The sequence below is a fragment of the Colwellia sp. SU-HH00943 genome (assembly GCF_057546125.1).
In genome coordinates this window covers 403,701-461,371 of record NZ_BAAJLW010000003.1, presented here as the reverse complement: position 1 = coordinate 461,371, position 57,671 = coordinate 403,701, and the positions used below count along the sequence as shown (strand labels likewise).

The 57,671-nt window shown below is 37.4% G+C and carries 42 protein-coding genes and 4 tRNA genes (2 of these 46 cut by a window edge); 16 read left to right on the top strand and 30 right to left on the bottom strand.

The window, feature by feature from the left end:
• A protein-coding gene (deoD, locus tag AC27GZ_RS10425; protein ID WP_487094937.1) for a purine-nucleoside phosphorylase crosses the window boundary here: on the top strand, window positions 1-492 show its 3' portion. Its footprint begins 213 nt before the window's first position; only the last 492 of its 705 coding nucleotides appear in the window; its start codon lies beyond the left edge, outside the window; it ends in the stop codon at window positions 490-492.
• Window positions 493-582: 90 nt separating this feature from the next.
• Here the strand turns inward: deoD and AC27GZ_RS10420 are convergent, their stop codons facing one another.
• Window positions 583-1,857 carry a phosphopentomutase gene (locus AC27GZ_RS10420; RefSeq protein WP_487094936.1) on the bottom strand — a complete coding sequence of 425 codons (1,275 nt, stop codon included), beginning with the start codon at window positions 1,855-1,857 and terminating at the stop codon, window positions 583-585.
• A 250-nt stretch (window positions 1,858-2,107) separates the two neighbouring features.
• Between AC27GZ_RS10420 and udk the strand changes: the two genes are divergently transcribed.
• From udk to AC27GZ_RS10400, 4 genes are read left to right on the top strand one after another with little or no spacing between them, the layout of a single operon-like run.
• Window positions 2,108-2,746, top strand: a complete 639-nt coding sequence (udk, locus tag AC27GZ_RS10415; protein ID WP_487094935.1) for a uridine kinase — start codon at window positions 2,108-2,110, stop codon at window positions 2,744-2,746.
• A 43-nt stretch (window positions 2,747-2,789) separates the two neighbouring features.
• The gene (locus AC27GZ_RS10410; RefSeq protein WP_487094934.1) at window positions 2,790-4,034 is read left to right on the top strand and encodes a NupC/NupG family nucleoside CNT transporter; all 1,245 of its coding nucleotides are present in this window, start codon (window positions 2,790-2,792) and stop codon (window positions 4,032-4,034) included.
• 15 nt (window positions 4,035-4,049) lie between these two features.
• Window positions 4,050-4,871: a deoxyribose-phosphate aldolase gene (gene deoC, locus AC27GZ_RS10405; protein WP_487094933.1), complete on the top strand. Its 822-nt coding sequence runs from the start codon at window positions 4,050-4,052 to the stop codon at window positions 4,869-4,871.
• A gap of 23 nt (window positions 4,872-4,894) precedes the next feature.
• Window positions 4,895-5,476, top strand: coding sequence for a thymidine kinase (locus tag AC27GZ_RS10400; RefSeq protein ID WP_487094932.1), 582 nt, complete (start codon window positions 4,895-4,897; stop codon window positions 5,474-5,476).
• A 4-nt stretch (window positions 5,477-5,480) separates the two neighbouring features.
• Here the strand turns inward: AC27GZ_RS10400 and AC27GZ_RS10395 are convergent, their stop codons facing one another.
• From AC27GZ_RS10395 to AC27GZ_RS10385, 3 genes are all read right to left on the bottom strand, one after another.
• On the bottom strand, window positions 5,481-6,077 hold the full coding sequence (locus AC27GZ_RS10395) for a class GN sortase (RefSeq protein WP_487094931.1): 597 nt from the start codon (window positions 6,075-6,077) through the stop codon (window positions 5,481-5,483).
• The gene (locus AC27GZ_RS10390) at window positions 6,064-8,088 is read right to left on the bottom strand and encodes a marine proteobacterial sortase target protein (protein ID WP_487094930.1); all 2,025 of its coding nucleotides are present in this window, start codon (window positions 8,086-8,088) and stop codon (window positions 6,064-6,066) included. The genes AC27GZ_RS10395 and AC27GZ_RS10390 overlap by 14 nt, the downstream gene beginning before the upstream one ends.
• Before the next feature lie 295 nt (window positions 8,089-8,383).
• A complete protein-coding gene (locus AC27GZ_RS10385) occupies window positions 8,384-8,644 on the bottom strand; it encodes a DUF5062 family protein (protein ID WP_487094929.1) in 261 nt (86 codons plus the stop codon).
• A gap of 179 nt (window positions 8,645-8,823) precedes the next feature.
• On the opposite strand from AC27GZ_RS10385, the gene AC27GZ_RS10380 reads away from it, so the two are divergent.
• Together AC27GZ_RS10380 and asnB are read left to right on the top strand one after the other, a co-directional pair.
• Window positions 8,824-9,939: a DUF3083 family protein gene (locus AC27GZ_RS10380; RefSeq protein WP_487094927.1), complete on the top strand. Its 1,116-nt coding sequence runs from the start codon at window positions 8,824-8,826 to the stop codon at window positions 9,937-9,939.
• 242 nt (window positions 9,940-10,181) lie between these two features.
• Window positions 10,182-11,846 (top strand): asparagine synthase B, encoded by a 1,665-nt coding sequence (gene asnB / locus AC27GZ_RS10375; protein ID WP_487094925.1) that lies wholly within the window; start codon window positions 10,182-10,184, stop codon window positions 11,844-11,846.
• A 120-nt stretch (window positions 11,847-11,966) separates the two neighbouring features.
• Here the strand turns inward: asnB and pyrD are convergent, their stop codons facing one another.
• Both pyrD and AC27GZ_RS10365 read right to left on the bottom strand, forming a co-directional pair.
• Complete coding sequence (gene pyrD / locus AC27GZ_RS10370; RefSeq protein ID WP_487094924.1) at window positions 11,967-12,980, bottom strand: quinone-dependent dihydroorotate dehydrogenase; 1,014 nt, start codon at window positions 12,978-12,980, stop codon at window positions 11,967-11,969.
• 109 nt (window positions 12,981-13,089) lie between these two features.
• Window positions 13,090-17,958 (bottom strand): NAD-glutamate dehydrogenase, encoded by a 4,869-nt coding sequence (locus tag AC27GZ_RS10365; RefSeq protein WP_487094923.1) that lies wholly within the window; start codon window positions 17,956-17,958, stop codon window positions 13,090-13,092.
• Window positions 17,959-18,475: 517 nt separating this feature from the next.
• Here AC27GZ_RS10365 and AC27GZ_RS10360 point away from each other — a divergent pair.
• From AC27GZ_RS10360 to AC27GZ_RS10335, 6 genes are all read left to right on the top strand, one after another.
• A complete protein-coding gene (locus AC27GZ_RS10360) occupies window positions 18,476-19,483 on the top strand; it encodes an AraC family transcriptional regulator (protein WP_487094921.1) in 1,008 nt (335 codons plus the stop codon).
• A gap of 114 nt (window positions 19,484-19,597) precedes the next feature.
• Window positions 19,598-20,524: a bile acid:sodium symporter family protein gene (locus AC27GZ_RS10355; RefSeq protein WP_487094919.1), complete on the top strand. Its 927-nt coding sequence runs from the start codon at window positions 19,598-19,600 to the stop codon at window positions 20,522-20,524.
• The gene (locus AC27GZ_RS10350; RefSeq protein WP_487094917.1) at window positions 20,521-21,456 is read left to right on the top strand and encodes an NAD-dependent epimerase/dehydratase family protein; all 936 of its coding nucleotides are present in this window, start codon (window positions 20,521-20,523) and stop codon (window positions 21,454-21,456) included. The genes AC27GZ_RS10355 and AC27GZ_RS10350 overlap by 4 nt, the downstream gene beginning before the upstream one ends.
• 7 nt (window positions 21,457-21,463) lie before the next feature.
• A complete protein-coding gene (locus AC27GZ_RS10345; protein ID WP_487094916.1) occupies window positions 21,464-23,308 on the top strand; it encodes a Vgb family protein in 1,845 nt (614 codons plus the stop codon).
• Window positions 23,308-24,498: an MFS transporter gene (locus AC27GZ_RS10340; protein WP_487094915.1), complete on the top strand. Its 1,191-nt coding sequence runs from the start codon at window positions 23,308-23,310 to the stop codon at window positions 24,496-24,498. The genes AC27GZ_RS10345 and AC27GZ_RS10340 overlap by 1 nt, the downstream gene beginning before the upstream one ends.
• Before the next feature lie 30 nt (window positions 24,499-24,528).
• Complete coding sequence (locus AC27GZ_RS10335) at window positions 24,529-25,341, top strand: SDR family NAD(P)-dependent oxidoreductase (protein ID WP_487094914.1); 813 nt, start codon at window positions 24,529-24,531, stop codon at window positions 25,339-25,341.
• A gap of 72 nt (window positions 25,342-25,413) precedes the next feature.
• Here AC27GZ_RS10335 and AC27GZ_RS10330 read toward each other — a convergent pair whose 3' ends face one another.
• The 22 genes from AC27GZ_RS10330 to AC27GZ_RS10225 all read right to left on the bottom strand — a co-directional run bounded on the left by AC27GZ_RS10330 (window position 25,414) and on the right by AC27GZ_RS10225 (window position 50,468).
• Complete coding sequence (locus tag AC27GZ_RS10330; protein ID WP_487094913.1) at window positions 25,414-27,729, bottom strand: efflux RND transporter permease subunit; 2,316 nt, start codon at window positions 27,727-27,729, stop codon at window positions 25,414-25,416.
• A gap of 40 nt (window positions 27,730-27,769) precedes the next feature.
• The gene (locus AC27GZ_RS10325; protein ID WP_487094911.1) at window positions 27,770-28,792 is read right to left on the bottom strand and encodes a WD40/YVTN/BNR-like repeat-containing protein; all 1,023 of its coding nucleotides are present in this window, start codon (window positions 28,790-28,792) and stop codon (window positions 27,770-27,772) included.
• Window positions 28,793-28,922: 130 nt separating this feature from the next.
• On the bottom strand, window positions 28,923-30,332 hold the full coding sequence (locus tag AC27GZ_RS10320; RefSeq protein WP_487094910.1) for a DUF1329 domain-containing protein: 1,410 nt from the start codon (window positions 30,330-30,332) through the stop codon (window positions 28,923-28,925).
• A 15-nt stretch (window positions 30,333-30,347) separates the two neighbouring features.
• A complete protein-coding gene (locus AC27GZ_RS10315; protein ID WP_487094909.1) occupies window positions 30,348-32,441 on the bottom strand; it encodes a DUF1302 domain-containing protein in 2,094 nt (697 codons plus the stop codon).
• A 377-nt stretch (window positions 32,442-32,818) separates the two neighbouring features.
• Window positions 32,819-33,034 carry a DUF2835 domain-containing protein gene (locus AC27GZ_RS10310; RefSeq protein WP_487094907.1) on the bottom strand — a complete coding sequence of 72 codons (216 nt, stop codon included), beginning with the start codon at window positions 33,032-33,034 and terminating at the stop codon, window positions 32,819-32,821.
• Window positions 33,035-33,106: 72 nt separating this feature from the next.
• Window positions 33,107-35,698: an aminopeptidase N gene (gene pepN / locus AC27GZ_RS10305; protein ID WP_487094905.1), complete on the bottom strand. Its 2,592-nt coding sequence runs from the start codon at window positions 35,696-35,698 to the stop codon at window positions 33,107-33,109.
• A gap of 53 nt (window positions 35,699-35,751) precedes the next feature.
• On the bottom strand, window positions 35,752-37,233 hold the full coding sequence (gene nhaC / locus AC27GZ_RS10300; RefSeq protein WP_487094903.1) for a Na+/H+ antiporter NhaC: 1,482 nt from the start codon (window positions 37,231-37,233) through the stop codon (window positions 35,752-35,754).
• Window positions 37,234-37,393: 160 nt separating this feature from the next.
• Window positions 37,394-39,493: a carboxy terminal-processing peptidase gene (prc, locus tag AC27GZ_RS10295; protein WP_487094902.1), complete on the bottom strand. Its 2,100-nt coding sequence runs from the start codon at window positions 39,491-39,493 to the stop codon at window positions 37,394-37,396.
• Between the two features lie 81 nt (window positions 39,494-39,574).
• Complete coding sequence (gene proQ / locus AC27GZ_RS10290) at window positions 39,575-40,225, bottom strand: RNA chaperone ProQ (protein ID WP_487094901.1); 651 nt, start codon at window positions 40,223-40,225, stop codon at window positions 39,575-39,577.
• 51 nt (window positions 40,226-40,276) lie between these two features.
• On the bottom strand, window positions 40,277-40,567 hold the full coding sequence (locus tag AC27GZ_RS10285; RefSeq protein WP_487094899.1) for a hypothetical protein: 291 nt from the start codon (window positions 40,565-40,567) through the stop codon (window positions 40,277-40,279).
• Between the two features lie 17 nt (window positions 40,568-40,584).
• The gene (locus AC27GZ_RS10280; protein ID WP_487094898.1) at window positions 40,585-41,049 is read right to left on the bottom strand and encodes a GAF domain-containing protein; all 465 of its coding nucleotides are present in this window, start codon (window positions 41,047-41,049) and stop codon (window positions 40,585-40,587) included.
• Window positions 41,050-41,144: 95 nt separating this feature from the next.
• Window positions 41,145-41,936, bottom strand: a complete 792-nt coding sequence (locus AC27GZ_RS10275) for an SIMPL domain-containing protein (protein WP_487094897.1) — start codon at window positions 41,934-41,936, stop codon at window positions 41,145-41,147.
• Window positions 41,937-41,957: 21 nt separating this feature from the next.
• On the bottom strand, window positions 41,958-42,602 hold the full coding sequence (locus AC27GZ_RS10270; RefSeq protein ID WP_487094896.1) for a DUF2057 family protein: 645 nt from the start codon (window positions 42,600-42,602) through the stop codon (window positions 41,958-41,960).
• A gap of 145 nt (window positions 42,603-42,747) precedes the next feature.
• Window positions 42,748-43,926 carry a 2-methylaconitate cis-trans isomerase PrpF gene (prpF, locus tag AC27GZ_RS10265; protein WP_487094894.1) on the bottom strand — a complete coding sequence of 393 codons (1,179 nt, stop codon included), beginning with the start codon at window positions 43,924-43,926 and terminating at the stop codon, window positions 42,748-42,750.
• A gap of 63 nt (window positions 43,927-43,989) precedes the next feature.
• Window positions 43,990-46,605, bottom strand: a complete 2,616-nt coding sequence (gene acnD, locus AC27GZ_RS10260) for a Fe/S-dependent 2-methylisocitrate dehydratase AcnD (protein ID WP_487094892.1) — start codon at window positions 46,603-46,605, stop codon at window positions 43,990-43,992.
• Between the two features lie 64 nt (window positions 46,606-46,669).
• Window positions 46,670-47,794 (bottom strand): bifunctional 2-methylcitrate synthase/citrate synthase, encoded by a 1,125-nt coding sequence (gene prpC, locus AC27GZ_RS10255; protein WP_487094891.1) that lies wholly within the window; start codon window positions 47,792-47,794, stop codon window positions 46,670-46,672.
• A gap of 137 nt (window positions 47,795-47,931) precedes the next feature.
• Entirely contained in the window at window positions 47,932-48,822 is an 891-nt protein-coding gene (prpB, locus tag AC27GZ_RS10250; RefSeq protein WP_487094889.1) for a methylisocitrate lyase, read from the bottom strand.
• Between the two features lie 10 nt (window positions 48,823-48,832).
• On the bottom strand, window positions 48,833-49,537 hold the full coding sequence (locus AC27GZ_RS10245) for a GntR family transcriptional regulator (RefSeq protein WP_487094887.1): 705 nt from the start codon (window positions 49,535-49,537) through the stop codon (window positions 48,833-48,835).
• 222 nt (window positions 49,538-49,759) lie between these two features.
• Window positions 49,760-49,835, bottom strand: a tRNA-Glu gene (locus AC27GZ_RS10240).
• Window positions 49,836-50,017: 182 nt separating this feature from the next.
• Window positions 50,018-50,093, bottom strand: a tRNA-Glu gene (locus AC27GZ_RS10235).
• Window positions 50,094-50,249: 156 nt separating this feature from the next.
• Window positions 50,250-50,325 (bottom strand) — tRNA-Glu (locus tag AC27GZ_RS10230).
• Window positions 50,326-50,392: 67 nt separating this feature from the next.
• A tRNA-Ala gene (locus tag AC27GZ_RS10225) sits at window positions 50,393-50,468 on the bottom strand.
• 437 nt (window positions 50,469-50,905) lie between these two features.
• On the opposite strand from AC27GZ_RS10225, the gene AC27GZ_RS10220 reads away from it, so the two are divergent.
• On the top strand, window positions 50,906-51,811 hold the full coding sequence (locus AC27GZ_RS10220) for a gluconeogenesis factor YvcK family protein (protein ID WP_487094885.1): 906 nt from the start codon (window positions 50,906-50,908) through the stop codon (window positions 51,809-51,811).
• 10 nt (window positions 51,812-51,821) lie between these two features.
• Here the strand turns inward: AC27GZ_RS10220 and dcd are convergent, their stop codons facing one another.
• A complete protein-coding gene (gene dcd, locus AC27GZ_RS10215) occupies window positions 51,822-52,421 on the bottom strand; it encodes a dCTP deaminase (protein WP_487094884.1) in 600 nt (199 codons plus the stop codon).
• 26 nt (window positions 52,422-52,447) lie between these two features.
• The gene (gene apbC / locus AC27GZ_RS10210) at window positions 52,448-53,575 is read right to left on the bottom strand and encodes an iron-sulfur cluster carrier protein ApbC (protein WP_487094883.1); all 1,128 of its coding nucleotides are present in this window, start codon (window positions 53,573-53,575) and stop codon (window positions 52,448-52,450) included.
• Between the two features lie 121 nt (window positions 53,576-53,696).
• On the opposite strand from apbC, the gene metG reads away from it, so the two are divergent.
• Both metG and AC27GZ_RS10200 read left to right on the top strand, forming a co-directional pair.
• Window positions 53,697-55,820 (top strand): methionine--tRNA ligase, encoded by a 2,124-nt coding sequence (gene metG, locus AC27GZ_RS10205; protein ID WP_487094882.1) that lies wholly within the window; start codon window positions 53,697-53,699, stop codon window positions 55,818-55,820.
• A gap of 127 nt (window positions 55,821-55,947) precedes the next feature.
• A protein-coding gene (locus AC27GZ_RS10200; protein WP_487094881.1) for a cation:dicarboxylate symporter family transporter crosses the window boundary here: on the top strand, window positions 55,948-57,671 show its 5' portion. Its footprint extends 481 nt past the window's final position; the window shows 1,724 of its 2,205 coding nt (coding positions 1-1,724); it begins with the start codon at window positions 55,948-55,950; its stop codon lies off the right edge, out of view.

Here is a 57,671-nt window from a genome sequence, read left to right as displayed (position 1 = left end):
ATATATGCCACTGAGTTATATAAAGACTACGGTGTTGAAAATATTATTCGCATCGGCTCATGTGGTGCAGTTCGTGATGACGTGAAAATTCGCGATATCATAATCGGCATGGCTGCCAGTACCGATTCTAATGTAAACCGCCAGCGTTTTAATCAATGTGATTTTGCTGCTTGTGCAGATTTCGGTTTATTGCATAAAGTCATAAATACTGCCGATAAGCTTGGACAAAAAGTACGTGTAGGTAATATTTTTACCGCAGACTTGTTTTACACACCACAACCAGAAATGTTCGCCTTAATGGAAAAGTATGGTATTTTAGCCGTTGAAATGGAAGCATCCGGTTTATATGGTGTCGCTGCAGAATACGGTAAAAAGGCATTAACGGTACTAACCGTTTCTGATCATATAAAAACCGGTGAGCAAACCACGGCCGATGAGCGCGAAACAACGTTTAAAGATATGATGAAGCTAACATTAGAAAGCATTCTGTAATAACTTTGCTCGATAAGTAAATGAGATAAAACAATCAATCGCATACAAAAAAACCTGCAACATTGCAGGTTTTTTTTATCTGTTTGTAACTTATGAATGAGCGCTTAAATCAATATCCGCTAAGAAGCTAACACCATTGTCCATAGCTTGAACATTAAAAAGCTCAGCAACAGTTTGCCCTAAATCAGCAAAGCTGCTTCGTAAACCTAAATCAACTGACAATATTTGGTGGTGATAACATAATATAGGTACAAACTCTCTTGTATGATCACTGCCCTGCCAAGTAGGATCACAACCATGATCTGCCGTTAATAGCAGCATGTCTCCCTCATTCATGCTGTTAATTATCTCTGGTAAACGTTTATCAAAAGCTTCTAACTCCTGTGCGTAGCCAATAGCATCACGTCGGTGTCCAAAGTCTTGATCAAAGTTCACTAAATTAGTAAATATAAGGCTGTTATCTGGTGCAGTATTAATATGATTGATTGTTGCATTGACTAAAGCTTCAAGCCCTGTTGCTTTGGTTTTTATTGTTACTCCTTGATGGGCAAAAATATCAGCAATTTTGCCTACACTAATGACTTCGCCACCAGCATTCGATATTTTTTCTAATACCGTTGGTTTAGGCGGTAATACTGAATAATCTCGTCTATTGCCTGTACGTACAAAATTGTTGCTATCACTGCCAATAAAAGGTCTAGCTATAACACGACCTATTTTTAAACCCAATTCATCCAATAACTCACGGATTTGCTGACAATACTGATATAAATTATCTAAACCAAAATGCTGTTCGTGAGCGGCAACTTGAAAAACACTGTCTGCTGAGGTGTAACAAATGGGTATACCTGATTGAATATGCTCCTCTCCTAACGCCTTGATAATATCCGTACCCGAGGCATGACAATTACCTAACAAACCCATAACGCCTGTTTTAGCGCTTATGGCTTCAATCAACTCAGCTGAAAAAGCATTAGTTTTGTTTTCAAAGTAATCCCAATCAAACATGACGGGCACACCAGCCATTTCCCAATGACCACTAGGCGTATCTTTGCCTGTACTTAACTCAGCCATATAACCATACGCCCCTTTAGTTGGCGTATAATAAAAATCATTAATAGTTTTATGATTTGTGGTTAAGCATTGTGCAAATTTTTGCCATGTCTCCTCACTACTCGCCTGTTTACTTAACTCATGTAAGCCAAGCGCCCCTAACTCAGGAAGTTGAATGACTTTGTTTTCATTTTCAAAATAATATTGAGCTAAATTAATAAACGTATTAGCACCAACATCACCAAACTTTTCAGCATCGTGACTATAGCCAACGCCAAAGCTGTCCAACACGATAACTATTGCTCTTGCCATAAAAATAAAAACCTATTTATCTAAAGAATAAAAATAAACATGACCATTTAGTCAGCTTGTGATAATTTAATGCTTTTATTATATTCAGACAAGCTTTAAGTGCTTATTGAACAATATAATAAAAAATTATTGCTTAACTTTTAACTTAACTATTTTGCTGAACTATTTTACTAACAATATAGTACAATTTAAGTATACCTTTAATTCTACATTCTTAATCTAGTGTGCTTTATTACCCACGGAAACATTGATGACGCATCCAAATAAAACCACAGTAATAGCCATTGCAGGCGCATCTGCATCAGGCAAGTCACTGTTTGCTGAAACTATTTATAATGAATTGCTGCCTGAATTAGGCAAAGATGGCATTTCTATCATTAAAGAAGATGCTTACTATCGCGATCAATCACACCTAAGCATGGATGAGCGAAACCAAACAAATTATGATCATCCAAAAGCATTTGAGCATGAACTTTTAAGTAAGCATTTAAGCACCTTAATAAACCAACAAGATATTAGTAGCCCTGTATATTGCTATAAAACACATACCCGTTTGCAAGAAACTATAAATGTTAAACCCACTAAGATCATTTTAGTAGAAGGCATATTGTTACTGTCTAACCCTGAGTTACGCAATTGCTTTGATATAAAAGTGTATATGGATACGCCGCTCGATATTTGCCTGATCAGACGAATTGAGCGCGACACAATTGAGCGAGATCGAAGCTTAATGTCGATTACCACCCAATACCTGTCCACTGTGCGCCCTATGTATTATCAATTTATTGAACCCTCTAAAGCTTGGGCTGATATAGTGGTTACTCGTGGTGGTAAAAATCGCATGGCTATTGAAGTGCTTAAAGCAAAAATTCGTCAGCTATCTCAATAACATGAACTAGAAACACATCATAAAAAAATAATAAGAGCATCATATGGATTTAACAGCACTGCGCGGTATTTTTGGCATCATTATTTTATTAGCCATTGCCGTACTCTTATCAAAAAAAAGGCAAGCCATTAACTTACGTACTGTCGCTTGGGCTTTTATTTTACAACTCTCCTTAGGTGCATTTGTACTATACATCCCGTTTGGTAAAGATGTATTAACGTCAATATCCGGTGGCGTACAAACCGTTATCGATAGTGCTAAAGTCGGTATAGACTTCCTATTTGGCGGCTTAGGAACGGATGCAATGTTTGGTAATGGTGTCGGCTTTGTTTTTGCCGTTCGCGTATTACCTGTCATTATCTTTTTCTCATCGTTAATCGCTGTGCTTTATTATTTAGGCATTATGCAATGGGTGGTCAAAGTGATTGGAGGTGGGCTTCAAAAACTTTTAAAAACCTCTAAACCTGAATCACTCTCTGCAACAGCAAATATTTTTGTTGGCCAAACTGAGGCTCCATTAGTGATTAGGCCTTATATTGCAGGTATGACGCAATCTGAGTTGTTTGCCATTATGGTGGGTGGTTTAGCCTCTGTTGCAGGTTCTATTTTAGCAGGCTACGCTGGCCTAGGTATTGATTTGAAATACCTGATCGCTGCTTCGTTTATGGCTGCACCAGGTGGCTTATTAATGGCAAAGATAATCATCCCTGAGCTTGAACCAGAAAAAATCAGCAAAGAAGATTTAATAACCAAAGACTCTGGCGAAGAGTCAAGTAATGTTATCGACGCTGCCGCAAGTGGCGCAGCATCAGGATTAAAATTAGCCGTGAACGTAGGCGCCATGTTATTAGCCTTTATTGCTTTAATTGCTTTACTGAACTCTATGGTAGGTGGTGTTGCAGCATTGTTTGGCTTTGAAGGCATAACCATAGAGTGGCTTTTAGGTTATTTATTTGCACCCATAGCTTTCCTTATAGGCGTACCTTCAGCAGAGATGCTACAAGCAGGAAGCTTTATCGGACAAAAAATTGTTGTTAATGAATTTTTTGCTTATGTAAATTTTGTAGAAGTGAAAGATGAATTATCTCAAGGCACTCAAGCCATCATAACCTTTGCACTATGTGGTTTTGCTAACTTATCATCAATTGCTATTTTACTGGGCGGCATAGGCTCTATGGCACCGAATAGACGACATGATATTGCTAAACTTGGTATGAAAGCTATGCTGGCTGCTACGTTAGCTAACTTAATGAGCGCCGCAATTGCTGGCGTATTTATAGCGCTTTAATTTTCGGTATTTTTCATGACTCAATCAAACTTAACTCACATAGAACAAATAGCAAAACAAGCACTTAGCTTGATGGATTTAACCAGTTTAACAGATCAAGAGACGCCTGAAGATATCATCGCTTTATGTCAGCAAGCTAAATCAAGCGTTGGCAATACAGCGGCTATTTGTATTTTTCCGCGCTTTATCCCATTAGCTAAAAAGATATTAGCTGAGCAAGGTACACCTGATATAAAAGTTGCTACAGTCACTAACTTTCCTCATGGAAATAATGATATTAACATTGCGGTTGCAGAAACTCGCGCTGCTGTAGCCTATGGTGCAGATGAGATTGATGTTGTCTTCCCCTATAAAGCTCTTATTGCTGGAGATATCAACACAGGCTTTGAGTTGGTTGAGGCCTGTAAAAATGTCTGCCCTAAAAATGTATTACTGAAAGTAATCATAGAAAGTGGTGAATTAAAAACACCAGAATTAATCACACTCGCCAGTGAAGTTTCAATTCGAGCAGGCGCTGACTTTATTAAAACATCTACTGGCAAGGTAGCCGTTAATGCTACGCCAGAAGCGGCAGAGTTCATGCTCAAGGTCATAAAGAACACTCACTTAAATGTAGGTTTTAAAGCTGCTGGCGGTGTTAGAAATGCACATGATGCTGAAGTTTATTTGTCATTAGCGAATGACATTTTAGGTGCTGATTGGCTCGATGCAGAACACTTTAGGTTTGGTGCCAGTAGTTTATTATCAAACCTATTAACAACACTTAATGCTGATGATAATCAGAGCACAGAAAACAGCGTAAACTTGGATAACAGCTCAGGCGAACAAGCCTACTAACTTTAATCAATCGGCAATCCCTTATGGCTCAACTGTATTTTTATTATTCTTCAATGAATGCAGGAAAATCAACGCATTTATTACAATCTTCTTATAATTATAATGAATGTGGTTTACGCACTGCACTTTATACTGCACAAATTGATGATCGGTATGCAAAAGGTAAAGTATCTTCTCGTTTAGGCATTCATGCTGATGCTAATTTATTTACTGAAGAAACTGATTTATTCCATGAGGTAAAAGTACTTCATGAACATGATAATATCGCCTGTGTATTAATTGATGAAGCCCAGTTTTTAACCAAACCACAAGTAAAGCAATTAACTGATATTGTTGATGACCTTGCCATCCCTGTTTTGGCCTACGGAATTAGAACCGATTTTTTAGGGCAAACATTTTCAGGGAGTGCCGCTTTACTTGCTTGGGCAGATAAATTGGTGGAACTCAAAACTATTTGTCATTGTGGCAGAAAAGCTAATTTTGTTATTCGACTTGATCAACATGGCAATGCTGTTACGGGTGGTGAACAAGTCGAAGTAGGTGGCAATGAGCGCTATCAAGCACTCTGTCGAAGCCATTTCAAAGAATACGTTGCGCTCAAATAAGCCCTTAAACCATTACCTTATCCTTTTGTGTTAAATAAACCACTAGCCTATATGGTGTCGAGCTTTCCAAGCTAGCAAAAGGGTAACACGTAACCAAGACTAAGCCCTTTTGGCTAACTTGAAGTGTCAGCTTTGTTTCTCGAGTATCTATCACACTCATGTGCTGAACCTCATAGTATGTTTGTTGTTGTTGATTATTTTCAATGACGATCTGCTCGCCTAGTTTAAGTAACTCAAGCCACTTAAAATGACTATCATTGTGCGCAGAAATTACCATGGTTCCTTTAAAATCAATCTCATTGATGCCAGTTAGTGCCGGCCCAAAGGCAAGTGCTTGCCCTGAATCATTGTTAAGAACAATCTGTGAAATACCCAAGCCATTAACAGTCAATTTAGCAACAGGATAAAAATCAGCCCATGGCCATGGTGGACTTTGTGTTTCTATATCCTTACTTATAATACTTTGCCAAGTCTGAGTAAGTAATATTTGCGCTAGATAAGCTTTAGCTATTAGATAACCACTTTGAAATAAAAACCCTCCTCCAAATATTAAGCAACTGATAGTTAACCACTTCCATAGAACTAACTTATGAGCGTTCATTAGTCTTTGTTCTTTTTAGTTGTAGTAAGTGAATTAGTAAGCCAATAAAAAACAATATTAAACCGGTAAACATATATCGGTTTACGCCTAAGCTTGTATTACTTAAAGGGATCACTTGAGTTGAGCCTTTGGGCATTAAATTAGACACTTTATGTTTTGCTAGACGTTGGTCTTTATTTCGGCTGCTCTGCTCTTCTATAGCAACAAAACTTGTATAGGGAGAAACTAAATGATGGTTTAGCGCTAATAAGGTTATTTGTGTTTCTATCGCTTGTTTGGTTTGTAAATCTGCTCGTCTATGTAAGCTAGTTAAATGCTTGATTTTTTGCCTAGCCCACCACTGATCTAACCCTGTATTTTTTTGCTGCTGATGTTTGGCTGTTTGAATTTCTTCTTGCCAATCAAGATCTGATAACTGCCCTGTTACTGTTACTTTAGACTCTCCTTTCTTAACCATTTTTTTGGGCCATCTAGCGCTAATTACTAAAGGTTGTTTTTGGTATAAATCAGGAATCAATATCGGGTAACTCTCAACCCCTGATTCAGGCCAGTTGACGTTAATGTTACTCATCACAGGATTATTAATAGCACTAAATAAGGAGTGCATTTTAGAACTAACGTCATTCACTGAGCCAATGTAACGATACGTGCCGCGACCAGACTCGGCTGCGCGAGACATAAAGTAACTATTCGGAGCAGAGCCAATGCCTACAGTATGTAAACGAGTATTCGCTAATTTGTTTTCGATAAGCGTAAAAAGTGCCTGCTCGTTGGTTACACTTCCATCAGTGATGAATATTACCTGCTTATATTTATCACTTGCTTGTTCATGGATTAACGCTTTGTCAATGGCGGGATACATATCAGTACCACCGCCTGCTCTTAAGCTTTCTAGCCAGTGTTTTGCCAACGTTAGATTCATGGCATTGGCATCAAGGCTACGTTGAAATAACATATTAATTTTATTGTTAAAGGCAATAATATTGAATGAGTCACTGGGGGATAATAAATCAAGAGCCGTACGCAAGGCTTGTTTAGCCTGCTCAATAGCAACACCTCCCATTGAGCCCGACACATCAATGATATAGGTAACTTCCTTATCAATCGCTTTTCCTTGTTTTACTTTTGGCGGCATGACCATCAATAAACCATAATTAAAATCATTATCTGTCATCTGAAAAAACGCAGCCTTTGGGTTTCTCCCCTGAGCAACTTGCCATGTCAGGACAAAATCTTGATCTAATAAAGCCTTGTTTTCGACAAGAGAAACTTGCGTTAAATTACTTCGTTGAGTTTTATGTATAGGATGATAACGACTTACGACATTTGTGAGTGCTAAGCCGGTATTTAATGATACATCTATTGTTACATGTTGACCTCGGCTATTTCTGGTAAAAGAAGGAGAAACCTCCGCCCAACCAAAATCAGTGATAGTAGTATGATTGCTTATTTGAGTATTATCATATTCATGTGAACCCCCCCCTTTTTCAGCGCGGTCACTATCAGTGATAGTTAAGGGCTGAGGACTATATCTAGGTGTTAATGTTAAAGGAATTCTTAATGAAAACTCCTCGTATTCATAAGCAACCGATTGTAAATAGCCTATGGTAATTTTAATCGTTTCTCCAGGTGCGATATTACTTACTTTAGTGGTAAAAACATTAGGTCGTTGTTGACTGACCAAACTCGCTTTTTTACCTTGTTGTTTTGCTTTTTGATAGAGCTGTTTAGCTTGCTGCTTCTCTTTTATTTTTCCAACAATACGGCGCTCCCCTATCTCCATTAACATTGAATCGACAGCAGCATCATCTATTAAAGGAAAAACATAAACTGCTTCTACAAAATCTTCACTAGTATTTTTAAATGATTGAGTTAATAAAGCACGAGCTAATAGACCGTTTACTTCAATCTGATAATCACTATTTTGTGTGACTGCACTTTGATAGCCTTGATCAGTTTTAAAATACAAGCTTCCCGAGCTTACTTCATGGTATGGGATTTGTTCTTGCATTGTTGGTTCAGACGCTTGCGTATATAGGGGTATAAATCCTAAAGTGCAGATCAAAACCGCAAATAGCCGAGCTAAATTTTCGCATAAACAATTTATGCTATTAAGCCTGAAACATCTCCCAAGATTAAAAACGAAGCGAGGAGTGATTTTTACTGGCTGAGACTGGTTGGGGGTTGTCATTATTAAACTCCATGTAGAAGAAAGTTTAATAATGAAAAATAGAAATGTCTTTTTAACGCTAAACTATGGCAAAGGAATGATTAATTATGACGAATTATGGCAATAGTGAAAATGCTTATTTTAATAATGCATGACCTTCGGGTAATTGTTTAGCAATCCATAGGGCCAGTTTATGCTTCATATTAGGTTGATCTTCATGATCAACCGCTAAAGGCTGAATAAGCTTATCGTTAACCAGTAAACGATACAAAATTTCAACTTTTTCTTTAGCTGAATCTGTGGCAGAAAAGCCATTATAGCCTCTATTGACAGCATATTTTTCGCCTATTAATAAAGCTTTCTTTAGTAGCTCTGCTTCATTTTTCAATTTTTTCATTATATGTAAATCTGAATAATTAAGGTATAGTAAAGATGCGTTAAAACTTGAAGTAAGTCAATCACCTGTTGATTTGGTTTGATGGGATAATTGATTTATATCAGCAAAAGAACAATACTAATTTATTATAATGCTAAATAGTTAGTAAACATGTAGAAAAATAAGAATCAGGATGAAGTATGTCAATCTCACGCACTAGAAAAGTTCAACATAAAGTATATATTCCCTCTTCCGCTCGTGAAAACCAATATCTAATGGTTAAATTCCCACTTACGGACGAATTAATCGCTAAATATGCTGATTTAATTGATCAAGAATCTGCACAACCTTATAAAAAATTCTATCAAACAATAGCTGAATTGTTTTTTAAAATTAACGATGAGCTAAATATTGAAAGTTGCCAATTTGTCGCTAATGATAAATTTACTCGTGTACGTTTTAGCCCTGAAAAATTAACATCAGAGACTAAACAGCAATTATTGTTTCTTTACAACCCGGCTTATCATACAAGCCAAAATAGCTACATTGATGGTAGTAAACGTGCTAAAAAAATCACGCTTGTTTTTCTTGCTAATGGCTCTGAGTTAAGAATTAATTCAGCAAAATTCCATAAAAAAGTTACCAAAGCGGTTGAGAATCTTGCGGAGCAATTAACGGTTGATAAATCTACTATACGTCTTTGTGACCACCAGCATTTAACGTATGATTTATTTGCTAAAAATAAGGGTGTTGAAGGATCTCAAGTTCATAAGTTCCGTTCAATTACTAATCGTTACTTAGCTGATGAGCAAAACTTACCAGAAGCAATTGATGCCCTTACCTATGCGGTTGTCGATCTACCTGTTAATCGAAGAATTCGTTCATTAGCGCCAGATAGTGAAGATAGCAAAGAGAAATACAACGAATTGTATAATTTAGTTGCTGATGCGTTTATAACTTCTGCTAAGAATCAAAACTTAAACAACGGTGCTGTTATTGCAAATGGCTTAGTTCCTATTGTACGTAATGCCGAAGATGAAAATGTTATTGCCAGTGGTGAGCTACTCATGCTTGGTTATAATCCAACTCATACGAGTTGTGGCTATACGTGTAAATGGGATAGCGCAAAACTTGTTGATACAATACAGTTAATTTTTGTAGCGGGTGAGCATAATAAAACCCCACATGGTTTTGGTAAATTTGTAAACCAAATAGAGCAAGCATTACGTTCATTTGCAGAACGTTTAGATTTTGTAAACGACCAAGAAGAAATGTTGGTTCGTTTACATCAACACATTGGTTATTATATGGACTAACCCAATCAGGTAGCTGCTCGACAAAACGCAGCTACCTCCTTCTTTTGTCCAAAAATCACACAAAACGCCTTTCAAACGCCATAAATTAGTTACTTATAACAATTTAATTTAAAAATCTTCAATTTTATAATTGCTTTTTCCTTAAAAACTGGCAAAGTGGCTTTTCGCTAATCACTTACTTTTTTTAGTATTAGCATTCACAATTTGATCCCAACAATATTAATTAAAGGAGTAGCGCTTCAATGTGTTCGATCTTTGGTATATTAGATATAAAATCAGGTGCGGAAGCACTTCGCCCTCAAGCTTTAGAATGTTCCCGTCTTTTACGTCACCGTGGTCCTGACTGGTCAGGTATTTATCATAATGACAATGCAATTTTAGTACACGAACGTTTATCTATCGTTGATACTGAGCATGGCGCTCAACCTCTCTATAACGAAAATGAAACTCACGTTTTAGCCGTTAACGGTGAAATTTACAATCACAAAACGTTAAAAACCACGTTAAACATTGATTACTCATTCAAAACAGCTTCAGATTGTGAAGTGATCTTACCTTTATATGCAGAGCACGGCGTTGAGTTTGTAGACAAATTACAAGGTATGTTCGCGTTCTGTTTATATAACGCTGAAGATAACAGTTATTTAATTGCCCGTGACCATATTGGTATTATTCCTCTTTATATGGGACGCGACGAGCAAGGTCACTTATACGTTGCATCAGAAATGAAAGCGTTAATACCTATGTGTACCAGTGTTGAGGAGTTTCCTCCTGGGCATATACTCGATAGTAAAGTAGGTGAAGTACAAAAGTACTACAAACGTAACTGGCACAAATACGATGCTATTAAAGATAACACCACGAGCACCACAAAAATTCGTGAAGCCTTAGAAGAGTCAGTAAAAAGTCACCTAATGACTGACGTACCATACGGTGTATTACTTTCAGGTGGTTTAGATTCATCATTAATTTCAGCCATTACACAAAAATTTGCCTCTCGCCGTGTAGAAGATAATGATTTGGCAGAAGCTTGGTGGCCGAAAGTACATTCATTTGCGTGTGGATTAGAAGGCTCTCCTGACTTAATCGCAGCGCAAACAGTTGCTGATAGTATTGGCACTATTCACCACAGTGTTATCTTTACTGAACAAGAAGGTATTGATGCCCTTAAAGAAGTTATCTACCACCTAGAAACTTATGATGTAACAACGATTCGTGCATCAACTCCAATGTACTTAATGGCGCGTAAAATCAAAGCTATGGGCATTAAAATGGTACTTTCGGGTGAAGGTGCAGATGAAATCTTTGGTGGCTACTTATACTTCCACAAAGCACCTAACGCACAAGAGTTCCACGAAGAGCTTAACCGTAAGTTAGATCGTTTACACAAGTTTGACTGTTTACGTGCGAATAAGTCGATGTCGGCTTGGGGTATTGAAGCGCGTGTTCCGTTCTTAGACAAAAACTTCATGGACGTAGCAATGCGTATTAACCCAGAAGATAAGATGTGTGGTAACGGTAAAATGGAAAAAGCGATTTTACGTGAATCGTTTGAAGGTTATTTACCAAAAGAAATCTTATGGCGTCAAAAAGAACAATTCTCTGATGGTGTAGGATATAACTGGATTGATGGTTTACGTGCATTTATCGAAACACAAGTAACTGATCAACAATTAGAAAATGCACATCACAGGTTCCCTGTAAATACGCCTGATACAAAAGAAGGTTATTTCTACCGTAGTATTTTTGAAGAAAAGTACCCTCTTCCTTCTGCAGCAGATTGTGTCATTGGTGGTAAATCAGTTGCCTGCTCTACACAAGAAGCATTAGCTTGGGATGAAAGCTTTAAAGATAATGCTGATCCTTCAGGTCGTGCAGTATTAAGTGTTCATAACGAAAGTTACTAACCACTTATTTAACTGATATGAATAAAAAAAGCGAGTAATGGGTTTTCATTACTCGCTTTTTCATTTTTAGGCAATTAAGGATGGCTTATTGGTAAAATATTTAGTGTCTTCGATTTAAAATTATTTTAAACCATTTACCACGTCTTTAATTAATTCTGGCCCTTGGTAGATAAAGCCAGTATAAACTTGTACTAAACTCGCACCAGCCGCTAATTTTTCATTAGCATCTTCACTTGAGGCAATACCGCCAACACCAATAATAGGTAATTTACCCTCAAGAGCTTTACTTAATAATTTAATAACGGTTGTGCTTTTATCTTTTACTGGCGCACCACTTAATCCACCCTGCTCTTCACCATGTTCAAGATTTTCAACGCCTTCTCTTGATAAGGTTGTATTAGTAGCAATCACTGCATCAATATCATTATCTATCAAACATTGGGCAATGCCGTTTACTTCTTCCTCGTTGAGATCTGGCGCTATTTTTACTGCTACGGGCACATATTTACCAAATTGGTCTGCTAATATTTTTTGCTCAGCTTTTAAAGCGGCAAGTAACTCGTTTAACGCATCACCGTATTGTAGTGCACGTAAGCCTGGGGTATTAGGAGAAGAAATGTTAACGGTTATATAAGTCGCAAAATCATACACTTTACGCATACAATGAATGTAATCATCTTTGGCATTTTCTTCAGGAGTATCTTTGTTTTTACCAATATTAATGCCTAAAACACCTTTAAATTTTGCAGCGCGTACTTGTGAGACTAAGTAATCGACTCCTTTATTATTAAAACCCATACGGTTAATAATAGCGTTTGCTTCAGGTAATCTAAAAATTCTTGGTTTATCATTACCCGGTTGCGGACGTGGGGTTACCGTTCCCACTTCAACAAAACCAAAGCCCATCGCAGCAAAAGCATCAATACACTCACCATTTTTATCTAAACCCGCGGCTAAACCGACAGGATTAGGAAACTCAATACCCATCACATTGACAGGTTTATTATCGACTTTCTGCTTATAAAGGTTATTGAATACGGTTGTACCAGTATTTTTTAAACTTTTGATTGTAAACTCGTGAATAGTTTCGGCGTCAAACTGAAAAAATACTTTACGAATGGCTGAATAAAACATAACACCTCTGATGTTGAAATAAAAAATCCCTGACGAGCAAGAAGCTAGACAGGGATTTTAACAGTTTACTGTTGTTAATTCATAGTATTGTTCTTAAGAACTAACGGTATTAATTTTCTTTAATTAGCCTTTGGCAATTTAAGCTAAGTAACATTAACTCTCTAAGTGCCACTGAGAACTTAGCAAATTCATGCGTTTGGCTCGCTTTAAAGTCAGCTAATATATGCTTCCAACGATCAAGTGCTTGAGCATTTGTTACAACCCAAGCGTCCACCATATCATCCAAGTCATTTATTTGCGCCGCACAATCACAACGTAATACAACTGATGTCAATGAACGCTGCTGCCAATCAAGCTCTTCTCTAAATGAGGCTCTAGCAAGTGCTTGCCAATGATTTCCAACCGCTTGTCGAGTAATTTGATCTAAGAACCAATGCAGTTCAAGGCGAACACCTAATTTAAAGTACAACCTCGCCACTAACTCAATATCACGGCCATCTTCTTGCGCAATTTCAGCAATGTCTAACGCTGAGAAAATAGTACTTAATTGAGAAATTCTTGCAGCTACAACTTTTGGCACTCCAGCAGAGGTAAGATCACCTTCAACACGTTGCAATTGACTAGCTTCATCTTCAACTAATAGGCTATTAAGTTTTTTAGCCATTAATTTAAAGGTCGGCTGGAACAACGCTATCGATTGCTCAATAGTAATTGACTTATTACGGTGGCGTAAGAACCATCGTGTTGCTCTTCGTACCGTACGGCGATATTGGAATAGCATTTCAGTTTGAATTGCTGTAGAAATTTTATTATTGAGTATTTCAATTTTTTCCCAAAATTCTTCTAACTCAAATACAGCGCACGCCATCGTGTAGCTATTAGCTATTTCAGCCACAGTAGCACCCGTTTCTTCTTTCATGCGATTAACAAAATTAAAGCCCATATCGTTACCAATTTTATTGGCTAACTTAGTAGCTATAATTTCTGCACGTAAAGGGTGTTGTTGCATTTGATCTTGGTACTTATCACGCAATTGTTTTGGAAAGGAATTAATCAATAAGCGATCATAGTACGGATTATCAGTAATTTCTTTGTGAACAAGATCTTCTTTTAATACCATCTTGCTATAGGCAAGTAATACTGAAATTTCAGGCCTTGTTAAGCCGGTTCCTAACGAAAGTCTATCGGCTATCTCTTCATCGTCAGGGATAAACTCTAAGGCACGATCTAGCTGACCTGTTCGCTCTAATTCGTGAATAAAGCGTACTTGCTCCTTCAATTGATTAACTCCACGCATTGCTGTGATTGATAAAGAATGCGTTTGGCGGTAACAATCTTCAATAACGATATCTGCTACTTCATCAGTCATATCATAAAGCAGTTTATTACGTTGCTTAACGGTTAAGTCACCATTTTGAACTAAGCCATTTAATAAAATTTTAATATTAACTTCATTATCCGAACAGTCAACACCCCCAGCATTATCTACAGCATCGGTATTAATACGACCACCATTAGCAGCAAATTCTATACGACCAAGCTGCGTTAAACCTAGGTTACCCCCTTCACCAACAACTTTTGCTTGTAGTTGGTTGCCGTTTATACGTAGCCCATCATTAGCTCTATCACCTACTTCTAAATGCGTTTCTTTACTTCCTTTAACATAAGTACCAATGCCACCATTCCATAACAAATCGACTTTCATTGACAAAATCGCTTGGATTAAATCATTAGGAGACATGCTTTGTTTTTGTGTGCCTAGCATTTTCTTAATTTGAGGTGTTAGTTTTATCGACTTAACGCTACGGCTAAAGACTCCACCACCCGCTGAAATGAGATCTTTATTGTAATCTTCCCAACTACAGCCGGGTAAATTAAATAAGCGTTCACGCTCAGGGTATGTTTTCGCCGAATTTGGTGTTGGGTCAATGAAAATATGCATATGGTTGAAAGCCGCTTGTAGACAAATATGCTTAGATAACAACATGCCATTCCCGAATACATCTCCCGCCATATCGCCAATAGCAATACAGGTAAAATCAGTACTTTGACAGTCAATATCCATCTCTCTAAAGTGACGTTTTACTGACTCCCAAGCTCCTTTTGCGGTTATCCCCATAGCTTTATGGTCGTAACCAACACTACCACCTGAGGCAAAAGCATCACCTAGCCAGAAATTATATTCTTCAGAAATGCCATTGGCGATATCTGAGAAAGTCGCAGTACCTTTATCAGCAGCAACAACTAAATAAGCATCATCTTCGTCAAGTCGAACCACGTCAGTAGGCGGTACAACTTCACCGTTAACAATATTATCGGTTATATCTAACAAAGCTCGTATGAAAGTGCGATAACACTCTTTACCTGCTTCAAAGATCTCTTGTCTTGAGCCATTGGGAAGTTGTTTACAAACAAAACCACCTTTAGCACCAACAGGTACAATAACCGTGTTTTTAACCTGTTGTGCTTTAACTAAGCCAAGGACTTCAGTTCTAAAGTCTTCTCGTCTGTCTGACCAACGTAAACCACCTCGGGCAACTTTACCGCCACGTAAATGGACACCTTCAACTTGCGGTGAGTAAACAAATATTTCAAAAGCTGGCACTGGTTGTGGCATTTCACTGATTTTTTCAGGCACAATTTTAAAGGAAATATAAGGTTTATCTCCCATCAGTTTATCAACTTGGAAATAGTTAGTACGAATGGTAGCTAAGATCATTTCTATAAAACGACGAATAATTCTATCGTCATCTAAATTAGCAACATCATCTAATGAACTCTCAATTTCAGTGAGCAGTTTTGTTTGCGCTTTTTCTTTTGCACTTTCTGTTGATTTATTACTTGGATCAAAACGAGAGACAAAAAGTTGAATCAATAAATCAGCTATTGCTGGGTAGGCAGCAAACGTATCTTCGATATAACTTTGACTAAATGTGCCTCCAATTTGGCGTTCATATTTCGCAAATGCACGTAACACCGAAACACTTCGCCCTTCAAGGCCTGCTCCTAAAATCAATCGGTTAAAACCATCATCTTCAAGTTCTCCCTGCCATACTTTGGCAAAAGCGTCTTGGAATAACGTACGTACTTTATAGACGTCAAAGTCACTGTCGCCGGTTATCAGCATTGAGAAATCTAGAATCCAGTACATTTCTCCATCACTGCTTTTGATCGCATAAGGACTTTCGCCAATTACACGTAAACCAAAGTTTTCTAACATTGGTAATACGTCAGATAAGTGAATAGGCTCACCTTTATGGAAGAGTTTTAATTTAACAAAGCGACTACCTGATTTTTCTTCAAGCGGTTGATAAAAAAGCATTTCAAGGTTATCTGAAAAGCTAACACGTTCAAGTTTTTCAATATCAACAATGGCAGAGCCGGGTAAAACAGCATCTTTATATGATTGTGGAAAGTTTGCATATTTTCGACTTAACGTTTTAGCAGCGGACTCGCCTTTATTGGCAGATAAAGCACTGACTAATTTATCATCCCAGCTACGTGCTGCTTCATTTAAATTCTTTTCAATTTCTTTCACGTTGATATCTGCTTTTGTTGAGTTAACCCGAACAATATAATGTGTTCTTGCTTGGACTGATTCTGAGAAATAAGTAGTAAATTCGACATCTTCGTTACTACCAAATGCTTCTTGTAACAGGTTTTGTGTTTCTATACGTAATTTCGTGTTGTAACGCTCACGTGGTACATAAACCATACAAGAGTAAAAGCGATCAAATGCGTCTCGTCTAACAAACAGGCCACAATAATCGCGCTCTTGCATTTGCAGAACACCCATCACGTTTTGTAATAACTCATCGACACTCGATTGTAAAATTTCATCACGAGGATAAGTTTCTAATATATTGATTAAAGTTTTATAGGCGTGAGAGCCTTCAGCAAAACCAGACGCTTTACAAACATCCATGACTTTCGTTGAAATAAGCGGTAAGTCTAATGCACTATTTGTATAATAAGCAGAGCCAAATAAGCCAATGAAACGTTCTTCACCTATTACATTACCTTTACTGTCAAAACGTTTTATTCCGATATAATCAAGTTGTGCTGGTCTATGTACTCTAGAGTGTGAATTAGTCTTGGTGAGTATTAAATGGTTTCCACCTAGCGCTAGTTCACGACCTGATGTGTTTAAGCTGGAAATTAAGCGATCTTTTACCCCTGTAGAGTTTTTCATTAACCCTAAGCTTGAGTCCATATCAGCTTCAAGTTTAATGTCACCTTTCACCGCCTTCACGTTATATGAACGATAGCCCATAAGCGTAAAGTTATTTGCTGCTAACCATGATAAAAACGCAATGGTGTCATCTTTTGTTTTTTTAAGACCAGGTAATTTACCTTTTTTGATATCAGCAATAATACTATTTAATTGTTTGAGCATTGGTTGCCAATCATTCACTGTCAGTAAAATATCTTCAACTACGCTAAACAACTCATTTTTAATATTGGTAAGCTCTTGCTGGCTTGATTGGCGATCAATCTCTATGAAGAAAACAGTTTCTTGAGAAGTCGCCTTTATTTTACTATCTGCGGCAGGAGTAATTTTTACTATTTGTTGATTTTCATCACGCACTATTTTTAATGGTGAATTGAGCATTAAATGCGGGGAAAGCCCTAACCTATTCAATGCTATTCGAATAGAATCCACTAAAAAAGGCATATCTTTAACAATTACTTCAATAACGGTATGACTCGACTTCCAGCCATGTTTACTTACCGTTGGGTTAAAAACATGAATAACAGGTGCTTCATCAGTATGTTCATTTAATGAGCTCCACAAACTTAATGTAGCGCCATACATATCACTATCATTTCTATTATCTAAATCAAGTGATGAAATATTACCATAGAGTAAATCAGCAAATTGAGCGACTAACTCTGCTGAATCCGATGGTACTTTTTTCTTTATTAGTTGTGCTACATTTTTAAGTATCACTGACGGTGCGCCGTTTACTAATGCCATTATTTTTCCTTTTGCTCGTTCTTAATTTTATCGCTAAATTGACATTTAACACTCAAGCGAAAAAATCATCACCATAGAGTTTGATTTATTATTTATATAGACGTACTTAAGTTCACAGTAAAACTTAAACTGAAACCTTTTACAGTATAGTACAGATTTTATGAATAAATTTAAGCTATTGCGAGCGTTTTTTTCTCATCAAAACAAAAGTTAAACCACTAATACGAATACTTTATTTTACAAAAAAATTTGTTTATGCATTTATGTTAAATAACTAGCGCTTATTTCAACCATTTATTGTTTAAATATGCAAATAAACGCAAACTTATTGTGTTATAAACTAGTAGGCATATATTGAAAAAAAAGTTATTTTTACTTTAAAATTAACTAGTTTCTTAGTTTTAATTTCCATATCTTAACCAATAAACAAGTTTATAAATAAAAAAATTGCTCCTTTGAAACATTTCACACGTTAAACAAGCAGAATACCAAACGACAGAATTAATAGGTTGAAATAATGAAGACAGAAATATCTATTGCTACTGTACGTGCATTGATAAACTTTATTGAACAGAACGAACAAATAAAACACTGCCGCAATGAGTTATTAACAGTTGCTAATACAACTGAACAACAATTAACCCAAGGGCAAGGATTAGTTGATAGTTTAGGTTACGAGCAATTGTTTTCATTTGTTGAGCAGCAAAATAAACTACCAACCTTAGGATTTGACTTTGGCGCAGCCATTAGTCCTGATCGGTGGGGCATTCTTGGCTATATTGCTTTTACCGCCGAAACTTTAACTGATGCGCTGAAAAAACAAAGAAAATACCAATCTTTAGTGGGCAATATTGGTACCCCCTTAACCGAACAGTACGGTGAAAACCTACTGTTGAAATGGATACCAGCTTACCAGTGTAATTATCATGTTGTTGAAGAGATAATTACTGGCTGGGCTGCACTGGCAGCAAAGTTGAGTCTTAACAAAGCATCACCTAGTGCAATATATTTCAGTCATAGTTTCAAAGGAAGCGATACTGACAAAGTCCGCTATCAACGTTTTTTTAACTGCCCTTTGTATTTTGAACATGACTTTAATGGTATACAAATCGCCAATTCTGCACTCGAAGTACCTTTATCCAAATATGATCCACAGATCAATGAAGCACTGTGTAACCAAGCTGACAATATGCTCAGTAACAAGTTGGAATTATCACCTGTAGAAAGTGTACGCCAATTTATTATCAACCAATTACCCATTGGGGTTCCGGAAATCGATGAAGCAGCAAATCAGCTAAGTTTAAGTGTTAGAACCCTACAGCGTAAATTAAGCGACAATGGTCTCACCTTCACGAATATGATTGATAGCATAAGACAAGAATTAGCACTCAGTTACTTAAAAAATACTAACACTAAAGTTATTTATATCGCCCAAATGCTCGGTTTTTCAGAGCAAAGCGCTTTTCAACGGGCTTTCAAACGGTGGACTACACAAACGCCAAAGCAGTATAGAGATAGTATATAAGCATTTATAATCATTAACTTCATATGCCAACATAATGGCGCGTAATGTCATTATTTCTTAAATGCGCTAGATTAGACTGAATGAATTCAAAATAACTAGTGAGTAAAATATTCTATGCTGGTAGAAACAGCCCAAGTTTATTACAACACTGACAGCCAATGGCTGCTTAATTTAGTGCTAGCAAGCATGATTTTAGGTATAGCCTTAGATATTCATTGGCAAGACTTTAAAGCGGTTATTCATATGCCAAAAGCCGTTGCAGCTGGGTTATCGGCTCAATTTATTGCTCTACCAGTTATAACAACCTTATTAACTTTATTACTCGAATTACCCAGTGGTATTGAGCTAGGAATGATTCTAGTTGCTTGTTGTCCCGGTGGTGCTATTTCAAACTTTATCACTCATCTTGCCAAAGGGAATACTGCCTTATCTATCTCTATTACCGCAATGGCAAGTGCATTAGCAATCTTTTTACTGCCGTTAAATTTTGTTTTTTATGCTAGTTTGAATCCAGAAACAGCGAGTTTAATGAAAGCGATCGAAGTCAGTGGAATAGCATTATTCTTTAATCTTTTTTATGTATTAGCAATTCCGCTAATAATAGGGCTAACGATAAAACATAAGTACCCAACTATCGCTAATATACTTCATAAGCTACTTAAGGTAAGTAGCTTAGTGGCACTCGTTGCCTTTATCGTTATTGCACTTATTAAAAATCAACAAGCGTTTATGTCTCACTTTAGTTTAATTTTTACCATAGTTTTAATCCACAATGCCTTAGCATTATTGCTCGGTTTTTCAGCCGCTAAATTCTCTCAGTTATCGGTTAAAGATACCAAAGCAATCACTATTGAAGTAGGTATGCAAAATTCATCTTTGGCGATTGCTATAGTTTTTACTCAATTTAATGGTGAGGCTGGCATGGCGCTTATTAGTGCTTTTTGGGGAACATGGCATATTATTTCAGGTTTGTTAATCGCGGTTACTTTTCGCCGGTTCTCAAAGCATATCTTCACCCACAAACAAGAAACATCACAATGAGAATTTTGATTACCGGTGCTGCAGGTTGCTTAGGCAGTAGAGTTGTTAAAGCATTAGTGGCTAACAAAACGTTTGAAGTATTTGCCAGTGATATTAAAGAAAACCCATTTGCTGATGCCGAAAACCTATATTATCAACAGTTAGATTTACGTAGTGTTGAATTTGATACTTGGTTAGAAAAGGTTAAGCCTAACCAAATTGTGCACCTTGCCTCTATTTTACAAATATCAGCAAAAATGCCACGAAAGACGGCCTATGAAATCGATGTATTAGCGACAAAAAAATTACTGAAAAAATCGGTCAAATTAAAGGTAAACAAGTTTATTGTTACTACTAGTGGCGCCGCTTACGGTTATTACCCTGAAAATAAAGACATCATTACTGAAACCCGTTTACCTAAAGGTAATGACGACTATTTTTATAGTGCGCATAAAGCCGCTGTTGAAACACTAATGGCTGATTACAGAAAGGATCATCCCGAATTAAAACAAGTGGTATTTCGCCCCGGAGCTGTGCTTGGTCCTGATTTTGAAGGACCTGTAGTTAATTTATTTAGGCAAAAAATAATTGTTGGCTTACTAGGCTACCCTGGGCCATTTAATTTTATTTGGTCAGAAGATATTGTAGATTACATTGTAGAAGCACTTACAACACAAGTAACTGGCGAATACAACATTGCTGGTGATGGTACGCTTTCAATGCAAGAAATTGCTAAGTACCTAAATAAACCTTATCTCCCCTTACCTCCTTGGTTAATACAAGCAGCATTAGCCATCGCAAAACCACTGGGATTAAGTCAGTACGGACCTGAGCAAGTAAAATTTATTAAATACCGTCCAGTATTGGCTAACGATAAAATTAAAAATACATTTAATCATCAACCGCGATATACCACTAAGCAAGCATTAGATGCTTTTTTAGCACAGTGGTAGGAGAATTATGATGCGCATAGTAACTAAGGTTATACTTATAGTCACAACATCTATTGGTCTGTTGTTATCACACTTAACTAAAGCCAACACTATTACGGTTGTTAATCAAGCAGGGCAAGCAATCAGTAATGTGATGGTAATGCAAACACCTGTTAACGGCTATAACCTTGATAGATCTGACATGGGCTACCCCCCTGAACGGATCACCAACCAAGCGAATATGGTGTACACCTTATTTACCGATGAAAAAGGTCAAGTTCAGTTTTCAAGCTACCAAGATCAAAAAGTTCGCATTAGACTACGTTTTCCTGAGCACCAAGATATCACTCAAGAATTTCTAGGTAATGAAAATAAAACCTTCACTATGGTGCCCATCTCAGACGAACTTGCTCTGGCTGAGTCTCGCCCCGCCAACACTTGGTTGGCCGCACTAGACTTTAGCAAACACTCAGATCTTAAAAATCTAAAAAAACATTACGTTATGCAATGTGGTTTTTGTCATCAACAAGGTTCACACTTTTTCCGGAGACCTCGCACAGAAGAAGCTTGGCAAGATATAGTCTATCGTATGGTTGGTTACGGCTCACGTTTACATAGTGACGCTCAAGATGTTCTGCCCAAAGTATTAACTCAAGAATATGGACGTTTATATAATAACCCTGAGCTAGTGCCTAAAGGTACACCATGGAATGATTACTTAAGCGAGGTAAATATTACTGAGTGGCCTATTGGTGATGCCTTTTCACAAATGCATGATTTACTTTACCATTCAAACGGTTTGATTTATGTAGGCGATAATTTGCAAGACAGGTTATATGAAATCAACCCTGAAACTGGTAAATATATCGTTTATAAACTAAAACGTGAAGCTGGTGATAAACATGGTGGTTTGATGGGAAAACGCTTAAGTAGTTTTCCTAAACATGAAGCTTTTGCCGGCTTGCATTCTTTTGCAGAATCACCAAAGGATGGGGCAATATTTATCACAACGTCTTATCAGCAACGCTTAGTTGAATTTAACCCTGTCACTAAAGAGTTTACTAACCATAAAATGGATGAAGGCTATTATCCTCATACAGTCCGTGTCGATAAACAAGATAGAGTTTGGTTTACCATGGCATTATCTAATCAAATTGCCATGTTAAATAGAGAAAATAATGAGTTTGTCATGTTTGATTTACCCAGTAGAAACGTCAAGGAAGGTATAACCGTTTATGCCATGGGAGTAATTTTAAAATTGATGGATTGGGGCTTACCCCTTGCGAATTGGTTCTCAATTGATGAACAATCTTCTGGAGTACCTTTACCCTATGGCATTGATATCACCCCAAATGGTGATGTCTGGTTTGCCCGTTTACATGCTGACTCTATCGGAAAAATTGATGCTAAAACATTAGCAATAACCATGTACGACACACCATTTGTAGGGCCTCGTAGATTGCGTACAGACTCTCAAGGAAACTTATGGATTGCCGCATTTCCTGAGTCCATGATCGTAAAGTTTGATCCTAACACAGAAACATTTACCAACTTTCCACTCCCTGTAGAGCCCTTTGGCAGTGAAACCCCCTACTCATTGAATGTAGATACCAAGCGAGATATTGTTTGGATTGATGGCAATACTTCAGATGCGCTATACAGTTATGATATTAAATTAAACAAATGGTCACATTACCCACTTCCTAAACGTGTCAGTTTCACCCGTGACGTTGAAATTGCACCCAATGGCGATGTTTATACCACTAACTCAAGTTTTCCAAGCTGGCATATTGAAGATAGCCAACCAACTTTAATCAGAGTGCAAGCTAACAAACATGATAATCAAACAACTGATACACAGATTCAGCCGTAATGAGATTATTTTTATTTCTTATTTCGTGTTTATTAGCATTTTTAGCCGGACACATGGTGAATTACAGCATCATCTTTTTATCACTTGAATGGTTTAACTCCCATGCGTTAGCTGGCATAGGTTATGGTTTGTGTTTTGGCCCGCCATTGATATTAGGTTGGTTTGCTGGGGTTTATTGCGATAGGTATTCACCAAGAAAAGTTCTCTTAGTGGCGCAAAACAGTTTCTTTGTTGCTTTAGTGTTACTGTGGTTAGCTTTTGATAAGTCGTTCTCTTCAGAGTTACGTATAGCGTTATTATTGCTTGCGGCATTATTTTCAGGCATAGGCTGGTCGTTTGTTGCCCCTGCTCGATTTGCAACTTTACCTTTTTATGTAAAGAACGCGAATAAAATCACTGGCGCTTCAATTACACTAAACTTGATGGTTATGATGGGCTTTGGTTTAGCGCCTATGCTATTAAAACAACTTAAAGTGTTGTTTGATTGGCAAGCTGTATTGCTAGTTGCAATAGCCATGTTCGCCATATCTACCGCCTTACTACTGCCTTTATCATTTAAATTTATTAGCAAAGCACAAGATAAAACGATAAAAGAAATTAAAGCAAGTTTAGCCTTTGTTAAACAGGCTAGTAAAATAAAACAATTATTAATATTGGCCAGTATTACTTATCTCTTGATGGGACCAATGCAGGTAATTTTACCGAGTATCGCCAAAGAAAACTTGCAACTAAGTGAAGTTGAGCAAGGTAACTACCTTAGTCTCGTTGCATTCTCATTGATCATAGGCGGCTTACTGGCAATGAATTTGAAAAACAGAGGTAAAATAGGTAGGCGTATGCTACAAAGTATCTTTTTTGCGGCAATAGGCATAGGTTTACTCGCTTTACTAACGAATATTACCAGCTCGGTTATTACCCTTATAGTTTCCGCGGTTTGTGGTGGTATTGCTATTAGTTTTATAGTGGCAGGCCTTCAACAATATTCAACTGATGAACATCGAGGTAGAGTGATGAGTTTTTACACCATAATCAGCCAAGTAATTCCAGCAGCAAGTGGTATTGGTGCAGGTCTGTTAGCTCAAGTGTTCACGCCAAATGTTGCCATTATGGTTATCTCCGTTTTCATTCTGACGCTCTTAGCTCTCGCTGCAATTAAATTGCAGCAGATTAGGACACTAGATCATTTCTAATGTTCAACAAACTCAATATAAATACACAATATGACTAGCTTAAAAAACAAAGCATACTTTCATAATAAAGTGGTTGTCATCACTGGCGGTGCTGGTGGTTTGGGACAAGCTCTTATTACTCAGTTAGTTGATGCAGGCGCAAAAGTTGCCGCTTTAGATCTGACCATAAGTGAGTTAATCAATTCAGAGCAAATATTACCCATTGCGGTAAATTTAACAGATAAACTGGCTATGATTCGAGCCATTGAACAAGTTATTCAGACTTATCAAGGCATTGACATGTTAATAAACAATGCTGGTATTACACATATGAGTTGTTTTGACGATCTTTCAGAGACAGATTTCTCAACGATTATGACCGTGAATTTTACTGCAAGTGTCAATATTACCCGTTTATGCCTCACTTACATCAAGAAATCAACAGCAGGTCAAATAATCGCAATTTCAAGTGTCGCGGGTTTTGCACCACTTTATGGTCGCAGTGCTTATAGCGCCAGTAAACATGCTATGGAAGGTTTTTTTCGCAGCCTAGCTAGCGAATTATCTGATGATAATATTAATGTTTTAGTGGTAAGCCCTGCTTTTATACAATCTAGGCCTGAGTTAACCGCAAAAGTTAACGCAGGTATATCATCTCCGGGCGCAATAAAAAAAAGTACTTCAGGAAAACAATTAACACCTCGATATGCTGCTGCTCAGATTTTAAAGGCCATACGAAATAAGCGAGACAGCTTATATTTAGGGCGAGTCTCTATTATTGCTCGATGGTTATATGCATTATGCCCAAAGATTTATATCAAAGTAATGAGCAAGCAAGCGAAGAAAGAGTTTAAAAACAATTAAAGTAAATAACATTAGACAGACCAAAAAAATCCCTGCATCTGACAGGGATTTTTATTGATTAACGTTTAATTTTTATTTCTTATTAGACCATAAGAAAGCTGACAAGGCCGGTAATACAATTATTGCTGCTAACATGTTCACTAAGAACATAAAGGTTAATAGTATTCCCATATCAACTTGGAATTTTAAATCAGAGAAGAACCAAGTAGAAACGCCGATTGCTAATGTAACACCCGTGATCAATACCGCGCTACCACGTTCTTTCAAAGCCGCAAGGTAAGCATCATGTACATTGGCACCTTCTTTAAGCTTAGTACTCATTGTTGAAAGGATATAAATGCCATAATCAACACCAATACCAACACCGAGCGCAATAACTGGCAATGTCGATACTGTTAAACCTATGTCTAATACTGTCATTAACCATTGCGCTAATGTAGATACTATATATAGAGGTAAGACAACCACAATAGTGGCACGTACACTTCTAAAGCTGATTAAACATAACAGAATAACTGCACCATATACGTAAAGCATCATGGGTAATTGCGCACTAGCAACTGCTTCATTGGTCGCTGCCATTACACCGACAGGGCCTGAAGCAAGTTTGAATTGTAAATCAGAACGGCCTAACTCTTCAGCAGCAATTTTAACTTCATCAATGACTCTATCTATGGTTTCAGCCTTATGATCTTGTAAAAATAAAATCACTGGCATAACACTACAATCTCTATTAAGTAAACCACTCGAGGATGGCACACGGGCAATAGACTGAACTAGTGTTTGTTGATTTCGAGAAAGTACCCGCCATTTAGGGTTGCCTTCGTTATAACCAGAATTAACAATTTTAGAGATTGACGCTAAGCTAACAGCTGACTGCACCCCCGGTACATTTTCCATTCGCCACTGAAAACGGTTAATGGTATTCATCGTATCATAGTAGGTACATGAGTCTGCTGTGCTCTCAATAATCACAGACATATAATCAACACTAATAGCGTACTTATTGGTAATCAAGAAAGTATCCTGATTATAACGTGAAGATTCATGTAATGCGGGTGCGCCAGCATGTAGCTCCCCTATTTTCAAAGCCTGAGAATTGAATAAACCTAATCCGTACAGCACTGCCGCTATTATCAAAATAACTACCGCAGGTCCTTTAGTAGCAAAGCTTGCCATAAAGCGCCATACAGAGCTCGATTCACCCAGGTTACCCGCAGTATTTTTTCTATCCTTTGGTGTAACCTTTAAATATGAAACAAGTAAGGGTAACAAGATAAGGTTCGTTAAAATGATCATAGCCACGCCTAAAGACGCTGTGATTGCAAGTTCACGAATAATACCAATATCGATTGATAACAAGGTCATAAAGCCAATAGTATCTGAGAGTAACGCAATCCCCCCAGGTATTAACAATGCTCTAAAACTGGCTTGTGCTGCCGCTTGTGAGCTTAAACCATCATGTACTTGCCTAACCACTGAGTTGATCATTTGCACGCCATGGCTAACACCAATAGCGAAGACTAAGAATGGAATTAATATAGACATAGGATCTAAGCCAAAACCTAGCGTAGATAACATCCCCATTTGCCAAATAACTGCCACTAAAGAGCAAACAATAGGAAGTAAAGTTAAGCTAATAGAGTGACAAAAGAAAAACACCATAACTGCGGTAATAGCAATTGCAATAGCAAAGAAAGCAACAACGCCTTTAGCACCCTCTGCAACATCTCCCACCATCTTAGAAAAGCCAATAATGTGAACAGAAATATTACCTTTTTCAAATTCAGATCGAACTTCCTGCTCTAGTTGCTCAGCAATTTTTAAGGTATCAAGTTTCTCACCCGTATCCGGATTAAAATCCAACAAGGATGCCTTTACCATGGCACAGCTATAGTCATCAGAAACTATACTGCCAACAATGCCTGCTTTTTCAATATTGCCTTTAACAACTGCCAAACCTGCTTCATTGGCTTGAAAATCTGCAGGAATGACCGGACCGCCAGCAAATCCGTCTTCAACAACTTCAACAAAGCGAGTACTTGGTGAGAACAGAGATTTTACTTGGATGCGATCAACGCCTGGAATAAAAAATAGTTTATCGTGAACACCTTTTAAACTATTAAAGAAATTAGCATTGAAAATATCATCTTCAGCATTACACACAGAAATAAGAATATTATTTGCACCGCCAAAATTTTCACGATGCTTCAAATAGGTTTTCATATAGGTGTGATTAAGAGGAATATTCTTAGTAAAAGAGGCATCCAACTTTATTTGTGTCGCTTGAAATAACAAGAAGAAGCTGGCTACCACAAAAAGTATTAGCACAATAAATTTATGGCGAAAAAGGCCTATTTCTAAACGGTTTGCAAGAGAAATTTTCATAAAATCATATAATCCAGTTTTCTTTTATCACTAAGGCCAACTATAAAGAGATTACTTTAATCCCAACATCTGAGACAGCAATAAGTTTATTTTTGAACCAGACACCTGCGATGAGTGCTTTACCATCTTTTTGTACTCGTTTTTGATAATTCAAACCATCATCATCACTAATTAGTAAGGTGCCATTATTAGCAAGTAAAAAAAGTTTATTATTATCAGCCAAAACAATATCGTTAATTAATGCTGTGGTATTCGTTTCTCTTTGCTGCCACGGGGTACCATTTTGAAGACTTCTAAAAACGTGACCACGTAAGCCGACAACAAGTAAGTTACCCTTTTGTGTGCGCTCTAGATCAAAAAACGAGCCTTGATATATTTCATCGAAAGGTTGCCAATTAAGGCCGAAATCATTGCTTTTCGCTATTAAACCTATTTCGCCAACCATATACAGGGTTCTGCCATCGACAGTTAAACGGTTAAAATGAGGTAAAATTGAAGAGGCTTCATCTAAGTAAGCTTCTTCATCTTCTTGTTTCAACTCTTCTAAATAAGCTGCATCATCAGGCAATAGAAATTCTTGATGGAATTCACTTTGCCATGTTTGGCCGCCATCAAGGGTGCGAAAGAATAACCCATAGGCTCCTATGGCAATACCTTCAAGTGGCGATTTAAAAACCACATCTAAAAGTGGTTTTTCTAACTCTGGCTTATACTGTTGGATTTGCCATGTATATCCACCATCTTTAGTATGTAAAATAGTAGCATCATGACCAACAGCCCAACCAAGTTGGGCATTGTAAAAAAAGACATTGGTTAATGTTGCTTGTACTGGCACTTCTGCTTGTTGCCATGACTCTCCATCTGTTGATAACAGAATATGGCCATACTCCCCAACACTAACAAGCTTTTCTTGTCCTATGTTGGTGATACCTAATAATAGAGATTTACTCGCTAAAGGTGCCTTAATTGAAGGTGATATAGAAGGTACACCTTCAGAAAGGGCTTTTTGACTGAAAGCTCCAATCAATATCAAACTATAAATTATGGCGGCAATGGAACGCATGATGATAAAGGCTCTCTTACATTAAAAAATAAAGGTATAAAACAAATAGTAGCAATAAAAATAATAACTATAAGACAACTATAATAAAAACGGCTGACATAGTCAGCCGTTTAGTGAACAAATAGAGAATTTATCTTCGACCTTCTCGTCTTAGCGCTGACGGTGTGAAGTCTTTATCTCTTAATGTAACTGAAAAATCATACATTTTAGCTTCATTATCTAAGCCCATTGCAATATATCGACGCGATTGAAAGTCATGATAAACCTCAAGCGTAGACCACTGTGTAGGTACTTCATAGTAATTTAAGCCATGTGCGACAGCAACACGATATAATTCATCACGGTTATCATAAATATCCGCTACAGCTACTTGCCAACTATCTTCATCAATATAGAAAACACGTTTCTTATAAGTATGGCGAGTATTGTCTTTTAAGTTCGCTTCAACTACCCATACACGATGTTTTTCATAGCGTACTAAATCAGGGTTGATATGACCTGGTTTTATAACATCATCATATTTAATTTTATCGCTATGCAATCTGTAGTCATTATAAGGTATTAATAGTTCTTGCTTACCTTTTAATGTCCAGTTATAGCGATTCGGTGCACCATTGTACATATCAAAATCATCGGTCAATCTTAAACCATCAGAAGCGCTTCCTGGTGCATCATACGCAACATTAGGTGCACGACGTACTCGACGCTGACCAGTATTGTATGTCCAAGCTTGTCGTGGTGTCTTGATTTGATCCATCGTCTCATGAACAAGTAACGCGGTACCAGCAAGACGTGCAGGCTCTGTGACTTTCTGTTTGAATTTAAACAAGATATTTGTTTTTTCTAAATCAGTAGGCGTAGCTCCTTTAACATTGTAAGGAAGCAATAATTGATCATCAAAACCTACATAAGTAAAGTTACCAGAAGCTGTTGGTGCAGCTTGACCGCCTTGGCGTACTAGAGATTCACCACGGTATCGAACAATGTGATTCCAAATGGCTTCTAAACCATTTTGAGGAATAGGGAATGGAATGCCCACAGCAGCATTTTTTATACCGTTACCACCTTCCACAAGCTCAGCTCGGGTAGAATTAACCTTAACAGCTTCATAAACATGTTCAGGGTAAGAAGCACTACGCCTTGTTTGGTAAACATCCATTTTAAATGTTTCAGGATAGGTAGCGAACAATTTGAGTTGTCCCGGCGTTAATAAAGCTTTGTAATCAGCAACATTTTCAGCGGTAATTGTATATTGAACTTTATCTTCAGGATAAGGGTCAATATGGTGATCGCCTACCGAATAACCTGCTGGTATTTTAGTGATACCACCAGTCCACTCAGGAATAGAGCCATCTTTATTAGCTGCTTTTACAGCTCCCATTGGAGTTAGCTCTTTACCTAATTTAGCGGCTTCTTCTGCCGTTATTTTTGCATTCGCTACTGTTGAGGCTAAAGCAACTGAAACAGCAAGTGTTAATAAGCTACTTTTCTTTAAATTACTTTTTTGAGATGTAAAAGTATTAAAAATTTGAGTTTTCATAATCGTTATCTTGTCCTAAATTGAGTAGCTAACGCTAAAAGATACATAATCGCGGTCTTCGATTTGATTTGTGGTACCAACACCATCAAAAAAGCTGTTGTAATTTATGTCAGCTTTCCAACGACTTTGATAATCAAAGCTTAATCCTAATGCGACAGACTTTCTATCTTCTACAAATAAGAATAATGGATCAGGTGTAATACCTTCTACATCATGAGAAAACACAACACGAGGTGACATATTAATGCCCGCAAAAACGTCAGTGTAATCAAGTTTAGCTACCATTTTATAACCCCAAGCAAAATCAGTTGGGAAAGGATTTGTTTCAATGCCATTTTGAACAGGTAGCTCTAAACCTGGAGCCACTGCAATACCACCATTTCTAGCAGTACCAGGTCCATTTAAGCGTAACTCACTTTCATCAGGCATATCATTGATGTTAATACCACCAATCTCAATTAAACCTGTTAATTGGCTAGCCCCTAAACTAGGACCAAATAAATGGGTTAGTGTCATTTGAGCTTGCACAGTATCAGATAAAACAAAACCATTAGCAGTTACGCCAGGACCATATGGCATACCAGTATTAGGATCATTTAACTGTGAAATATTATCAAGCTCAGGTCTAAGTCCTGCATTTGCTAACTGCTGAGGCATTGCAGCAAATAAAAGCTCTACATCATCAATTTGTAATGGTTCATCTTGACGATAACTTATTTCACCTGCTACAGCAGTTGTACCTAAAGTTGTATTAAAACTTAACGCGTACATTTTGATATCTTCTGGATAGGCTAGTTTAACTTGAGAGAAAGTACTTAGGTCATATAGGTTATCTTGGGTAATTTCATTTGCTGCTATAAAGCCAACATCACCACTAACTGATGTTAATGGGTTTTGTGCTGTAGGCATTGTAAAATCAGCAGTTTGACCAGCGAACAGTGGTCTACGACTGTGATAATTTACATAATAAACACTTAACTCAGTGTCATTTAACTCAGGTAAATACCAAGATAGGCGCAAACCATATTGACCACCATCTTCAGGTTCCCATTCAGCAGACTTTCCTGGTGAACGTAATGTAACTTTTGTTGGGTATGCCAAATACATTTGTGCAGCTGTTGATGCATCTATTTGCGCAGCTCTTAGCGCATCACCAATACCATTTAAACTAGCAAGTAAAAAATTGATATCCATGTCTGGGTTTCCAGAGAAACCTAAAGACACGTTATTATTATGGCCGCCATCGCCCGCAAAATCGTTAGTGGAGAAGTAGCTACCTGGAGGTGGTAACACTGTTTTTTCCCATGAATATTGATAGAAAGCTTCAATATTAATGTTTTCAGTAATACCTAAAGAGCCCCAAACTGCACCGAAAGGAATGAATGCTTCTTTAAGTTCAGCACCAGGCGCTTTTAAACGAGCGATATCAACAGGGTTTATTTCACTAATACCATGACCAATCAAGGTACTTTCACCCCAGCTAATCACCTGCTGACCAATACGGACAGAAAAAGGCATGTCACCTATATCAAAATTACCGTAGACATAAGCATCTAGTAAACGTATATCAGTACACACCTGTTCTTTGGCTTCACTATCATCACAAGGATCGTTATATTCACCACTAAGTTGGTTAGTCCAATCTCTATTGCTATTCATCATAGCAAAATCGTAATAATACATACCACGGACAAAAACACCCATGCCATCATAATGTATATCTAATTCATGTGTACCTTTAAGAACTTGTGAAAAAGCTTCACCGGCATCATAGTTCAAATTACCATTATCAACGTTAGCTGAATAGCCACCTGCACCTTGCCAAATAGTTGCAGCATCAGGGTATGGGTTAGTGGCAGCATTATAATTACTAAAATCAAAACCATTATGTAAGTTATTAACTTTAGCAATATTATCATCCCAATTACGGTTTTCAGTACGCCAGCTTGAGCCAACACTAAATGTAGAATCAAAACTGACTTCAACATCACCAAAATCCCACCTTGCGGCTTGTGAATTTAGGCTTGTTGCTAATAAAGTCATGGAAAGTGCAGCAGCAACACCTATTGAAATAGGTTTTTTGCTAAAACTGCGCGGGCTATTTTTCATTTGTTTTCTCCCCGTTAGCGAATCAAAACACATTTTCTTTGTTTCGTATCTAGCTTTTAATTGTGGCTTAACATATTTATTATTTTATTTTGTACACTACAGATGTAGATTCTTCAATAATTGCATCATTTCACTGGTCTGGCAAGTCAAAAAATCATACTTAAACCGCTGTATTTTAATGACTTGCTTTTTATAGCTTAATTAAAAATCAACCTCGTTTAAAACTAGCGTTTAAAATTGAAAAAAGCAAAAATTAATTAACTTCACTAAGTTTATGAAATACCAACTGTTTAATACTCCAGTAACAATCAAATGTTAAACGTTATGGTCTGACCACCGTTTAAAGCTATTACTCTAAGGTAGTTTAGAGAAGGTAATTACTTAATCTTAGTGAGCGATAAAAATTTTTTATTTTCTGTTTCTAAACAAAAGTAACCGTTAATTCCTTCACTTTTTAGATGACAGCGCATATGTTTAGCAGGAAATTGTAGACGTAGTCCTTCAGTACTCTGAACAACAATAGAGTCGGCATGACCTTTGTAATAAGGTAAAAACTCATTTGCTGTCATATTGATATAAAAATAATATTTCATAACTAATTAGCAATATATTAATAAAGAAAGTTACCGGCATACTTACATTATAAATATAAGTATGCCTATTAGTTAGGTTAACGATGCCGTTAACTTTTCTTGTAAGTCTTTACTCAGTTTTGGTAATGCTTGAAGTTTGACTAATTCTGCTCTCATCAATGCCTGATGTGCTTTTGAAAAGCTCTTAAACTGAATTAAAGGTGTTAACAGCCTAGAAGCTACTTGTGGGTTTATTTCATTGAGTTTAGCGATATTTTCAGCTAAAAATTGATAACCTCGCCCTGTTGGGCAATGAAAATAGCGAGGGTTATTCATTGCAAAGGCACCAATTAATGCCCGCGCTCTATTAGGGTTTTTTAAACTAAAATCACTGTGGTTAGTTAACTGTTCAAGCAGTTCAAATATTTCATCACTGTTTTGAATGGCGGCCAATGAGAACCATTTATCTATTACAAGTGAAGTCCCCTGCCATTGACTGGCAAATTTTTCCATTTGAGCATCAAAGCACGTCAAATTATGCTTAGCACTACAATTTAATGCTGCTAAAGAGTCAGTCATATTATCTGCAGCAGAGAATTGAGTGGCAACTGTGTTTTCATAATCTGATATTGATGATAAATAAAAGAGACAGATATTTTTCAGTGCTCGATTTGCCGTAACTTCTGCCTCTGATAAATCACTTTGTGATAATAAGCTGTTACATTGTTCATAGCGTTGTAAAAATTGCTGCTCAAGCCCTTGAGCAATAAATGTACTTAATGTCTTAATCGCTACAACCAAAGCTTGTGGCTCAACTTCAGTGATCAAATCGGCAGCTTCATCAAAACTAGGTAAAACGAGCTGTTCAGCAACAAAGGCGGGATCATTATCTGCTGCAAGTATCTCAGCAAAGCAACTTAATAGATTATCTGATAAAACATAATCAGGCGTTAACGTTAATGTTTGGATTGTTGACATTAACAGCTTTTGACCTGCATCCCAGCGACAAAAGCTATTTTCTGCTTGGGCAATTATCGTAAGTAAACTAGTTTCGTTCTGATCAAAGTCAACTTTTACAGGCGCAGTAAAGTCCGCAAGAAAAGCTAAAGTAGGTTTTTGTTTTAACTCGTTAAACTGCCAACTTTGTTCAAATTGAGTTAACTCCAACAAATGTGATTGGCTTGGTTGCTTATCTTCACAAGAAATCAATTCTATTTTAACAGGAATATGTAATGCTTGAGGAGATGGCTGTGAACTCGTTACCGGAGACGTTTGTGTTAAGGTTAAATGATAAGTACCAGTTATATCATCAAAGCTTTCATTAACAGTAATTGTAGGTGTCCCCGATTGGCTATACCAACGTTTGAATTGGCTTAAATCTTTACCTGAAGCATCACTCATAGCATCCACAAAATCATCACAGGTAACTGCCATGCCATCGAAGCGTTCAAAATATAAATCCATGCCTGCTCTAAAGCCACTCTCACCCAGTAATGTATGCATCATTCGAATAACTTCAGCACCTTTTTCATAAACCGTTAAGGTATAGAAATTATTCATTTCTAATACTTTTTCAGGTCTGATCGGGTGTGCCATTGGACCAGCATCTTCAGCAAATTGTTGTGAACGCAACAACCTGACATTCTGAATACGAGTAACGGCACTAGAGTGCATGTCACCACTAAATTGTTGATCACGAAAAACAGTTAAACCTTCTTTTAAACTCAATTGAAACCAGTCTCGACAGGTTACTCGATTACCAGTCCAGTTATGAAAATACTCATGCGCTATTACTGCTTCAATATTAAAATAATCGGTATCAGTAGCGGAAGCTTTATCAGCTAATACATATTTACTATTGAAAACATTTAAGCCTTTATTTTCCATTGCCCCCATATTAAAGAAGTCGACAGCAACTATCATATAAATATCAAGATCATATTCTAGTGCAAAAGTCTGTTCATCCCATGCCATTGATTTTTTCAAAGAAGTCATGGCATGCTCTGCTTTAGATAAATTACCCCGATCAACAAAAATCTCTAAAGCAACCTCTCGCCCTGAACTAGTGGTGTAACTATCGGCTAATAGGTCAAAATCACCAGCAACTAATGCGAATAAATAACAAGGTTTTGGAAACGGATCATGCCATGTAACAAAATGCTTATTATTATCTAATTTCCCTTCATCAATTTTATTACCATTAGAGAGTAAAAATGGGTACAAGTCTTTATCACCAATCACCTTAGTGGTGAATGTAGCCATAACATCTGGCCTATCAAGGTAATAACTTATACGGCGAAAGCCTTCAGCTTCGCATTGGGTACAAAATGCATCACCTGATTTAAACAAGCCTTCTAAAGACGTGTTCTCTTGCGGGTTAATTTCCGTCACTATGGTTAACTTAAACCTATCTTCTTCTACTTTCAAAGTAAGATTGCTAGGTGTTAGTTGATATTGCTGTGGTGATAAAGGTTGATCATTAACAGCTACAGACACTAAATTAAGCTGTTCGCCGTCTAAAACAAGCGTCGAGTTACCAGCGGGTTCAGTACTTGAACGACTGATAGTCATTTCATTAACCACTTGCGTGCATGTATCATGTAAATTTACGGTTAAGTTAACCGTATCAATTGTAAAATTAGATGGAGTGTAATCAGCAAGAAAACGAGAAGTAGATTGAGTCATAAATCAGCCATAAAAAAATATTAATGAAAGCCCATAGGTAAGCAGGCATAAAATTAAGCTTTGCTAGCGAGGGTTCTAATTTTAAATCCTGTATAGGCATAAATCACTGCAATAATAGGATTTACAAGATTAAAAAAACAATAAAAAATATAATCATACGAGGTTAACGCTAATACCCCAAACATGAATGCACCACAGGTATTCCAAGGAATAATAGGTGATGTGATAGTGCCAGAATCTTCTAAAGTTCTACTGAGCACTGTAGGGTGTAAGCCACGGCGTTGATATTCAGATTTAAACATTCTTCCAGGCATAACTATCGCCATATACTGATCTGATGTAATTAAGTTTGTGCCAAAACAAGTCACAATAGTACTGGTTATTAAACTGCCAATTGATTTAGCGGTTTTAAGTATAGTTTCAAGAAACTTAGTTAACATACCTAGATGTTCAAGTACCGCGCCAAAGCTTAATGCGCATATTATCAACCAGATAGTATTAAGCATACTTGACATGCCACCCCTGCTAAGCAGTTCGTCAATTTCATTATTACCCGTACTAACCACTACACCATCAAAAAAAGCCGTCCAGACAATGGTAATATAAGCGGTAGTACTAGAGAGACCTTCTTCTGCCATATTGATAATAAGCTCTTGTTGAAAAAGCACTGCCCAAAAAGCACCTAAAATGGCACCTATAGCTATCGCTGGAAATGCAGGTACTTTTTTATAAGCCAATATGAGTAAAATGACTAGAGGAATGAAATTAGCTAATGAGATATTGTAGGTGGCTGTTAAAGTAGAGGTCATTACATCAATACTTTGATTATTAACTGCATTAGTAGAAGAGTGATCAAAACCAATGATTAAGAACAATATTAATGCAATAACGATAGACGGGATTGTTGTCAGTAACATATACCGAATATGGTCAAATAATTCGCTACCTGCTACAGCAGGTGCAAGGTTAGTTGTTTCAGATAAAGGAGATAATTTATCACCAAAATAAGCACCTGAGATTACTGCACCAGCCGTAACAGAAGCTGACATATCAAAACCATTTGCAATTCCAATAAATGCAACACCAACCGTTGCAGCAGTTGTCCATGAGCTACCTATACTCATGGCCACAATTGCACAAACAACACAACAAGCCGCATAAAACCAACTCGGATCAATAATCTGCAAACCATAGTAAATCATTGTTGGAACGGTACCTGATAGCAACCAGGTGCCAATTAACGCACCTACAGTTAATAATATCAGTATCGCCCCTAACGATAGAGAGATACCATTAACAATTGCTTTTTCAATATCTTGCCAGCTAAAGCCATTCTTCAGCCCGATAATGATGGCTATGCCCATGGCTAATAATAAAGATATTTGGTTTGGACCATAAGATGAATTATCAGCAAAATAAACAACAGAAGCTGTTAACATAACAATCAAGGCGATTAATGGAATTAATGCCTCAAACATTGTAGGTGCTTGGGTATGTTTGCTCAGTTGATTTTCAGAAGGAGATTGATTTGACATTTTATGGTGCAACCTTGTTATATTTATATTGTTGTTGGTTCTTAATCTAGCTACTTATACCAATGAAAGTAAATATTTGGTATTAAAAATCTTTTTTACTAAAATCTATGCATAAAAACAATAAAGCCGCCCTAAAGGCGGCTTTATAATAATAGATATATTACTTTTTCGCGACTTTTCCTAAACTGACTAGGTCAAAGGTGATGCGTGCTGTTTCATCCAAAAATGGATCAAGCTCATCTAGTTCATCAGGTAAATCATCTAAAGATTTAACTTGCTCTTTACCCAAACGATTTAATCGCTCATTGGCTCTAACAAGTTGTTTAGCTTTACGCTCTTTGCGTTTTTCTTTTCGAACATTGATATTTAGAGAAATAAATTTATCATCTTTTTCAGCTTTGTATTTTTCTATATCCGATAATAAATAGTTAAACTCTGCATCTTCTTTAATACGCTGTTGGTAAAGAGAGGTTAAATAAGAAATATCAGTTTCAACATTATTTAACTGAGTATATTGCGCTCTATCAATTTGATCCCAAGGTAGCGCATTTTCTTCCTTACTTTCTCCCCAATCATTTGGATCAACCGCTGTTGGGAAAGCAATATCAGGTAACACACCTTTGTGCTGAGTACTACCGCCATTAATACGATAGAATTTTGCGATGGTATATTGAATGCTACCTAAAGGGTTCTCATATAAGTCATATACACGCCCTAAGCCTCTATGCTGCTGAACTGTACCTTTACCAAAGGTATGTTCTCCAACAATAATACCACGTCCATAATCTTGAATAGCCGCAGCAAAAATTTCAGAAGCAGAAGCACTGTACCTATCTACCATGACAGTTAATGGGCCATCATAGTAGCTTATACCATCACGATCACGGTGAACATCTACACGATCAGCACTGTTGCGAATTTGCACAACTGGGCCTTTATCAATGAATAAGCCCGTTAATAAAGTTGCTTCAGGTAAAGAGCCACCGCCATTACCGCGTAAATCAACTATAATCCCTTCTACACCGGCTTCTTTAAGCTTATCTAATTCTTTTTTCACATCACGAGATAAATTGTTATAAAAGCTAGGTATGGTAATGACCCCTAACTTCTTAGTATTCGCCTTAGCTTGCTCATCAGTTGCATCTTCTCCGATGCCTTCATAATAAACCTCGGATTTTGCTGCCCTATCTTCTAATTTTATTTTATCTCGAACAATAGTAACTACTTTAATATTAGCGTCATCATCAGACTCACCTGACAATATTTGTAAGCGGACAGTTGTTCCCTTAGGACCTTTGATTTTTTCAACGACATCATCTAAACGCCAGCCAATAACGTCTTCAAACTCTTTATCAGCTTGTGCCACACCTACAATGCGATCTTTTGCTTTTAACTGTTTTGATTTATCTGCGGGGCCACCAGTAACTATGCTTTGAATAACGGTATAATCTTCTTCAGCGCGTAATACAGCACCAATACCTTCAAGTGATAAATTCATATCCATTTGAAAGCGTTCAGCATTACGTGGCGACAAGTAAGAAGTATGCGGCTCTACAACACGTGCAAAGCTATTCATAACTAACTGAAACACATCTTCACTTTCACCCTGCTTTAAACGCTTAATAGCATAGTTATAGCGTTTAGTAAGAATCTCTTTAACCTTTGGCCATTCTTTGCCTGTTAATACTAGATTCAAGACATCAGATTTAACTTTTAATCGCCATAATTCATCGAGTTCAGCCTCAGACGTTGGCCAGTCAGCATCTTCTCGATCATAGTAATAGCTTTCATCTTTAGTGAAGTCAAACGGCGCTTTATCATTTTCTTTTTCATCTGTAGCATTCTTGTCTAGCAAAGAAAGGGCATATTGATAACGCTCTAAACGCCTCTGCATATTTAAGTTATAAATATCATAGGCAAAAGATAACTTACCGCGGGCAAACACATCATCAAAGCCAAGACTTTGTTTTCGAAATTCAGCAACATCAGAAGCTAAAAAGATATTACGTGAATAATCTAATTGCTTAATATATCTATCAAACACTTCTTGTGATAATTCATCACTAATTTTGACTTTTTTATAATGCCCTCGAGTAAAACGGGCCGTGATACGTTTACTGGCAGTTGCATGCTGACTTTGAGGAACCAATTCTGGTAGTGACGTATCACTGGGATCATCTGCTGAAAAAGCACTAAGGCTTGTAAATGACAGGCTAACGGAAACTGAAACAGCAAGTGCGATACGACAAAGTTTTTGCATGCATTTTACTCCAAACTTTACTTAAGAATTTATATGAGTCTAATAAACTACTGTTTAGGCTATATATAGCCTGTAGTAAAGCTAGCTATATATGTTTTTCATTTGCGTTTTAATAACCATACCAGAATCTAACTGAACGCTAATATCTTTGCCCGCAATTTCAGTAATAGTTGCTTTCATTGGAGAATTCCCCAATTGCACCATCACCTGACTGCCTACATTAATTGTAGCTGATTCAACTGGTTTTAACGGTGGCAAATCTTTTTTAACGGCTTTTTTAGCACTAGATTTAACTGATTTGAACTTAGCAGAATCACGCTTATCTGAATTATTACCTTTATGATCAGTAGCTTTAGCTTTATAAGGTTTTTTAGCAGGTTTGTCTTGCTCTTTTTTGTTACCAAATTTTTCTTGGCTTTCTTTTAAGGTCTTACTCGCGTAATTCGCTTGCTCTTCATCTATTTCAGCAACTTCCTTGCCATCAATATCAACACGAAACACCCCTACTTTTATCGCTTTAAGGTATCTCCAACTACTTGTGTAGTGCCTTAGTGCTTGACGTAAGCGAGTTTTACTCACTGTTTCATCATCACTTAATTTCTCAGCTAAGTCTTGGAATATACCAATCTTTAGAGGTTTAACTTTACCTTTTACCGAAAAACACTCTGGGAATTTTTCAACTAAATACGTGATAATGTCTTTGGTGCTTAAACGCTTTATTTCAGTTTCCATAAATCTATCTTTTTACAATGTGTAGTTAAATTAGGTTAAATAAGTATTAAATTAATAATCTTGCTGTTGTAGGTGTTGCTCTCTATTTTCTAATAAATGGCGACACCAATCGTATATATCTTCACTTTCTATTTCTGGCAATAACTCTTGTCCAATCCATGTATCCCAAACTAAGCCTAATAACTGCTCAAGTTCTTCGGTGGCAATATCTTCTTCTGCTAAATCATATAAGGTGTGATAAATTTCATTCACCTTCTCAGCAACAAGCTCTTCCTGCCCTTCCCAGTCTCCAACGACTGCTTCACTGACTATATAATCATGAATGACTACAAATTCTTTCATCGTGAAAATTCTCTGATTTACGGCTTGACTAACGTTTGCTCTAACGCGTCAACGATAGTTTCAAGTCCTTGTTGATCATCTTGATCAAATCGACTAAAACTCGTGCTATCTATATCCAATACGGCAATTATATCATTGTTAAGTTTTACAGGAATAACAATTTCTGAGTTGGTTGTGGCATCACAGGCGATATGACCTTGGAATTGATGAACGTCAGCGACTCGTTGTGTACTTGCGCTTGATACTGCTGCACCACAAACACCTTTTTCAAAAGGGATTCGAATACAGGCAACTTTACCTTGGAAAGGTCCTAAAACAAGCTCACCATTGACAGTACGGTAAAAGCCAACCCAATTCACCTGCTCTAATTTTTCGAAAAGTAATGCACTAATATTTGCCATATTAGCAATCAAGTCCGTTTCATCAGCAATTAACGCTTTCACTTGTGTTAATAACTCTTGATAAAATATCGATTTGCTCACCAAGTAAGTTTTCCTAAACAGCTATATCTTAAAAACGCATAACATACCTTGAAAACAGGGATAGTTAAAGCTTTATCCAAGATAAAACCTAAAAACTACTCTTTGATAGCAAATTTAACCAAAACAGTGGCGCTTATTGTTGTATCCATCACCTGTGATTGATGAAATTGTGAAGCATTATTACCCCCCCTTGCAACGGCTGGTCGAGATTGGTAATGATTCTGACTCAACTCTTTTACGTATAACATTTTCCCTAAACTTACATTTGCCTGATTTGCTAACAATTGCGCTTTACTTTTAGCATCGTCAATAGCTTTATTTAAGGCTTGCTGATAAGGTTTTTCTGCATCAGAGACACTGGTTGTTAACGGGGATATACGTTCAACGCCCATTTTAATTACCTTACTTAAAAAGTGATCGTAATCTTCAATACTTGAAAAATTAACTGAAATTATACGGCTCAATTCAAACTGTTGAATTCTATTGTCATTATTATCAGTAAAATCACCATCTACATACACCTTACTACGTGTATTATTGGCTAGTTTTTGATTAACTTCGATACCTTGAATATTCACTTTTTCATGATCATCAATAACACGCATATTCACTCGTGCTGAGTTAATATTATTATCAGAAACGCCTAAACCTTTTGCTATCTCAACGATTTGATCACTTTTACTTTCAACAAATGAACGAATTTTACTGGTGTTTCGACCTTTTTGGGCAACTGTCAGGCTCAAAGAAAACTCGTCAGGCTGAACCGCAACCGTCGCCTTCCCTTTAACTTCGATAATATTTTGCTCTAGCGAAGCAGCAGATAAAGTGAAACTACTTATTAATAGGAAGAAAAAACAAAAGCGTACATTTTTGACTATTGGTATCATTTCAAGCTCCAAATTTAGGCTTTATTGGTTTTTCAAAAATAAAATAAACTGCGTTCTTTCAGTTTCTGAAGCAGTCTGCCACCAATATTTTAACATAGTGAAAGAATCAACTTGTGAAGCAAGATTATTGGTAGTGCTATTTTCTTGAGATGAAACCGGTAAACCTTGCACTTGCGGAGTTTTCGTTTCTGCTGGTGATTGTTGCGCTAAAGACGCCACAACCAGATTAACTTGTTTAGCGATTTTATACTCTGAAGCAGATACTAATGTCGTGACGAGCTGTTGATTGTTTTCATCTATTAAGATGACTTGAGGTGCGTTTGCAAACTTTTCAGCTTGAGTAAAACCTTTTATTGTTGTGGTTGTTAACATTAAAGTTTGTTCATTAGCGATTGAGAACTTAATAGCGAAATCTTTAGATTCAACCAACCTCTCCTCACCAAAATCCATATCTTCAAGTACATCTTTATAACGTACTACAAGCGTATTCTGGCCTTTATCAAGTTTAAATGAAGACGTGTTATTAATAAAACCATGCTCAACTTTATTATTATTAATTTCACTCACAACTAAATTATCTGCCACCTTGATTGTGGCTGCTGATGATGAAAATGATAAAGCTAAACTAATTAAACTTACGTACACACCTGAAAAAATCTTAGCCACTATAAAGTCCTTAACAATGTAAAGTATCTTTAGTTATAAACTGACTACGCTTTAAAACAAAGCAAAATATGAGTAATGTAGCCTAAAGTCTAGTAAAGCGGCTTAAGAATATTTCAAACGATAACCAGCTTAATAAACAACTTAGTTAAACTGGAATACGAACCCAACCTTCCATCAGTATACGGGCGCTTCGACTCATTATCACCTTTTTCACTGTCCATTGCCCATCAGCTTCAACTGCTTGTGCCCCTACTTTTAAAGTACCTGATGGGTGACCAAAAGTAACAGACTCTTTCTCTCCACCACCTGCAGCTAAATTAACTAATGTGCCAGGGATAGTTGCCGCTGTTCCAATGGCAACAGCAGCTGTTCCCATCATGGCATGATGTAGTTTTCCCATAGATAGTGCTCGAACATGTACGTCTATCTCAGAGGCTGAAACTGATTTACCACTTGAGGTTATATAATCTTGAGCGGGGCCAACAAAAGCTATTTTAGGTGTGTGTTGACGAGCAGCAGCTTCTGAAATGTTTGAGATTAATCCCATTTTAACGGCCCCATAGGCACGAATAGTTTCAAATTGAGTAAGTGCTGCTGCATCCCCATTTATCACTTCTTGTAATTCTGTCCCTGTATAACCAATATCTTCAGCATTTAAAAAGATGGTAGGAATGCCTGCTGTGATCATCGTTACTTTAAATGTTCCTACGTCTGGCACAACTAACTCATCAACAATATTCCCTGTCGGAAACATGGCTTCACTTGGGTCAACCGGTGCAATAAACTCAACAGGCACTTCTGCTGCTGGGAAAGTCACACCATCAAGCTCGAAATCCCCCGTTTCTTGTACTTGCCCATTGGTTATAGGTATCTGGGCGATAATAGTTTTACTGATATTCTTTTGCCAGATACGCACTGTACAAACACCATTTTCAGGAATACGACTTGTATCTACTAAACCTGAATTAATTGCAAACGAGCCAACTGCAGCAGTTAAGTTGCCACAATTTCCACTCCAATCAACAAATGGTTTATCTATCGCCACTTGTCCAAACAAGTAATCAACATCATGATTTTCTTGGTTTGATTTCGATAAAATAACCGTTTTGCTAGTGCTAGATGTAGCGCCACCCATACCATCAGTATGTTTACCATAAGGATCTGGGCTACCAATAACGCGTAGTAAAATATCATCTCGTGCTTTACCTACTACCTGCGCAGCTATCGGCAAGTCAGTTAAATTAAAAAAAACACCTTTAGAAGTACCACCACGCATATAAGTTGCTGGAATCTTTAGTTGAGAAGAGTGTCGAGAGAAAGCCATTGCTTAATCCTTTTCATGAATTTATTGAATAAACCGGTTATCATTTCTTTAAAGCAATGCGTTTTAGGCATTCGATGCTAAAAAGTCAGTAGCAAATTTTTGCAAAACACCGCCCGCTTTAAATACACTGACCTCTTCAGCAGTATCTAAACGGCACTTCACCTTAATAGTTATTTGTTCTCCATTTGCTCGAGTCATTACCACCTTCATTGCCGCGCCTGGTGAAACCTCTCCTTCAACATCATAAGTTTCACTACCATCAATAGCATAAGTTTTGCGCGTGTCACTGCCAATAAACTCTAGAGGTAATACCCCCATACCAACCAAATTAGTACGATGAATCCTTTCAAAGCCTTGAGCAACAATCACTTCAACTCCAGCTAAACGAACCCCTTTAGCAGCCCAATCTCGCGAAGATCCTTGACCATAGTCAGCCCCTGCTATAATAATCAGTGGTTGTTTTCTCTCCATATAAGTTTCAATCGCTTCCCACATACGCATTTGTTGACCTTCTGGCTCTACACGCGCTAAAGAGCCTTGAATAACATCACCTTTCTCATCTAAACACATTTCATTGAACAGTTTAGGATTAGCAAAGGTTGCTCGTTGTGCAGTTAAATGATCACCTCGATGCGTTGCATAAGAATTAAAGTCTTCTTCTGGCAACCCCATTTTAGCTAAATAAACACCAGCAGCACTATTGAGTTGAATGGCATTTGATGGCGACAGATGATCGGTAGTGATGTTATCTCCTAAAACCGCTAGTGGTCTCATATTTTTCATAGTACGCTCAGCTGCTAATGCGCCATCCCCTGCTTTTTGCCAATAGGGTGGTCGGCGAATATAAGTACTTTGAGGACGCCAATCATAAAGAGGACTTTCTGCTGGCTCAAATGCACCTAAATCAAACATAGGCGTATACACTTTTTTAAATTGCTCTGGTTTAACGCTAGCATTTACCAGCGCATCAATTTCTTCATCACTTGGCCAAATATCTTTTAGGCGTATATCATTTCCTTGTTGATCTTGCCCTAACACATCCTTTTCAATATCAAAGCGCATAGTTCCTGCTATTGCATAAGCAACAACTAAAGGTGGTGAAGCTAAGAAAGCTTGTTTAGCATAAGGATGAATTCGACCATCAAAATTTCGATTACCTGATAATACCGCAGTGGCGTACAAATCACGGTCTATCACTTCTTGCTGAATTTTAGGATCTAATGCACCACTCATTCCATTACACGTAGTACAAGCATATGCGACAATACCAAAACCAAGCTTTTCCATTTCTGTTAATAAACCTGCTTCTTCTAAATATAATTTTGCTACTTTAGAACCTGGAGCAAATGAAGATTTAACCCAAGGTTTACGCATTAGTCCTAGCTCATTAGCTCTTTTTGCCACTAAACCGGCAGCAACGACATTTCGTGGATTTGACGTATTAGTACAGCTAGTGATAGCCGCTATTATAACGGCGCCGTCGGGCATTTCTCCGGCCTTTTCTTGTGCGTGGCAAGTACTTAAATCTTTCGCAATACCTTTTTCTGTTAAAGCATGAGTAGGTAAACGGCGGTGTGGATTTGAAGGCCCTGCCATGTTGCGCTCTATGGTAGATAAATCAAATTCAAGCACACGCTGATACTTAGCTTCAACAAGATCGTCAGCCCAAAGCCCAGTATGTTTTGCATAAGTTTCAACCAATGCCACTTGCTCAGGCTCTCTGCCTGTTAAAGTAAGGTAGTCAATCGTTTGTCTATCGATATAGAACATAGCTGCTGAAGCGCCATATTCTGGAGTCATATTTGAAATGGTGGCTCTATCGCCGATCGTTAAATCTGTGGTGCCTTCACCAAAAAATTCTAGATAACTTGAAACCACTTTTTCATTACGTAAAAACTCGGTTATAGCCAATACCATATCGGTTGCTGTAATACCCGGTTTTCGCTTGCCAATAAGTTTAACGCCAATAATATTTGGCAGGCGCATCATGGATGGACGACCTAACATGACTGTTTCAGCTTCTAAACCACCAACTCCGATAGCAATCACACCCAAGGCATCAATATGCGGTGTGTGACTATCTGTTCCAACACAGGTATCAGGAAATGCCACACCATCACGTACTTGTACAACAGGTGACATCTTTTCTAAGTTTATTTGATGCATAATGCCGTTGCCCGCAGGAATAACATCAACATTTTTAAAGGCTGTTTTTGTCCATTCAATAAAATGAAACCTGTCTTCATTGCGCCTATCTTCAATAGCACGATTTTTATCAAACGCATCTGCTTCAAAACCGCCATGCTCTACTGCAAGTGAGTGATCAACAATCAGTTGTGTGGGTACAACAGGATTTACTTTAGCTGGATCACCACCTTGCTCTGCGATTGCATCTCGAAGTCCAGCTAAATCAACAAGCGCTGTTTGACCTAAAATATCATGACAAACAACCCGCGCTGGATACCAAGGAAAGTCTAAGTCCTGCTTACTTTCAATGATCTGTTTTAACGAGTCAGTTAGCGTTTCAGGTGAACAGCGACGGACTAGTTGCTCAGCTAAAATACGTGATGTATAAGGAAGTTTTGCATAGGAACCTGCGCTAATTTCTTCAATGGCTGAACGGGTATCAAAATAATCTATATTGGCACCTGGCAATGGTTTGCGATATTCGTAATTCATAATATTTCCTTCAGGACAGTGCCAGAGTTTCCTCTGACACTTCACAACGTCTCAACTTTTAGGTTTACCTTTCTGCTATTGGTGTTACTTTACGTGGTTCAGAGCCAATATAGTCTGCAGATGGACGAATAATACGGTTATTAGCACGTTGTTCCATAACGTGTGCTGCCCAACCGGTTAGACGAGAACAAACAAAAATAGGTGTAAACAACTTAGTTGGAATACCCATATAGTTGTATGTTGAGGCATGGAAGAAATCAGCATTACAAAAGAGCTTTTTGGTATCCCACATAAATTCTTCACAGGCGACAGAAATATCGTAAAGAGAAGTATCACCGTTTTCTGCAGCTAGTTTTTCTGACCATGCTTTGATAATGACATTACGGGGATCTGAAGTTCGGTAAATAGCATGTCCAAAGCCCATTATTTTTTCTTTTCGCTCAAGCATACCTGCCATCTGAACTTTAGCATCTTCAGGTGAAGAAAATTTCTCAATCATATCCATTGCGGCTTCATTTGCGCCGCCATGAAGGGGTCCACGTAGAGTTCCAATAGCGCCAGTGATACATGAGAACATATCTGACAATGTTGACGCACAAACTCGCGCAGTAAACGTTGAGGCATTGAATTCATGCTCAGCATATAAGATTAATGAGACATCCATCACGCGTTCATGTTGCGCTGAAGGGCTTACACCGTTTAATAATTGTAAAAAATGCCCTGCTAATGAACCTTCACTGCTTGTACAATCTATTTCAACACTTTCATGGCTATATCGATACCAATAACACATGATGGCAGGGAAAGCTGCCAACAAACGATTAGCCGCTTTATTTTGCTCAGTAAAATCAACTTCGGGTTCGACATTACCTAAAAATGAACAGCCTGTACGCATTACATCCATTGGGTGAGCGTGTTTTGGGATCAGCTTTAACACGGATTTAAGTGCATCGGGTAGATCACGCATGGCAAATAAGTCTGCTTTATAAATGGCAAGTTGCTCTGCTGTAGGGAGATCACCATTAAATAATAAATAAGCAACTTCTTCAAAGGTGGCATTTTCAGCTAAATCAGCAACATCATAACCACAATAAGTTAAACCACTCCCTGATTTCCCTACCGTGCATAACGCAGTTTCACCCGCACTTTGACCACGTAATCCTGCCCCACCTAATTTTTTATCAACCATAGCTCTATCCTCATAATTTATTAAATTTTTTAATCTATTTATGTCACCGCTATTTAGCTCTCCTCAAAAAGCCCCTATTGTTTTGATTGGTATAGGGCCTTTGATTAATGTAGGCAATAGCGGAAAATACTCTTGGCTTACTTGTTTTTACCTTCTGCAAAAAGTGAATCTAATTTTTGTTCGTAATCGTGATAGCCAAGGTAATCATAAAGCTCCATACGCGTTTGCATGTTTTCAATTTCAGCTTTTTGATCGCCCTCAGCTAAAAGCGTTTTATAAACAGACTCCGCCGCTTTATTCATTGCTCTAAACGCTGATAAAGGATACAAAACCATAGCGCACCCCCACTCTCCTAGTTGCTGTTTATTCCATAATTCAGTTTGACCAAATTCGGTAATGTTTGCCAAGACAGGTACTTCTAATGCTTGGGTAAAAGCTCGGTAGTGCTCTTCTGTTTTAACTGCTTCAGCAAAAATACCGTCAGCACCAGCTTCTACATAAGCTTTCGCTCGTTCAAGCGCGGCTTCTAATCCTTCTTGAGCAAAGGCATCGGTACGCGCCATAATGAAAAAATCAGGATCTTGGCGGGCATCAACAGCAGCACGAATGCGGTCGACCATTTCTTCTGTCGAAACAATTTCTTTATTTGGACGATGACCACAACGTTTTTGTGCCACTTGATCTTCTATATGAACAGCGGCTGCTCCCGCTTTTTCCATATCGCGAATGGTTTTAGCAATGTTAAATGCTCCACCCCAACCTGTATCAATATCTACAAGTAAAGGTAAACTTGATGCGGAAGTAATACGTGATACATCGGCTATGACGTCATTTAATGATGTCATGCCAAGGTCAGGTAAACCGTATGAGGCATTCGCTACACCGCCTCCAGATAAGTAAATGGCTTGGTGTCCCAACTGCTCTGCCATCATAGCGCAATAGGCATTAACCGTTCCTACAACTTGAAGGGGTTTGTTATTGCTTAACGCTTTACGGAATTTGGCTCCGGCTGATAAGTGAGTTGTCATCTTATTTCCTCTATTTCGACATTTTTAATTCATTTAGTTTTTGTTGGGCTATTTTGCTTTCTATATTCTTTCTTGATGCTGCAATATGTCGTCGCATTAATATTTCCGCTAGTTCTCCGTCTCTATCACAAATAGCTTGTATAATTTGAGAATGCTCATTAAAAGCACGGCTTGCTCTAGGACTGTTCATGCCAAATTGGTAGCGATACATACGTACTAAGTGATATAGCTGGCCACAGATCAAATCAATTAACTGTTTGTTATGGCTGCCAAGAATAATTTTATAGTGAAAGTCGAGATCGCCTTCTTCTTGGTAGTAAGCAACGCCATCTTTAAGATCTTGAGTTTGACTATGGATATGCAGCATAGATTGCATGTCGACAATTTCCTCATCAGACATATTCAATGCAGCTTGACGACATGCCATTCCTTCTAGAGCTTCACGCGTAATATATAGCTCTAGTAACCCTTCAATAGTACAATCTACGACTCTTGAGCCCACATTCGCTTTACGCTCAATCAAGTGACACTTTTCAAGACGATTTAAAGCTTCTCGTAAGGTAGAGCGACTGATTTGATAGCGTTTTGCTAGTTCAGGCTCACTAATTTTACTACCAGGTGGAATATCTCCTTCCACAATAGCATGTTGCATTTGTTCAAATACTTTATCCGCTGTTGTCACTGCAGTTTGTTTAGTAGGATTTGATAGAGACATTCATTGACCTTAGCTTTTAAATTGTCGACACATTTATTTGATACATGTGAATAATAGCGGTTTGATTTTATAATACAAGTAGACTTAAGTATTATTGTCGACAATTAAAAACTAAGGGTGGGTTATGACAGGCACAAAAAAACCCACGTAATATAAAATATTACGTGGGTTTTCTATGTTTCACTTTTGTACACTTTCTATAAAAGAATAACTCATAAAAAGTGGCATCCCTAAGGGGATTCGAACCCCTGTTACCGCCGTGAAAGGGCGGTGTCCTAGGCCTCTAGACGATAGGGACACTGTATTAACTCTTGTTAAGACATACTATCTACCAGATCACTCTGGTGATTTAGTTAAGTCTAATTTCAATGATAGTCGACTTAAGACAAAACTAAAACTCTAAACTCTTATTTTCATGTAAATGTCAGTATAAGAAACTGATTCACTTTTAAGCACCCTACCCTAATAGTTAGAATAAAGTGGCATCCCTAAGGGGATTCGAACCCCTGTTACCGCCGTGAAAGGGCGGTGTCCTAGGCCTCTAGACGATAGGGACACTAAAACCGTAAGATAATTATCAAAACTTATTGTTTTAACATTTCTCACAGAATTGGATATACCAATTCTTAATTGCTTTTTGTTTTATAAGTTTAAGCTAACTTAATTTGTTAATACACTATCTATCAAACAATAGACACTGAATTAAAAATAGTGGCATCCCTAAGGGGATTCGAACCCCTGTTACCGCCGTGAAAGGGCGGTGTCCTAGGCCTCTAGACGATAGGGACACTAAAACTTGATAACAAGTTAAAACTATCTATTCTTTGCTATTAAAAACATCAAAGAACCTAAATTTGGTGGAGCTATGCGGGATCGAACCGCAGACCTCTTCGCTGCCAGCGAAGCGCTCTCCCAGCTGAGCTATAGCCCCGCTTGTTTAAATATTCCCTTTAATAAGAAGTTATTCAAACGGTTATACTTAATAACTGGCCTAATAGTTATTTCAGTATACTGCTTTTCCATTATTTCTAATGAAAAATGCCATTTCAACTAAGCAATTTACAATGAAATGAACACTTGCTGAAAACGAGGCGCATTCTAAGCAGCAGCCATAAAACTGTCAACACTTATTTTAAAAAAAACAGTAAAATATTATAAAAGTCACCTTGAGTGATTACTTATGCAACAAGTTGATTGTTTTTTGCCTAAACACTTGTTTGGCCTGTACAAATTGTAGTCTCAATTCATAACAAAGTTAATAATTTAGTGAAAATGAAGCAGCTATGTCTATACTCGCTTTATTTTTTCGAGATTTAACGTTATTGTTTACCTACAACTTATTAGTAGTATTAGTTAAATTAAAATCGAATGCAGTTAAATGAATTAAATGTTGTTGCCATAGGTGGTGGTCACGGTTTAGGTAGAGTACTCTCTACCCTTTCTTTTATGGAAGATAAATTAACCGGTATAGTCACAACAACAGATAATGGCGGCTCAACAGGCAAATTAAGAAAGCGAAGTAGTTCAATTGCTTGGGGCGATCTAAGAAATTGCCTGACAGAACTTGTCGACAGTGATTCTGTTGGCAGTCAACTATTTAACTTTCGATTTGACGGTAGTGACGAACTTGGTGGTCACAATCTAGGAAATTTAATTCTTTATGGTTTAGGACAAGTACAATCTAGGCCGTTAGACTCTATTAAGCTTGTTAGGCGTATGCTACGTGTACGCACCCAAGTTTTACCTATGTCTGAAACACCTACAGATTTAATGGCATTCTATCCAGAAGGGCGTTGCCGTGTTGGCGAGCTCTCCGTTGATGAAATGCCTATCATGCCTAAAAGCTTAATGTTAGCACCTCTAGTAAAATCTATAGTTCCTTGCATTGATGCTATTAATAAGGCTGATTTAATTATTTTAGGACCAGGCAGCTTTCTTACAAGCATTATTCCCCCGTTATTGGTGAGGGATATTAGTAATGCTTTAAAAAATAGAGAGGGCCATTGTGTCTTTATTGATAATATTGTTGCAGAGCAAAGCCCCGCTTCTCAATTAACTATTGATGAGAAACTAGATTGGATTGAAGAAAATATCGGCTGTTTACCTGTTGATAGTGTAATAAGCCAACAGCCCTGTGTAGAGTCTGATAAAGTTAATATTATATGCCGTGATTTAGCGCATAATAAAGTGCCTCATCATCACGACAAACAAAAACTTATTTCAGCATTAGAAGATTGCCTGTCTATTGCATTAGAAAATAAAAAATCAGCTTAGTTTAGCTGAGTTACTTATTTGATGATGCTTCATCCTCACTGATTCGACTTGCAACAGCGCCCTTTTGATCTTTGTATTTTGCGTCATCACGTTTATTATATGGGCGTACAGCACTGGACGACATAGTTTCAAAATTTAGCGCTGCAATTTTCATTTTAGGGCGTAAAGCTAACGGCAATTTACCACTATTATAAAATTCTAGGACAATTTGTCCTGACCAGCCGGGATCAATTCTATGGGCTGTTACATGCACCATAAGCCCTAACCTAGCCAATGACGAGCGGCCGTCTAACCAACCAACAATATCATCGGGCAATGTAACTGATTCATAGGTTACAGCTAATGCTAACTCCCCAGGATGTAGAAAAAATGCATCACCATCAGCTATCACTATTTCATCACTCATGACCGAATTCATTGCTTGTTGCATTTCAGCTTTAGGACCACTTAAATCAATATAAGGTGCCGTATGATCTTGGAATACTCTAAATTCATTACCTAAGCGTATATCAACACTAACTCCTGAAATCATTGAACTATCAGGCTTAGGAGAAATTACTATTCTTTCATCATCAAGGTATTGCTCAATATCTTTATCACACAATCTCATATTTTTTCACTTGTTAGTTGAGTTGATTATTCAATGTTTTCAACGCTTGCAGTAAGCGGACTTCGGTTGTCCAATTGCAAAAACAATTGCCCGACTATATTACGCGCTATTCTACGGTACAAACTTGCTATCTCGCCAGTGCTATTTTCAATGATATCCGATTGGCCACTATCAGCATCTTGACGAATATCAATATTAAGTGGCAATTGCCCTAAAAGTTCAACCTTCTTACGCTCAGCCATTAATGTGCCACCTGATTCGCCAAAAATATGGCTTTGATGACCACAGTTTTCACATAAGTGATAACTCATGTTTTCAACAACTCCCAGCACCGGCACTTGAACTTGATCAAACATAGTAACGCCTTTAATGGCGTCATCAAGTGCTATATCTTGGGGGGTTGTCACAATAACCGCTGCAGCAACAGGTATCTTTTGAGCGAGTGTTAATTGAATATCACCAGTACCTGGCGGCATATCAATTAATAAGTAATCAAGCTCAGGCCAAGCTGTTTCATTAAGTAATTGACCAAAAGCGCCGCTAGCCATAGGTCCTCGCCAAACTGTCGCATCGTTAGCATGAACCAAAAAACCTATCGACATGGCGTTTAACCCATGTGACACCAAAGGTAACATCAATTTGCCATCAAAAGATTTAGGTTTGGCGTTTTTTAACCCCAACAAGGTTGGTACCGAAGGACCATAAATATCAGCATCTAACACCCCCACTCTAGCGCCCTCTGCCATTAAGGCATATGCTAAATTAACCGTTGTCGTAGACTTACCTACACCGCCTTTGCCAGAAGATATTGCAATAATGTTGGCAATATTATGACCACTTCCTTTTAAAGAAAATTTACGTACGGCTGAAACATTAAGTTGCACTGTAAAGAAAACCGTTTTTTGCAGCATTTGCGATAAGCTACTTGCAATTTCATCCAGCTCTCCTTGGCAAGGAAAAGGCATTTCAATTTGAATGTCAATATGTTCATCTTGTTTAATTTCAATAGATAAACAAGTACTTAGCACACCTTCAGGAAAGTTTACTGAACGATAAGTTTGTAATGTTGTATTTATAACATCAGCTATTTCTTCATTACTTAATAACGAAGGGTTCTTAATTTGTGTTTTTTGTGAAAAAAGTTTGCCGAACATCCCGGATATCCAAGGTATTAATTATTGAAGAACATACTTAAACCACTGCATGATGGCTTGAGTATAAAAGCTAAATTCTGTACTATTGCAGCCATTATTACCATCAAAACATTTATTTTTTATGTCTACTGCTATTTCTTCATCTGCTCCATCTTCGAAACGCAAAATATTAGTTACTTGTGCATTACCTTATGCTAATGGCTCTATTCACTTAGGCCATTTACTTGAACATATTCAAACTGACATTTGGGTACGTTTTCAACGCATGCGTGGTCATGAAACTTACTTTGTTTGCGCTGATGATGCTCACGGCACTCCAATTATGCTAAAAGCTCAAGAGCTAGGTATTTCTCCTGAAGAAATGATCAATGCTGTTCGTGAAGAACATATGGCAGATTTTGCAGACTTTCATATCAGTTTTGATAACTATCACTCAACACATAGTGATGAAAACAAAGAATTTGCGACTGAGATCTACAATAAACTACATGCTAACGGTCATATAAAAACCCGAACAATTTCACAATTATTCGATCCTGAAAAAGAAATGTTTTTACCTGATCGTTTTGTTAAAGGCACGTGTCCTAAATGTAAAGCTGAAGACCAAAATGGTGATAGCTGTGATGATTGTGGTGCAACTTACTCGCCTACTGAAGTGTTAAATCCTCGCTCTGTTGTATCAGGGGCAACACCGGTATTAAAAGATTCTGAACATTACTTTTTTGACTTACCTGCGTTTGAAACCATGTTAAAAGACTGGACTCGCAGTGGTGCTTTACAAGAAGAAATGGCCAATAAACTAGCTGAATGGTTCGAGCAAGGACTAAAACAATGGGACATTAGCCGTGATGCGCCTTATTTTGGCTTTGAAATTCCAAATGCGCCAGGCAAGTTTTTCTATGTTTGGTTAGATGCCCCTATTGGTTACATGGGTAGCTTTAAAAACTTATGTAATAAAAAGCCAGAAATTGATTTTGACAGCTTCTGGGCTGAAAATTCTGATGCTGAACTTTATCACTTTATTGGCAAAGACATTATTTACTTTCACAGTCTATTTTGGCCTGCGATGCTTGAAGGTGCGGGCTATCGTAAACCCACTAGTGTTTATGCCCATGGTTTTGTGACGGTTAATGGCGCGAAAATGTCTAAATCAAAAGGTACTTTTATTAAAGGCAGAACTTACCTTGAGCATTTAAACCCTGAATATTTACGTTATTACTATGCAGCTAAGTTAACAAATCGCATTGATGATTTGGATCTTAACCTTGAAGACTTCGCTCAACGAGTAAATTCTGACTTAGTAGGTAAAGTGGTAAATATTGCTTCACGTTGCGCAAGCTTTATTACTAAACGCTTTGATGGCATGTTATCTAGCAATATTGATGATCAAGCGCTTGCCGATGAAGTGATGAATGCTGGAGACAGTATTGCGAGTTGTTATGAAAACAGAGATTTCGGCCGCGCTATGCGTGAGATAATGGCTCTTGCTGATAAAGTTAATGAATATATAGCGATCAAAGAACCATGGCAATTAATCAAAGATGAAACCAAACAACAAGAAGTGCAAGATATATGTTCGCTTGGTATTAATATGTTCCGCACCTTGATGATTTACTTAAAACCCGTGCTACCTTCACTTGCCGAAAATACAGCTGCATTTTTAAATGATGAGTTAATGTGGAAGGGTCATCAAAGTTTATTAACAGATCATAAAATTAATAAATTTAAAGCTTTATTACAACGTGTTGATATGGACAAAATCAATGCTATGACTGAAGCATCAAAAGAAAATTTAAATCCTGCATCGGCATCTAATGATAATAAGAAATCAAAAAAATCTAAGAAGAAGGATAAACCCGTTGATAATAGTGCAGCACTAAACAACCCGTTAGCCGCTGATCCTATCAGTGAAGAAATCCAATTTGATGATTTTGCAAAAATTGACTTAAGAATTGCCAAAATCATTAATGCTGAACATGTAGAAAAAGCCGACAAATTATTGAAACTGACCTTGTCTCTTTCTGATAATGATTCTGAAACCCGCCAAGTATTCGCAGGAATCAAATCAGCTTACCAACCTGAAGATCTTATCGGCAAACATACGGTAATGGTTGCTAATTTAGCACCACGTAAAATGCGTTTTGGTATGTCAGAAGGCATGGTATTAGCAGCTGGGCCTGGTGGTCAAGATTTATGGATTTTAAATCCTGATGAAGGCGCCAAAGCTGGGATGAGAGTTAAGTAGCTAAAAAACTTAATAAAAAATATAAAATCAGAAACAATGTATAAAAGGTATAGTGTAACGCGATACCTTTTTTTTATTATCGCTTATTGTATTTCCATTAATTATATTAGCGCTTAAGAGACTTATAGTGAATAAAATAACTTCCTTTATAAAATCTATTCCATCAACGGCATTTATCATTATCGGCATGGTATCAGGGCTTATCATCGGTGCTACTTATGGAACAGTATTTGGTGGTATTAACGAAATAGCTAATGCGTTTGTGATGTTACTACAAATGACAGCATTGCCTTACATTGCCCTATCATTAATCATTGGTATTGGTGGCTTAAACCCCAATCAAGTACGAAGTGGTTTTAAGAAGTCGTTAACCATTTTGGTAGCAATGGTATTTTTAGTATTAATTTATATATTATTAGCCCCCATCGCCTTTCCTAACTGGGTTAGTGCTGACTTTTATAGTTTACATACAATAAAAACTACAAAAGAATTTGATCTAATTACGCTATTTATTCCACAAAACCCCTTTCATTCATTCGCAAACGGGCTAATCCCAAGTGTTGTTTTATTTAGCATTTGCCTAGGTGCAGGTTTAAAAGGTGCAAAGGGGAAAAAACAAACACTACAAGCATTAACGGGTCTTAACAATGCCATTATTATTGTTAGCAATAATGTGATGAAGTTAGCGCCTTTGGGTGTTTTTTGTATAGCCTTAAGAGCCGCTGCCACAGTTGATAGCTCTCAGATTGATGGCCTATTAGTTTACATTGTAACTGCTACAGTTTTAGTGTTTCTTTTAAGTTTTTTAATTCTACCAGCGATAGTGTCTATTGTGACGCTGTTGAGCTATCGTCAAGTCCTCACCGTATCAAGAGAAGCTATGATCACCGCTTTTGCTACTGGTAGTTTCTTTATTGTTATTCCGTTAATCGTCGAAAAAACCAAATTATTGATAAAAGAAACCTATCAACAATCTGAGAAACTTAACCAAACTATCCCTGCAGTATTGGTTAATGATGCAACTAAATTGCCCGGTATAATCGTGCCTATAAGCTTTAGTTTGCCTATAGGCGGTAAATTACTTGCATTACTTTTTGTTTTATTTGCAGCATGGTTTTCAGGCTCACATGTTGGCATTGACCAATACGTAAACTTATTAGCTGCTGGCTTACCTCAACTGTTTGGCACCAGCACTGTTGCAATGCCGAGTTTGCTAGAATTATTTAATGTACCCGGCTCATTATTTGAATTATTTTTAGTTGCAGAAAACTTAATTGTTGGCAGGTTAAGTGCGTTACTCTCAGTAATATTTTCCACATGCTTTGTTTTACTGGTAAGTGCTAGTGTCACCAAACAGTTTACATTTAAATGGGCTTCATTTGTAAAGTACGCCATACTGTTTCCAATATTTTCAATAATGACTTTCTATTCACTTAGGATTACCTTTGATAATATAAGTTATCAATATCAGGGTTATGAAAAATTTATTGAACGTGACTTTGTCATGATTGATATTCAGTCTACCGTGCTGAGAGCCCCTGAGAACTCCTCCATCAATTCATCTCCTTATTCTGATGTGTTAAGCCGTATTAAACAGCGTGGCTTCTTACGTGTAGGCTATTTTAGAGACGATTTACCTTATGGGTTTCATAACAATGAAGGTAAATTAGTCGGCTTTGACATTGAAATAATCAACCTATTAGCGGACGATTTAAATGTGAGTGTTGAGTTTGTTCGAATTTTTCATGATCAGGCTAAAGAATTATTAGCCTCAGGGTATTTAGACATGACCACTGGTATTCCAGTTTTGCCAAATAATATGAAAGAGTTCACCCTCACCATTCCTTATAC

Excerpts from the sequence above, each read along its gene's own strand:
- AC27GZ_RS10275 (WP_487094897.1), bottom strand. The coding sequence starts at position 41,936 with ATGATACCAATAGTCAAAAATGTACGCTTTTGTTTTTTCTTCCTATTA.
- AC27GZ_RS10400 (WP_487094932.1), top strand. The coding sequence starts at position 4,895 with ATGGCTCAACTGTATTTTTATTATTCTTCAATGAATGCAGGAAAATCA.
- AC27GZ_RS10355 (WP_487094919.1), top strand. The coding sequence starts at position 19,598 with ATGCTGGTAGAAACAGCCCAAGTTTATTACAACACTGACAGCCAATGG.
- deoC (WP_487094933.1), top strand. The coding sequence starts at position 4,050 with ATGACTCAATCAAACTTAACTCACATAGAACAAATAGCAAAACAAGCA.
- acnD (WP_487094892.1), bottom strand. The coding sequence starts at position 46,605 with ATGAATTACGAATATCGCAAACCATTGCCAGGTGCCAATATAGATTAT.
- prpC (WP_487094891.1), bottom strand. The coding sequence starts at position 47,794 with ATGGTTGATAAAAAATTAGGTGGGGCAGGATTACGTGGTCAAAGTGCG.
- AC27GZ_RS10315 (WP_487094909.1), bottom strand. The coding sequence starts at position 32,441 with ATGAAAAATAGCCCGCGCAGTTTTAGCAAAAAACCTATTTCAATAGGT.
- AC27GZ_RS10320 (WP_487094910.1), bottom strand. The coding sequence starts at position 30,332 with ATGAAAACTCAAATTTTTAATACTTTTACATCTCAAAAAAGTAATTTA.
- AC27GZ_RS10345 (WP_487094916.1), top strand. The coding sequence starts at position 21,464 with ATGATGCGCATAGTAACTAAGGTTATACTTATAGTCACAACATCTATT.
- AC27GZ_RS10335 (WP_487094914.1), top strand. The coding sequence starts at position 24,529 with ATGACTAGCTTAAAAAACAAAGCATACTTTCATAATAAAGTGGTTGTC.
- prc (WP_487094902.1), bottom strand. The coding sequence starts at position 39,493 with ATGCAAAAACTTTGTCGTATCGCACTTGCTGTTTCAGTTTCCGTTAGC.
- prpF (WP_487094894.1), bottom strand. The coding sequence starts at position 43,926 with ATGGCTTTCTCTCGACACTCTTCTCAACTAAAGATTCCAGCAACTTAT.
- AC27GZ_RS10330 (WP_487094913.1), bottom strand. The coding sequence starts at position 27,729 with ATGAAAATTTCTCTTGCAAACCGTTTAGAAATAGGCCTTTTTCGCCAT.
- AC27GZ_RS10420 (WP_487094936.1), bottom strand. The coding sequence starts at position 1,857 with ATGGCAAGAGCAATAGTTATCGTGTTGGACAGCTTTGGCGTTGGCTAT.
- AC27GZ_RS10395 (WP_487094931.1), bottom strand. The coding sequence starts at position 6,077 with ATGAACGCTCATAAGTTAGTTCTATGGAAGTGGTTAACTATCAGTTGC.
- AC27GZ_RS10365 (WP_487094923.1), bottom strand. The coding sequence starts at position 17,958 with ATGGCATTAGTAAACGGCGCACCGTCAGTGATACTTAAAAATGTAGCA.
- AC27GZ_RS10285 (WP_487094899.1), bottom strand. The coding sequence starts at position 40,567 with ATGAAAGAATTTGTAGTCATTCATGATTATATAGTCAGTGAAGCAGTC.
- nhaC (WP_487094903.1), bottom strand. The coding sequence starts at position 37,233 with ATGTCAAATCAATCTCCTTCTGAAAATCAACTGAGCAAACATACCCAA.
- AC27GZ_RS10340 (WP_487094915.1), top strand. The coding sequence starts at position 23,308 with ATGAGATTATTTTTATTTCTTATTTCGTGTTTATTAGCATTTTTAGCC.
- AC27GZ_RS10385 (WP_487094929.1), bottom strand. The coding sequence starts at position 8,644 with ATGAAAAAATTGAAAAATGAAGCAGAGCTACTAAAGAAAGCTTTATTA.
- AC27GZ_RS10410 (WP_487094934.1), top strand. The coding sequence starts at position 2,790 with ATGGATTTAACAGCACTGCGCGGTATTTTTGGCATCATTATTTTATTA.
- asnB (WP_487094925.1), top strand. The coding sequence starts at position 10,182 with ATGTGTTCGATCTTTGGTATATTAGATATAAAATCAGGTGCGGAAGCA.
- udk (WP_487094935.1), top strand. The coding sequence starts at position 2,108 with ATGACGCATCCAAATAAAACCACAGTAATAGCCATTGCAGGCGCATCT.
- AC27GZ_RS10390 (WP_487094930.1), bottom strand. The coding sequence starts at position 8,088 with ATGCAAGAACAAATCCCATACCATGAAGTAAGCTCGGGAAGCTTGTAT.
- pepN (WP_487094905.1), bottom strand. The coding sequence starts at position 35,698 with ATGACTCAATCTACTTCTCGTTTTCTTGCTGATTACACTCCATCTAAT.
- AC27GZ_RS10245 (WP_487094887.1), bottom strand. The coding sequence starts at position 49,537 with ATGTCTCTATCAAATCCTACTAAACAAACTGCAGTGACAACAGCGGAT.
- AC27GZ_RS10310 (WP_487094907.1), bottom strand. The coding sequence starts at position 33,034 with ATGAAATATTATTTTTATATCAATATGACAGCAAATGAGTTTTTACCT.
- AC27GZ_RS10360 (WP_487094921.1), top strand. The coding sequence starts at position 18,476 with ATGAAGACAGAAATATCTATTGCTACTGTACGTGCATTGATAAACTTT.
- dcd (WP_487094884.1), bottom strand. The coding sequence starts at position 52,421 with ATGAGATTGTGTGATAAAGATATTGAGCAATACCTTGATGATGAAAGA.
- apbC (WP_487094883.1), bottom strand. The coding sequence starts at position 53,575 with ATGTTCGGCAAACTTTTTTCACAAAAAACACAAATTAAGAACCCTTCG.
- metG (WP_487094882.1), top strand. The coding sequence starts at position 53,697 with ATGTCTACTGCTATTTCTTCATCTGCTCCATCTTCGAAACGCAAAATA.
- AC27GZ_RS10350 (WP_487094917.1), top strand. The coding sequence starts at position 20,521 with ATGAGAATTTTGATTACCGGTGCTGCAGGTTGCTTAGGCAGTAGAGTT.
- AC27GZ_RS10325 (WP_487094911.1), bottom strand. The coding sequence starts at position 28,792 with ATGCGTTCCATTGCCGCCATAATTTATAGTTTGATATTGATTGGAGCT.
- AC27GZ_RS10220 (WP_487094885.1), top strand. The coding sequence starts at position 50,906 with ATGCAGTTAAATGAATTAAATGTTGTTGCCATAGGTGGTGGTCACGGT.
- prpB (WP_487094889.1), bottom strand. The coding sequence starts at position 48,822 with ATGACAACTCACTTATCAGCCGGAGCCAAATTCCGTAAAGCGTTAAGC.
- AC27GZ_RS10380 (WP_487094927.1), top strand. The coding sequence starts at position 8,824 with ATGTCAATCTCACGCACTAGAAAAGTTCAACATAAAGTATATATTCCC.
- proQ (WP_487094901.1), bottom strand. The coding sequence starts at position 40,225 with ATGGAAACTGAAATAAAGCGTTTAAGCACCAAAGACATTATCACGTAT.
- pyrD (WP_487094924.1), bottom strand. The coding sequence starts at position 12,980 with ATGTTTTATTCAGCCATTCGTAAAGTATTTTTTCAGTTTGACGCCGAA.